The following is a 57078-nucleotide window of genomic DNA, read 5'->3' as shown; positions in this document are numbered from 1 at the left end:
TGCACATCCTGCGCCTGATGGAGTTCAAGACGTTTGGTTTTTCCCGAGCACAACTTAGTAAGGCTCATCGCGTCGTACCCGCTCTCCTGATATCGAGCCATCAACCGCCGAAAGTGTCGCGGGCTGGGCATTTTCACAACGGAAGTGACCGTGCCACCTTGCAGCTTCTTCGGTTCAAGTTCTTCGCGGATTTGCGGAAGAACCCGCTCGAGCGAGGGGTCGCTCAGGTGAATCTTCGATACGCTAGGATCGTGTTCGGCAGCGTGCTTGCGTCGGAGCCAGGCGTCCAGATAGGCTTGATAGGCGACGACACGCAGCATTTTCTTTTCAGGCAGATCGACGACTGTCGGTCTTTCGGGTTTGGACCGGGTTTTTCTCCGCCCGTCCGCAAAGTAGTACTGCTGCACTTCGGCACGACCATTCTTAATCAAGTCGTAGAACCGGAGATGGGTGAATTTCTCACGCTGGTCAGGGCGATCGACCGGAACCATGGTGTGTTCTCTTTCGTCGGTGTCGACCAGCCGGTACTGATGTTTGCCGTCGATCGTGATGAGAGCGGTCTTCCAGATGCAATAGCGCGGCACTGGAAGGCGGAGGTTGCGGACAAGCTCGTTCATTCGGTAGTCCTTTCGAGAAGTAATTGGGTGATTACAGAGCGCAGGTAGTCCTTCGCCGTCGCGATGGCGTCGGCGCTTTGTTCGGCACAAGCTGCCAAATCAGGGGGCGAGTTATCGGAGCTGTTCGCCGATTTGGGGCGAGTTTGCGATGTCGAACCGGTTACCCGAAGCAGTGCGGCGTGGACGGGTCAGTATTCAAGCGGCCAACTCTAGTTGGATTGAAGGACCCACGGCGTTGACTTGCAGCTAACTTCGCGACAACTGTGTAGCTTCGGATCTCCAACGAGCGAAGGCGCCAGCGACTATCAAGAGGTATTTGCTTTCCTGCAAAAATCGGCCTTACGCGCCCACATCGACAAGCTAAGGGGTAGCGGGCATTCGATATGATGGAAAATCTTGCCGCCTCCAGTTTTGTCGTCGGTGTAGGGGGGCATGACCGACAGCATATCTGCAGAGCGACCTCCTCGACCGGCGGTGTGTCGTGCTCGAGCTGCTTCAGGCCCAAAATTCACCGCGACCACATTGTCCAAGTGTCGCTTTGCGCGCCCCAGATTCAATAGCAAAGCGCTCGATCGGACTACGTCGTTTTCGGCAGACCGAAGAAACGTGCCCGCACGAGTATGTTTGGGGTTAGCCTTGCTTGGCGTACGTCTGATAGCTGCTTTCATCTTCCCTCTCCTTCAATGAAAAGTGTTTCTGCGAAGCCAGGACAAGTCCTCGATCCGACCATGCTCTTCTGGCTCTAGCTCGCCCTGGTCGATCAGGTTCCAGATTGCAGTTCGACGCGCGGCCTGGCATCCAGCGCCAGCTAGCAGATCATGGAAACGCGTCGAACCGTGAACAACGCTGATGCGTTCGAGAGCCTGGTTGTACTCAGTCTGGCTGAACATCCGCCTGGACCGTAGGATCCAAGCTGCGTTATACTCGTCTTCGAGGCCCGCGCGAGCGTCGGTGAAAAGTGCGACGGCGTCGGCGTAGCCACCAATTCCCTGATCGGAGACCAGCCGCAGAGTCCTGAGGATCCCGGATGAGCGCACCTTTCTCGCAGGTTTGACCGCGACTGCGACACGCTGCTGATTGCTCAACATGACCCAGAAGTCGAAAACGGTTTCACGCAGCGTTGCGTCGTCAACGTACTGCACGCGCGGATATTGTGACCTGATCTCGATCACCGATCGATGCACCTGCAGGATCTTGGCCAGCCGCGCTTCGATCATGCTTTCGGCGGATAGGCTCGCGTTTTGGCCACGATATGGGACGTGGCCGCGGAACGAAGACTTGGAAACGTGATCGACGGATCTCAGCCCGCTGGAAGGCGTCGCCTCCATCCAGACGTCGCCGACGTCAAGCGCGTCTCGCCCCGTGCGCCCGACATGTTCTGCGTCGGGCTGGAGATAGACCGTAGCACCAGGTACCTTGTCGTCCGGAGCGACGCCTGCGCGGCTATACCGAACACGCTCAAGAATGGCCCGCCTTGCGCGCAATCGACCTCGATGCCCGAAGAGCTTTTTATCGATCTCAGCGGCCGGCACACCGGCAATGATCGAGGGAGGGCGGTTTCCTTCGTTCTTCATAGATGTCTTTCCTAATGATGATGGAGGCGTTACAAGAAGCGCTAGCGGTCCCAAGGCGTTGAGGTCTACGTCAGCTAGTCCGAAAGCTGCATCCCCTCGACCTGCCGAAATATTCCTCGCGGCGACGAAATGATTTCAGCGGTGGCATTCGTATCGGGTTCTGCGATCGTCGTGCTTGCGGTTTCACAGGATACTTTGATCTTCCTGGTGTTCCACGAGCCGACGTTTCGTGGCTCGTTGAACTCGGCATCTGCGAAGGCTTCGATATCTCCCCAGAGGCTGTGCTGACACTTTGTACAGACGTGAAGCCGAACTAAGCTTCGTCGCTCGTAGCTGAGAGTTTTAGCTCTGACCGCAGAAGACAGGCTTCTCAGCTTTCTGCGAAGCTTCTCAATCGGAATCCCAGGATGCTGCGCGTGTACGCGTCAATCTCCGCGCAGAAGTGATAGTTCGTCGCATCCGCCGCGATGACATACTGAGCAGACGTGTGTCTAGACTGCCCTCGCCTCTCGATAGGAGGCGAGACGTGCGCACGCTCCCTTTCAGCGACTAACGCTCTTCCAACTGCCGACGTGGCGATGCGATGCGTGGTTCTGGTTGACGCGATCTTCTGCATGGCTTTCCATCCTGTTCAGTAAAATACTGCCAATTGCTTTTTCAGAGGCGGCAAGGCCGGGCCGGTTCAGATCGGCCGCTTAGTGGAGATACAGGGGCCGAGGAATGGAAAGCTCCTCGATCAGAGCTTCACCACGTCCCCCCGTGCCCGGCGCGATTTTCCAGTTATGAGGATGGTCGGAGTAGGGCACTAACAAGGGAACAAACCCGGCAAAAGCCGCGTAGCCTAAGCGCCCGCGGCGCAGGGATCCCATGTAATTCGGCTCGGGCCGCGGCATGTGCGAATTGAATTTCAGCATGTCGTAATCCTTTCGATAGTCGTGGTAGTTTGTTGCTTTAGTTGGCGATCGCGCGACGAGAGTGCAGCAGGCGAAACGCGCTGCGCTCGGCGCGCTCCTCCCAGGCTGACGCGATAAAATCGTTGCGAGTGGCTAGCTCGATCATTTCGACGCCCATCAGTGCCGCATAGGAGTTCTCCCGAGCGACCGAACGCTCGTAGGCTTGGTAAGCGACAGAAGGCGGGACGCTCCGGCGTCCGCTGGTCATGCGCGAAAAGGTCCGCCGAACGGCGTGGTCGCGTGCCGAGAGAGCATCGGGATTGATCCATAGACCGGGCGCCACTTCGGGGCCGTCGTTGCACAGATGGCTCATTTTTGTCTCCTTTGATGAAGTTGAGGGGCGAGAGCGATCTCGAATTAGTGAGAACGGAGATACGTAAGGGCGTCCGCGAACTCGAAACTGGCTCGAAAGGCCACGAAACTGGGCGGTACCAGGATCAGATCCCGATCGTTTTCCTCGTCGAATCCTTCGTTGAGCAATGCGAGATACTCAAGGAGCTCTTCGTAAGCGACCTGAACCCTCAGCCCCGCCTCGACCGCCTGTCTCGCGAAGGCGTCCATCACTCGAAGCGCCTCCCCGGTGGCGATACGTGGGGTAGCGGCAAAACTGCTTGGGACGTGCTCCCCGAGACAATGCGGAGCTACAGATGTAGGGAATTGGCTTGTCAAATAGGAGCGCATTTGAACCTCTTGGGGCTTGTTGCTCATAGAAGAAGGAAACCATCTACCAGTGATGGATCGTGACAGGCTTTGAGCCTCTCGATGCGGTCCTCATCTTTTGACACGGCACCTCACTGTGCGTCTGACTGGAAAATCGCGGACCGTTTTCGCGGCTTTCGACGAGAGAACTCGTGTGGCTTTGCCCTCAGTGATTCCGAGAATGACGCGACTGGCAGGCCTGAGCATAACCGTGCAAAGTAGCGCGGTATCTTGAGAAGTGAGCAAACGTGTTGGCTTCACGGCTCGCCGATTGAAGAAGCGGAGGCCTGCGCGTCCGCGTGCGTTCATAAGCGTAACGGAGCGGGAAAAGATGATGGACATGGAGTCTCGCTTATCGAAAATAAAGTGGGATTAGTTAGCGCCGGCGTGACGCTCGGCGCTCGGTGGCGGGAGCACCTACGCCGGGAAGTTCTTTTCCGCGGCCGGTTTGGTCTTCGCTAAATTGGAGCGTAGACGCGCGCGGTTCGAGCGTTGGCGATCAATGTAGCGGAGGTAGCTCTCCGCCCGTGCCACCTGACTGTCGCGGCGCGACAAACCCGCGTTAAGGTCCGAGGGGCCGTCGCTGCCCGCGAGGATGAATTTGTCGATGATATTGCGCATTGTGTTCCTTTCGCGAGCTTTGTTCGATGAGACCAAGACTTGTCCGGACCTGAGTGCTGGCACTGGTCGATCGCGCACGGGTTTCCGATCCGCCCGAAGGCAGTCCATGGTTCTCGATTGATTGGGATGTAGGGGAGGTGGCCTAGGCGGCGTGCAGGGCGGCTATTCGAACGTCGCCATCTTTCTGGTGTTCAACGACCAGTTCCGTGAGGTTCACCAGCGCCCTCGTCGCGGTCGTCCGAACACCGACTAGGTTGCTGCTGCGTCCGTCGTTGCGCTTGTCGAAGGATTTAATGTTACCGACCGACAGCTCGGCGTGAACCTGGGCTGGTGGGATAATGGTTCGGTCGGTTTTGCCATCTGCGCGTGGCGACGTATGGTGGTCTAAATTTCCGAGAAACGATCGTACGTCAGAGTTCAAGGAAATGAGCATGAGCATGAAGAAGCGGCTCAACAAGATGTTAAGCACGGCTGGCACGCGAGTGTCGGGAATTAGAAATTTCATGCGCTACTCCTGTACTTGCAGAACGCCACTATTGTCGCAGTATAACGGAGCAGCGAGCAAGTGAACGGCAAGTGAACGGCAACGAACTTATGGATACAGTTTATCTGGCACCGAGAACACGAGAACCGCAACGTTCCGGTCTGTTCTCATTCAAACATTAGCAGTAACGCCATAAAGGCGCGCAGTACGAAAGGAAGCAATTAGCTTCGGAGCGCCTTTGAGCGTCTTATTCGCACTATCTGCATTGTGCCAATCCTATCCAGCGAAGAATTCGTGTGCGCATTCCGACGCCGAACAGCCTCGGCGTCAATTCTACATTTATTAAAATTTTAACTATGGTTAACGGCGACGCCACGTCGAGTCGGCCAAATTGTCGTATGCGTCGCTCTGTCCGACGATCTTCCAATACCGTTGGGAGGCACGTCATGGCATATTTGAAGAACCGTCTGAACGAGATCGAGGCAATCCTCGGGCCGTTGACCATGGAGCTCGGATTGAAGCCGCGTCTTCGACGGGGTGAGGACATCGCTTACCTTACCTTCGAGCGCGAAGACGAGCATGGCGTCGTTTGGCACGCGCCCGTCAAGTTCGTTTTTCCGTTGTCCAAATACACGGGGCAGAAAGAGATCACTTGGGACAACGTTCGTCTTCAGACGGTTTCGGTCGAGAAAGTGCCTGTAGGAACTAATGGCTGGTCGTATTATTCGGGCGACGTCAGCGGTTACGGCGAACCCATTGTGTCGCTGGGATACCCGGAGGACGGTGCCCTTGAGAGGGCTTTCGAAGAAGCGAAATCCAGCTTTCTTGAATACTCGCTAATCCCTGACTACGATGCGCCGGGCGTGATCGAGAACACGGAATTGGTCGCGATGTGGCTTGAGTTGCGCCAGATCTGTCTTGAAAACGCCGTGGAACAGATCGACGTCGGTCGAGACGCTGATAGAAATGAATTCTACCGCTTCGAGCACGAAGGACGCATCGTCGAGCTTGTTTATGACGTCGGCTGCAACGTGAAGCTATTAGTAGACCAGGCGCAACGTTGGACAGGGTCGCATTACGATTTTCAGGACGTAGAACGAGAATTGAAAACGATGTTCCACGACCTGCAGGAGAAGCGGCAAACGGCCGCTTCATAGGTCAGTCCTGTCTTCGTCGTCGAGGTAGACGCTAGATTGGTCCAGGGATGGAGGATGGTCGCTTGTCGACATGCCCTGATAGTGGACCCTCTTACGATGAAGAGTTCCGCCCGTCTTCGCGAAGGCGATCTTCGGGTCGGAAAGGAACCACGATGCAGACTTTGTCGGCCACTCTGGTCCGCATGCAGGCCTGATCTCGCGAGCAAAATAGTGGAGGAGGCTGCGGCCTCTCGCTGCATTTTGGTAGTCGAAAGCGGCTCCCGTCAGGGCTGAATGTATGGCCAAGCCCAGCATCTTTGCCGCAGGTGGCGGAAAGGCGTTCCCGACTTGATGAGCGTCGATAGGACTTGCGACGAGATGCCACTTGTCCGGGAAGCCTTGTATCCTTCCAAGCATGCGGATTGTGAGACGAAAACATCCTGGGGACTTCAGTTCTTTTGGCAAGGGGGGACGAGAGGTGTATTCGGAGATATCTATGCCACACGCACGCCAGTCCCGGCTCTTCTTGCGTCCATGATATTTCGGCAGCGATGGGGCGAGCGGAATGCGCTCGCTGCAAAGATGCGTCCACTTCGCGAGATCGTCAGGACAGGGCGCTTCATCCGACAACCTTTTGCCGTGCTCATCAGACCCTCCGACCAAATCTCCTATTGTCTCCGCCAAGGTGCGCGTGTGGGGCGGGTCAACGACCGGCAGCACGAATCCATCAAGGTGTCCGTCTCTGGCTCCGATCATGACTGAGCGAGACTTGGCTTGAGCCAATCCCAATGACGAGACGTCCACCGAGTGCCAGCGCACATCGTATCCTGCGTCCTCGAACGGCTTCGCTACCACATGATCCGGGCTGGGGAGATCGGTTTCGAACACGAAAACCTTTGGACGGAGAATTCTGACGGCCAGCACCGATTTCTTGAATGCCCTGGATGCTGAAGCCTCGTGGTACTTTTTGGGCGAGTAGTAATCCCACGGCAAACCGCTGGTAACAAGATCGACGGCTTGACGTCTCTTGAGGCGACTAAGATCCCGTGCGAACGTGAGGAACCCATTTTTCGGCAAGTACCACTTCGGGCTCCATGAGGGTCTGTTTCGCCACAAGGCTTTTTGGGATGCTTGTTGGCTGACCCAAATCCCAGCGGCCTTGAACCCCGCTGCCTCGAGGCCCAACGCGGTTCCGCCTACGCCTGCGTCGATGTCAACGAACGAGGGAATACCTCGCAGATATGGGAAGGGGCCTAGGGCCTCTGAATGCGAGATTGCCGAGTGGCGTCTGCCGGCGAGGAACTCAAGGCATTTTCGTGGCCGCGATCGAAACACGTTGCCTTGTCCCAACTCAGCTCCATCGCCGAATGCGCCGGTCGCGAGGTCCCTGAGCGTGTGCCAGGTGTAGGCGAGCGAAGCTATCGCAATGCCTTGGGAGGCCGTAGCCGATGCACGATCACGCGGAGCGTGATTGGTTCCGAACAACGCCTCGAACATCTTGAGTGCTTTTGCGGCATCCTTTCGTAAAGGATGCTTCGCATCTCTCGACCAGGCCTCCTCTTCACCAGGCGTGCTAAACGTGCTGTCAAACACGCCGAGCAGTCTTTCAGTCAAGTGCTCGAGTCGAGCCAAAGAAGCCGCGCCAAACTCTGTTGCAGCCCTATCGAATTCTTTAGAGCGTTCTGTTCTCTCAAGTTCCTCCGCGGGAATCGTCTTGAGGGCGTGCGCTTGCTTAATTTCCTCGACGACGCCTACATCCACGCGATCCTTCCGCTTGATACGGATGTAGCACTCCGAACGCGTGCGTTCGTCTGAAGAAATGATAGCGTGAATAGTCGCGACAGTCTGGTTTCCCGCCTCCAGAATGCTCCTATGGGCGAGCACGTCCGGTGGACACCGTGCGATGATCCGAGCCTCATCCTCCGCCACGCCTAATTGCGTACGAAGCCAAGCCTCAAGACGTTCTCCGTCATAGTCCGACACGTCTCGAAGCTGTTGCCCCGCTTCTAGCATTGCCAGTAGATACTCGATCTGCTTCTTTTGAGATTTTCGAAAGCTGTTCGCGATCGACTCGAACTGTGCCAATTGGTGGCTACTGAAGTCTTCTTGGTTGTGAGATGCCGCTTGGGATGGCTGAGCTATGTCCATGTCGTTTCTCCTTGTGACTTTTCATAGCGCGGGAGAGTTACGGGCCGGATAAGGGGCGAGCTTAATATTTAGTGTCTCGATCGATGGAGTAGGCTCTTACAAGTTTCTTGGAAACCGTCAGGGTAGAAGATCGTTGACGCCGTCGCATTTACTGAGACGGGGTGACTCGTCTAGTGAGGGCTCACAAGGCGGACTAACTATCAAAACGAAAGATGGCTAGTCGCACCATAAGCGATCTCCGCATTATTGCTCAACCGACTCCGTTTAGTTCGCTAGCCGATTTACCTAAACCTGTCCCGTCGCGACGGAGAGATGCTTATCACTTTTGCAGGAGGGCCGACCAACCTCGTGATGTGCCCCCTCTGCCTTGCCATCTTGCGTGAGGGACTGATCACGCGCGAAGTCTGATGACGTTGCATCCGCCTGTATCTGCTTCCCGTGCTCCGACCGCTTTTCCTTTAAGGCTGCTGTTCTGCAAACCCGCCGAGTTGTCTTCGAAGCTCCAGCCTGAGGGAGGATGTATTATCCATTCCAAGCTCAAGGGATCAAAAAGGCCCGGTAGAGGGAAGTAGCGGTCGATCAACAAGAAGTCCTTCGCGTTCAATGTTGCGATCGGCATCTCGTGAGCGATTGCGGTCGCGGCTATCATCGGGTCGCTTCCGAATTTGAGCTTCTTCTTCTGCCCGCCAGTCGAATCGGGCCACATGATCCAGTGGTCCTTGAGCGGACCCTTGCAGGCCATTCGCGCGATGATCGCGCCAACCTCGGGCGTCGTTTCGGGTATCATGAAATCGAGGCTGAGGAAATGATCGCGCCAATTCCTGAGTTTGTGCGCTCTTTGTGGATCGCTGTCGACGATAAGTTCGATACCGTATGAAATTTCGAAGAATGCGGAGTATGGGATGGCTACTTTTGAAGGAGGCAGTGTCTCCAGCCAGGCCACAAGTTCGGGTCTTGGTCGAGGTTTCTGCGCTTCGGAGAGGATGTTGGTATCGAGGATGATGTATTCGGATGCCATTACAGTCGCTCCTTTGAACCATCCGATCGATTGATCGGAGTCGATTGTAACGGTACGTTGGAGTGGCTGGTAAATCCTTTCCGTGATTCCCGGCGCGATCAAGGAGCGAGAATCTATGGAAGATGTCCACGGATGGACCCCCGCGGGGGCGAAGGCCGACTTCGACCAGCTTCTTGAAGCTGCAAAAACCAAGGGACCTCAACGGATTAGCGATGATGAAGGTAGTTTTACCGTGCGCTATTCCAAAGCAAAGTCTCGGGAACGCGTCACTGATTTCCTGATAAAGGGTCTTCCGGAAGAATGAGACTGGGTAAGGATTCGTTAATCCTGGCATAGGACTTTAATCCTAGGCGCCAAATATACCACACTAAGGATCCCCCTAGGCGACGCCGGTGAGACGCTATAGTTAGTCAAGTGAGACACAATGTGGTCAGAAGCTTCTTCGGCGCTCATCCCTCGTTAGAAAGAAGTACCTACCACCGTCTGGATGATCCGAACGTTTCCGTCGCGGTGACCATACCCCACTATCGAGCCGGGGTCGCAACTCGCACGGTAATGAAGGAATCCCGACTCATGAAATCCCCGGTGGCATTCGAGAAAGCCTTGGAAGAACTCACAGAGGGACACCAAGAGGGAAACTTCGGTGGCCGCCGTTGGGCCGCGACCGTCCACAGATCGAAAGATGGACGACGAGTATGGCTGTTCGCCGAAGAACTTGGTGGACGTGAGATCGTGTCATTCAATTTATATCGCACCAATGATTCCGGCTCTGTTCTTAAGCCGTGCGAGATGTCTTCGGAAAAAGTCGTGGAGTTCGTTCTCCATTTTCGGCCCGCTGGCTAGGAGGGTGAACGAAAGCCGGTCGCTCGACGTTTGGTCGCGAAGGAGAAGGGCTTTGGTTGGAAACGACGAAGATAAGAGTTCCGAAACTGTCTCGTTCACGTTCGACCGCACGACGGTCGCGCGATTCCGTAAGACTTTTCCGAATGCTCGCTGGAGCGACGAATTGCAGGCATGGAAGGTGCCCGGAACTACTGCACGGCGTCGGATAGATCGATGGCTTGCCGGCGAACGCGATCGCCGCGATCCCTACGATCAGGAGCGAGGCCGCGATGCCTACGACTTCGAACCCATTCTCTCTCCCTACATCGAGGTCGCAGAAACTGGGTTCAGAATTCGGACGCCGTATTCAAAGACAGTCGTAGACCAATTGCGGCAGATCCCCTTCGCTCGCTGGAACGGCGAGGAAAAAGTATGGGAGGTTCCTTATTCCTCCTATGAAGACCTGCTAGATCGGTGGGAGGCAGTCGAGGTTGCAGCGAGGCGAGCAGAACCCGACGAGCGACGGAAAAGAGCGATTGCACGGAAGGGGACAGAGGATGAAGCAAAGGTAAAACGGAGGGCGTCAGAGCGAAGGAAGAAGCGGCTTCCGGTGCCGAGCGAATGATCTGCCGCCTGTTGGGCGTCCAGTCGCCACAACGTCCTACGGGATCCTGGTCATCTCGGAGGTCACCGGCGAGCTTGTAGATCCCAACGAAGTCAACGAGCATCATCCCGACGCTACCGATGAACATGTGTGGGCGGGATGGCGCTCGGCCACTTTAGAGGAACTGGTTCACACTTGGCCGGCACGAAAAGACCCGGATGCGGGCCAGCGGCGCCGGGGTTGGTGGCAGCCGACGCTCGATGAGTTGCGTGAGGCCAGGGCGTCCGCGAAGTCTAGAGAGCGTCGACGCAGATCCGATCCAGATCGATCTGAGGCAGAAAAGGGATAACAGGCGTTGCCTCAATGCTCTAAAAAGCGGGTATTTGCGTCACCCCCCTGACGCATTGCGTTCCTTGTGGGCGGCTCAGTGCAACACCGACGGATGGGTGGTGGTCTTCTGCTGGTCTATGGTCGTACCGACGTTCGCGATGGTCTGCGGATCGATCACATCTACGAGGGGATCGCTAGTATGTAATCAGCTCCTTTTCTCCGGTTGCAGCACGCCCCAGTTCGCCCCTCCTTTGAGACCGCCGCGCTTGACGGAAATAGCATCGCTTGGTCGAGCATCCGTCACTTTAGGTCAAGATTATAACAAAGAGGAACAACGACGCGCCTCAACTCGTTGTTTTAGCGATCAAGCAATCAAGCTCAAGAAGGAGAACTATGATGGGTAGTACGATGGACAAGGTTAAGGGCAAGGCGAACGAGATCGCTGGCGAAGCCCGCCAAGCGGCAGGCGATGCGACCGACAATCGCGAAATGGAAGCCAAGGGCGCCGCTCAGGAAGCCAAAGGCCACGCGCAGCAAGCCAAGGGTGAGGCGAAGGAAAAAGTGAAAGACGTCGTCGACCGTGCATAACGGATCGTAACCCCGCCAAAGGCCCCGAACTCGGTTCGGGGCTTTTTTTATGTACGAAAGCTGCTCATCCAAATTCGACATCGCGTTCGCGATCTATTCAGATCACACACGCACCAACGTCACTTCCACATGCCGCGCATGCGCGCGCCAACATCGATCCTTACCTGCTGAGCACTACGTTCAGCCGCTGCGGCCGAGACCTTCGGCCAAGCCATCGGCTCGAAGTATTGCAGCAGCGTAGCCGGGATAAACCGGGAGCGTGACGCGTAAACGTGCCGATCACCCTGCGAGCTCTGTCCGTGGGTGAAAAACCGAAGCGGGGTGATGAGCGACAAGCTGTCCTTGGCCCGCGTCATGCCGACATAGAGGAGGCGTCGTTCCTCCTCGATTTCCTGCGTAGTGCCTGTTCCCAGATCCGACGGGATGCAGCCATCGACGACGTTCAACATAAAAACGGAACGCCATTCCTGTCCCTTCGCCGAGTGAACGGTCGACAGGATGAGGTAGTCCTCGTCAAGCAATGGAACGCCGGCCTGATCGCTCGTGGCGTCCGGTGGATCGAGCGTCAGTTCTGTTAGAAAACGTTCTCTCGAAGGATAGCCGCTGGCGATCTGTTCGAGTTGAAGAAGATCAGCCTTGCGGGTATCTGCGTCTTCATGGATGCGGTCGAGATGAGGCTCGTACCACAGGCGGGCACGCTCGATATCCGAAGGCCAGCCGCCCTGCGTTTTCCGAAGGCCTGCTAGCAGTTGAATGAAGGATGTCCAGTCCTCGCCCGTCTTGGGTGGCGGTGGAATTTCGGCGAGTGCCAGGAGCGGCTCTGGATCGGACGCGATCGTATCGAGGATGGTGCCAGCCGTCTTGGGGCCGATGCCGGGCAGCATCTGCAGGAGACGGAACCCCGCGACCCGGTCCCGCGGGTTCTGAGCAAATCGCAGCACCGCCAGCATGTCCTTGACGTGGGCACTGTCAAGAAACTTCAGGCCGCCGAACTTCACGAAGGGAATGTTGCGGCGAGTCAGTTCGACTTCCAGCGTGCTACTATGGCTGGACGTGCGAAACAGCACGGCCTGCTGCTTCAACGTCATTCCGACCTCGCGGTTGGCGAGTACCTGCTCCACGATATAATTCGCTTGGTCGGTCTCGTCTTTGACCGTTACGAGCTTCGGTCGCTCCAGCGACTCCCGTTCGGTCCAAAGGTTCTTGGTGAAGCGCTCGCGCGCCAGTTCGATGACGCCGTTGGCTGCGGCGAGGATAGGCTGCGTAGATCGATAGTTCCGATCGAGCGTGATGACGTCCGCGGCTGGACTGAAGGACGCCGGGAAGTCGAGAATATTGCGGACGGTGGCCGCCCGGAACGAGTAGATCGATTGGGCGTCGTCGCCGACGACGGTGAGGCCGCGGCCACCGGGCTTCAACGCCATCAGAACCGATGCCTGTAATTTGTTGGTATCCTGATATTCATCGACCATCACATGATCGAAGCGGTTGCCGATATCGTCTGCAAGGTCGGGATCGCTGACCATCTGGGCCCAGTAGAGCAGGAGGTCATCATAATCGAGCACATTTTGGGCCTGCTTGGCCTCGACGTAAGCTCCGAATAATTCCTTCAACTGCTTGTCCCATGTGGCCACCCATGGATAGTGCTGGCGCAGGATCTCGTTAAGCGGCGTCTCGGAGTTCACGACGCGTGAATATATCGCAAGACAGGTGCCCTTGGTCGGAAAACGGCTGTCGGTCTTTGAGAAGCCCAACTCGTGCCGAACAAGGTTCATGAGGTCGGCGCTGTCCTCACGGTCGTGAATGGTGAAGTCCAGATTGAGGCCGATCTGCTCGGCATACATCCTGAGAAGGCGGGCCCCGATCCCGTGGAATGTCCCGGACCACGCGAGAGCATCTGTCAGGACGCCGGCATTGGCGCCCAGAACATTGCGGCAAATGCGCTCGACGCGGCGTGCCATTTCCGAGGCAGCTCTCCTTGAAAATGTCATCAGGAGAATGCGGCGTGGATCTGCGCCGTTGACGATGAGATGGGCGACGCGATGTGCCAGCGTGTTCGTCTTGCCAGAACCTGCCCCAGCGATGATCAGGAGCGGACCTGCGGAATTACCTTCAGGCAAGCCGACGCCGTGTTCGACGGCCTTGCGCTGCTGCTCGTTCAACTTTTCCAGATAGGCGACCGACATGAGCTCACTTCATTCTGACAACGAGAGCTACCCCTCGAACAAATGCGGAACATACAGCTAGCTTGCGACGTTGGGAAGAACGTTTTTCAGTCCGCTAATAATCAACTTGCGCCGACGCCGGGATCAGAAACCAACGGCAATCCAAATCGTTTGGGTCTTCGAGAGCAGTGTTCTCCGTCTTGAACGCTGAGTGAAGCTACGGCGTCGTTGCTGAGTATGGAGTTGATGCGTTGACTGACAATCTGAGTAAGTACCGATCGAAACGAGATTTCAAGCAGACGCGCGAGCCGAGTGGGGAGATCGAGGTCAAGGCGTCGAACCGGCGCCGCTTCGTCATCCAGAAGCACGACGCGACCCGACTCCATTACGATCTCCGCATCGAGCTCGATGGCGTGTTCAAATCCTGGGCGGTGACAAAAGGCCCATCTCTCGATCCGGGGGATAAGCGGCTCGCCGTCGAGGTCGAGGATCACCCTCTGGACTACGGCGACTTCGAGGGCACGATCCCGAAGGGTCAGTATGGCGGCGGCACTGTGATGCTTTGGGATCGAGGCTTCTGGGAGCCGGAGGGGAACAAGACGCCCGAGCAGGCGCTGGCGAAGGGCGACTTCAAGTTCACGCTGGAAGGTGATCGGCTCCATGGAAGCTTCGTTCTGGTGCGGATGCGCAACGACCGCGACGGCGGCAAGCGGACGAACTGGCTGCTGATCAAGCACCGCGACGATTACGCCGTCGACGAGAATGGCGCGGCTATCCTCGAGGACAATCAGACGTCGGTCGCCTCTGGGCGGACCATGGAGGCCATCGCCTCTGGCAAGGGGAAGAAGCCAAAGCCGTTCATGACGAAGGGCGATATGGTCAAGGCGGACGCCGTGTGGGACAGCCACGAAGGGCTCGCCGCCGAGGAGCGCAAGGCAGGTACGAAAAGCCTGGCGAAGCCTAAGACGGCTCGGACGAAGGCTGCCAAGTCCTCAAGCTCCAAATCAGCGATGCCGAGCTTCATCGCGCCGCAGCTTTGTGAGAGCCTGACACGTCCACCGGCCGGCAAAGGGTGGATCCACGAGATCAAGTTCGACGGCTACCGGGTCCAGATGCGCGTCGCCGGTGGCGAGGTCACCCTGAAGACCCGTAAGGGACTGGACTGGACGTCCAAATGGCCGGCGATTGCAGAGGCGGCGTCGGCGCTTACGGATTGCATCATCGATGGCGAGATATGCGCGCTCGATGAGCAGGGCGCACCTGACTTTGCGGCTCTGCAGGCGGCGCTGTCAGAAGGGACGACGGACGACCTCGTATACTTTGCGTTTGACCTGCTGTTTGAGGGTGACGAGGATTTGAGAGAGCTTCCGTTGACGGAGCGCAAGTCCCGCCTGGAAGCCTTGATGTCCGATGCGGACGAAGATCCTCGGCTGAGGTTCGTCGAGCATTTCGAGACCGGTGGCGACGCCGTCCTGAAGTCGGCCTGCAAGCTGTCGCTCGAGGGGATAGTGTCCAAGCAGGCGGACGCTCCCTATGTGTCCGGTCGGACGAAGACATGGGCGAAATCCAAATGCCGCGCCGGCCACGAAGTCGTCATCGGCGGCTACGCCAAGACGAATGGAAAGTTCCGCTCTTTGCTGGTGGGCGTCTTCAGCGGCAAGCACTTCGTCTATGTCGGCCGCGTCGGGACAGGCTATGGCGCCAAGACGGTCCAGCAAATTCTGCCGAAACTTCAGGAGATGGAAGCCTCCAAATCTCCTTTCACAGGGATCGGGGCGCCGAAAAAGTCCGGCGATATCGTCTGGCTGAAGCCCGAGCTCGTTGCCGAAATCGAGTTCGCCGGATGGACGGCGGACGGTCAGGTTCGCCAAGGTGCGTTCAAGGGCTTGCGCGAAGACAAGCCCGCCGCAGAAGTAGAGGCCGAGGAGCCGGCTGCATCGCCGACAAACTCGTGAGAGCCCAGGTGGACAAGAATGTTCGGGGTTGGGACCACGCCAGTGACCACGCGCCGGTTTGGATAGAACTGATTGAGAAGACAGCAAAACAAAGGAGAGAGAAATGATCGACGATTGGAAGCGCGAGGTCCGCGCCAGGCTGGAGGAATTGGTTGATGGCCTGGTCGTGAACGGCGTCAGTTACGAGGACGCCTGCAGCATGATTGTCGTGGAGGTCAACGCCCTGATGGTGGCCCATGGGCACGATCCGGATCCCGCTGACGATGAAGCCGTTGATGAGCCGGCCAATGACTGGCCGGCGGCGGAAGAGGGAAGACCTGTCGGATAGAACGTACCGCGGCCCCTTAGGGAAATTTCACGAGGGGCCGCGCGAAGCTTACTGGGGCGGCTGACCATTTGATGCTGACATGCCGCCATCCACAGGCAGGTTGACCCCCGTCACGAAGCGAGCATCGTCGCTTGCAAGAAATGCGATCACCGCCGCGACGTCCTCCGGTTCTCCCGGTCCCTCAAGTGCGAACCGTTCGTTAAACTTCGCAATCAGCTTGTCGTCGTCCATCATGTCCTCGGTCATGCCTGTTCGCGTCAGGCTTGGGCACACCGCATTGACCCTGACTCCGTCTTTTCCGTGGTCCATAGCCATAGCCCGCGTGAGATTGGTGACAGCACCCTTGGCGGCGTTGTAGGCGGCCATGCCCCAGTCGCCGCCTATGCCGGACACCGAGCTGACATTGACGATCGAGCCGCGCGACGTCTTCAGATGCGGGATCGCTGCACGGCTGGCGTAGAAGACGCCATCCACATCCGTTGCCATTACTCTACGCCAGTCGTCTGTCGTCAGGGTGCCGACGTCGCCTTCGGCGACGACACCCGCATTGTTGACGAGAACGTCCAAGCGTCCGAACTTCTCGACGGTGCGAGAAATCAGCTCCTTTACCTCGTCCTCATTCGACACGTCCGCCTCGGCGATAATAAATTGATCATCACGGAAAGGCTTGGCGACCTCTTCGAGCTTCGATCTCGTGCGGCCGACCAGTGTCACGACAGCGCCTTCGTCGAGAAAACGCTCCGCTGTCGCCTTACCTATTCCTGAGCCTGCGCCAGTCACGACGACGACCTTGTCTGCAAATCGCTGCATTGAAATCTCCTTGAGTGCGCAGTGGTGCATCCGCTCGAACGGGAGATATGCGGGGTTGTTCCCGATCCAGGGGCTCGGCCGTTTCGAGGCAAACCGTGACCATAACGAGAATGTCAGCGCCTGTCTGGCAGCGAAGCGGAACGAACAATCTGAATGCAGGTTGATTGGATGCAACAGGAACGCCCCATGACGTCGTCACATCTCGCGACCCTAGTCTCTCTTTTCATCATCCTTGTCGGCGCGACCTACCTCGTCGCGAATCCGGATCGAGTGTTGGCCGCGGACAGAGGAAATAAACTCGTGTCCCAGGCGGTCGACCCTGCTGGGAAGCCTTTGCAAATTGTGCAGGCGGAAGGCACCCAGAAACAAACCGCCTCTCAAAAAGGAGTGGTTCGCGCCGATCATCTGGTGATCCTGTTCCACGGGATCCGAGGACGAGGGTCCGTTATGCAGGCAGTGGGAAATTCCTGGCAGGCGACGCTTCCGGACACGGCATTCGTCGCGCCTGACGCGCCGTTTCCGCATAGGTCAGGCGGTCGTCAGTGGTTCGCCGTCGATGACCAGATAATGCGTCCCGAGCGGATCGACGCAGCGCGTCGAGCGTTCGACGGCGTGGTCTCCGAGATCATCAAACGGGAAGGGTTCGAAAACGCGCTCGACCGGGTGGCCTTCGTCGGGGTCTCGCAAGGCGCCATCATGGCGCTGGATGCGGTTGCTTCGGGTCGTTGGAAGGTAGGATCTCTCGTCACCTTCGCCGGACTGTTGCCGTTGCCGCCGACTTCGTCTTCTGTCGAAACGGAAATCTTTATGATGCATGGTTCTGCTGACAGGACCATACCAGCCGCTGCGACGACGACTGCGGCGAACCAACTCAAAGCGGCGGGGTTTCCCGTGACGTCAAAAATCTATCCTGGCGTCGGTCACACGATCTCTTCGGAAGAAGCCCGAGATGCCGCGACCTTTCTTCGCGACCGTTTCAATTAGGCGCTGGCGAACCCGCAAGGCGCGGTATCTACAAGAGGTATCCTTCATCGCACCACGCTCGCCGCTTGAGCTTTCCTGATCATGTTGTAACCATGGCTTCGGCCAATTACGGCCAAGGAGGATTCGGGAATGTGGAAGTCGGTTTTGATTGTCGCCGCACTCACGTCTTTCGCCGCTGCGCCGGCGAGCGCCGAGCAGTGCCGCGATGCGAAAGGCAAGTTCGTCAAATGCGAGACGACTAAGAAGAAGGTCCAGTGCAAGGATGCCAAAGGCAAGTTCGCCAAATGCGGCACTGCCGGCGCCACGCCTGTGAACTGAGCCGAGATGGTGGATGGCGGCCTTCAGTTGGGCTGCCATCAACCGCTAGGGATTGCCGCCAGCCTCACCTTCGTCGTTTTGATCCAAGACCGGTAGGTAGGCGTTTTGCTCCAACCATTCTTTGACGATAACCCGTACCAATTGTTTACGGCTGTAGCCGAGTTCTTGGGCGACGCTGCGTAAGGCTTCCTCAATGTCGTCGCCCAACGTGGGGGCGGGAGAGGGGAAAGAGATTCTCATCCTAATAGCCACCTGGACGCAGCGACGCCGCACGACGGCCGCAAAGGCTCCCATCGGCTGCACGATCGTAGGGCGAGTAACAGTTGCCAGGATACCTTATGAGACGCTGATTGGGGGTGCACGCCGCCATCAGACAAGAGATCAGAATAAGCCCTACGGATCGAGAAAGAAACGTTTGCATGTTGTGCTCCCGAGAATCCTAGAAAGCACAGCATTGTTTGGGAGTCGATCATAAAAGGACGCGACCGGCATGCTGGCCAAGCCCACCGCTGGGTTGGGCCCGCTTGTTCCAGCGGGCCGTAACGACGCTACCAGCGGTACTCGCGGTAATCGTACCCGCCTCTTCGCCATTCGCGCTCACGCTCCCAGGCTCTTCGTTCGCGCCACTCGCGCCGCGCCTGACGTTCTCGCCACTCACGACGAGCTTCCCAATCTCCACGACGACCCCACTCGCGTTCGTAGCGCGGTGGACCGTTCGGCCGGCAGAAGCCGCGGGGTGATAAGTGATACCCGCGCCCGCAAGCGTAATCGATCGTTTGGATGTCTGTCGTATCCCGCGCCAAAGGTTGCGCCATGGGCATTGCGTTCGCACTTGATCCCATCAGACCACTTAACAAAAGCACCGCGCCTAGAACTAACTTGCGCATTTCCATCACTCCTCGTTTGGTGGAGTGATTTAGCTCCCGATCCCGTGAACGGCGGCTGAATGAATCTTGATCGTTTTGTGGCAGCGTCCCAAAGCTCAACGAGCAGCGGATCGAGGAACGTCCCAATACGGATAGTGCTCCGAGCACCACCACTGCGGGGCGTCGATTTTGTTGTTGGAATAGCCGAAACCACCCACTTCTTGCAGCCTGGATGCGAGCAGTAGTGGTTGATATGAATTCCGTCCCCGGCTTTCTCGTCGCTCACAGCAGCGTTCCTTGGGGCGCCGCTTCCGCAACAGGCAGCAGGATCAAGCGCTCATCGGGCAAGGGCCTTTGAAGTGTCTTTGCCTCCTCCCACGTCGCATTCATCCATACGTCCACTTCCTCTCGGGTAGTCAACACCACGGGCATCGCCTTGGGGTGGATAGGCTTGACGACGTCGTTCGGCTCGCAGGTGAGGAAGCCGAAAAGCTCATGGTTGCCGTCTCGCGGGTTCTTCATCGATCCGCGCACGCCGTGCCAGTCAGTCCAGATGCCTGCGAAGAACGCCAAGGGCTCTCTTTCGTCGATCGCGAACCATCGCTTCGTCTTTCGAGGTTTGGTGTCTTCCCACTCGCAGAACCGCGTCCATGGCACGATGCAACGGCTCTCTGGCCTCAACCATCGGCGCCAGTGAGGCGACGTTACGTTGCGAATGTTGGTGACGCCTGTATCCGGTCGATCGCCAAGAATGTTCGGCGGGGTCGGCATACCCCAGGTGAGGCCGACAAGCTCGCGCACTCCGTCACGGTTTCTGATAACCGGGGCAGGGCGGTCAGGATAGACCTCTACTTCTGGTTCAAGGTTCAGCCTCTCGCTCATCGCCCCAGCAATGTCTCGCATTGCTTCCTGATTGGTCCGGACCTGATAAAGATTGCACATTCGTCACCTCGGTAGTTTGGCTACGGACAACTCCATGTGGCCCTCGTGGTTGCACTTGCTGCATCGGAGAAGCTTCTTAAGGCCGTCAACCGCCCTACCTTGGGTCGTCCTCGACGTGATCAGGTCGGCGCCCTCGTACCTCCAGGCGAGCCCACGGTGATCAGACGCCGCAGCACCTCGAGGCCCCGGAAATACGACGGAAATCTTCGCCTTAGGCAGCGACCGCGTTGCTAGCCTTCAGCGGGAATTGCGCTCCTCGTCGGGCATCCATCCTCTCGTATATCCTGCGCTCATGGCCGCGGTTGCCAATGCAAGCTGCTCCCGCAGGTGCCGAACGTCCTCCATCAACGTCTCGATCGCAGCTCGGTGGTCCCCATCGTGCCATGCTACGAGGTGGGCAACTGGATCTGCTACAGAATCTTTCAGCGTCGGGCGCACGTTTTTATCTCCGTTTTCGAAGTTCAATTTCCGCATGTCGTTGTCGGAAGCACGCACCCTTCGTGCTACCGATGTTCTGTTTATGTTCTAGTTTACGGAAGAGTCAACTATGATCCAAAGGAGGGGGAAGGGTTTGTCGGGATTTAACACATATCGGCGTCGACAACTTGGCATCCTGTCGTTCGCCTTTGCTTTCGTAGCGCTGAAGAGATAGTGCGCAGGACGCCGTAATCGGTAGCTCTTGAGCTATCTCTTTCACGAAGCGAACGGATTATCTCCAAACCTAAGCTCAATCTGGAATTATGACATGATCAGGACAACCTCGCTCGTATTAGCCTTGGCGTTCACTCCCTCGCTTGCTGCCCCGGCCGATATCACCGGGCGGGCATCCGTCATCGACGGCGATACGATCGAGATCAATGGAGTGCGGGTTCGCTTCGAAGGCATCGACGCACCCGAGAGCCGTCAGATGTGCGAGAACGCTTCAGGCAAGGCGTACAGGTGCGGTCAAGCAAGCGCGAAAGCTTTGGATGCCTTCCTTGCCAAATCGCGTCCGACGAAATGCACGGCGACAGGTACCAGCTACGATCGCGTCGTAGGCTATTGCGTGCGCGCCGATGGTATGGACGTCAACACGTGGATGGTGCGCAACGGGCACGCCATCGACTGGCCGAAGTACTCCGGTGGCCGGTACGCCCCCCAACAGGCGGAAGCCCAAGCGGCGCATGCCGGTATATGGGCCGGCGCATTCGACCTTCCCTGCCTCGTACGCGGCGCGCGATGCGATTGAGACACGGCGGCGGATGATGGGTAGCCCGACCGCGCCACTCTTGAGGCGGTGGTTGTTTGGGAACGTTCTGTCGTTAGTCCGGTTGGATGGTCAGCAAAAGGAGAATATCCATGAGTGACAGGAAGCCAGACCCGTCTAGCGACGCAGCCCGCACCGGTGAAGATGCGGATAAGGATCGCGAGGAACTCAAGAAGAAAGCCGAGAAAGGCATTGAAGACGCTACCGGCAAGAAGCCGAAGGGCGAGATCTAGACGAACAAATTGAGGTCGGGGAGGATTCCTGCACACCGAAATCTATGTTCTCCTCACTCTCAATTTCGCGGATCTTTCAAAGAGGTCGGACGGCTAGCCATCTGCATCCAGCGACTGGAGACATCGAAACCTCATCTCGCAAAGGTCGCCGTCGGGATGGCATAGACGGTCACAACCCATGGCCAGGCGCCGGCGGAGCTTGGAGAAGCTCACGCTGGCGCCGAACTTCGCAACAACCGCCTTTCGTTCTAAGCTATCAACGCGTTCACACCGGATGCACTCGATTTCGATGTTGGGCAGCCGGACGTCCTTCAGCGTGTAGCTGCGCTTGATGTGGGGCGTCGGCATGAATTTAGGCGTCTTGGCCACTATACCAACTCCCTTCGGTACCTCTGAGGACTTTGGATATCCACATCCCTCCATGACGACAAAAATATTCTCCACGAACGGGCCATGTAGAATCTAGTTACGGTTTTGATTCAACTTCACGAATCTGCAGTGTTGCTAATCTTGAGCGAAGATTCCTGATTTTCAGGCGTCTTGACTCCGGACAAGATACGGAACAGAAGGGGAACAATCAAGTTCTAGCGACATGATGTCGTCCCTGTTCAACTGCGATTTCGGAAGGATTCGTAACCGATGTCGTCTGCCCGCGATCAAGTGATTACTGATCTGCGAGAGCGCATCTCTTCCATTCAAGGAGAGGGCGTAAAGAAGGCGGGGTGCCTACCTTTCGGCGTCGATGAGATTGACGAAATCCTTCCGGGAGGCGGCCTGGCGTATGGCGCGCTGCATGAATTCGCGGGCGGCGGTTCTGGAACCGTTGACGGAGCGGCCGCCGCGCTGTTCGCAGCCGGCATTGCCGCACGCACGAAGGGTCCGATCGTCTGGTGCCTGACGAGGCCCGATCTTTTCTTCCCCGCTCTCGCTCAGGCGGGGCTTCATCCTCGCAGAGTAATCTTCGTCGAAAGCGACAAAGAAGAGGACGTTACCGCCAGCATGGAGGAAGCCCTTTCATTCGGAGGTCTTGGCGCAGTTGTCGGGGAAATGGTCAGACTGCCGATGGTCGTCAGCAGGCGCCTGCAACTCGTCGCAGAACGTACAGGCACCATGGCGCTTGTGGTCCGGAGGTGGCGAAGGCAGACCGAGGCAAACGACTTCGGGCAGCCGACCGCCAGCACTACACGGTGGCGTGTGAGTGTGACGCCGTCGGAAGAACTTCCGGTGCCGGGAGTCGGGAGACCTCGATGGTTTCTTGAGTTGATGAGATCGCGTGCGGGCGAATGTGCTGAGTTTTACGTCGGAGCGTGTGATGGCGAGGGTCGTATCCATATATCTACCGCATTTGCCGACGGACAGGATCAGACGAGACGATCCGGGTATTCCGGATGACCAGCCGATCGCGGTGATCGCCAGGAGCGGGTCCAAACGGTGGGTGTCGTCTGCCGACGTCGCGGCTCAGAAAATCGGTGTTCGCGTAGGGATGCCTGCCGCGAAGGCGCAGGCAATCTTCCAGGGTCTCTTATTGGTTGATGCCGATCCCGCCGCGGATGCTGTCGCACTCAATCGTATCGGTTTCTGGGCGCTCGCGCGCTATTCGCCGATCGTCGCAGTCGACGGCATTGATGGTCTAGTCATGGACACCGAAGGCGCGGATCATCTTCAGGGTGGGGAGTTGCCAATGACGACCGGTATCGTGAACACCTTCCTGTCGCGAAAGCTGACGGCGAAGGTTGCCGTGGCTGATACCTGGGGAGCGGCCCACGCGTGTGTTCGAGCCATCAACCGCGACACTGTGATAGTGCCTCGCGGTGAAATAGTGCGCGCAGTCGAGAAACTTCCGATCTCTCTGTTGAGGCTCTCCGACAAGATCGTCCAGGATCTCCTTGTCCTTGGCTTCCATTCGATCGGCCAACTTGCGAACACGCCGCGTGCGCCGCTGGCGCTTCGTTTCGGACCGGAAGTCGGCAGGAGACTGGACCAAATGTTTGGTCGAGTGTCGGAGCCGATCGACCCCATAAGGACAGCGGATCTTGTCGAGGTCTCTCGTTCTTTCCAGGAGCCGATCGGAGCGGCGGAAACGATTGACAAGTATGTCGGCAGGTTGGTGGTCCAACTTGTGGCGGAACTCGAGAAGCGCGGACTTGGAGCGCGAAGAACCGACCTCATCGTCCACAAGGTAGACAACACCATTCAGGCAATACGCGCCGGAACTGCAAAGCCCGCGCGCGACGTCGGCTGGTTGACGAAACTCTTCAAGGACCGGACCGAGAAGATAGAGCCGGGGTTCGGTATCGAGAGACTTGTTCTTGTCGCCGTCGCGGCCGAACCTTTAGTGGAGGAGCAGAAGGAATCGTCGCTTGTCGAGGCGGAGCATGGGGACATCACTCCGCTGATCGACATCTTCGCGAACCGCGGACAACGGGTATATCGCTTGGCGCCCGTTGCATCCGATGTTCCTGAAAGGAGTGTTCAGCGGGTCGCGGCCATTGCGGACGCCATGGAGGTTGGGTGGGTAAGCCATTGGCGCAGACCTGTGAGATTGTTCGACAAACCGGAGCAGATCCAGGCGATCGCTCTCATGCCCGACTATCCGCCCGCCAGCATTACATGGCGCGGAAAGCGTCACCGCGTGAAGCTAGCCGACGGCCCAGAACGCATTTTCGGCGAATGGTGGATGCGGCCCACGGAACTGGAGGCCGTGCGGGACTACTTCGTCATAGAAAATGATGACGGCGAACGCTTCTGGATTTTTCGGTCTGGAGACGGGATCGACCCGGAAACGGGCTCGCATAAGTGGTTCATGCATGGGATTTTCGCATGAAGTACGCGGAACTTCAGGTCACGACTCATTTCAGCTTCCTGCGCGGAGCGTCGTCGGCGCAGGAACTGTTCGCGACGGCGAAGGAGCTCGGCATCGAAGCCCTCGGGGTCGTCGACCGCAACAGCCTCGCTGGGATCGTGCGCGCGTTGGAGGCTTCCCGCGAAACTGGAGTAAGGTTAGTCGTGGGTTGTCGGCTCGATCTGCAGGACGGCATGTCGATCCTCGTCTATCCGACCGACAAAGCTGCATACTCGCGGCTAACCCGCTTGATCACACTAGGCAAGAGCAGGGGCGGCAAGAACAACTGCATTTTGCATGTCGATGATCTCGCTCTCTATTCCGAAGGCCTAGTCGGCATTCTCGTGCCCGATCTTGCCGACGACGTCTGTGCTGTGCATCTCCGCAAGATGACGGAGATTTTCGGCAGACGCGCCTATCTCTCGCTCAGCCTCAGGCGACGACCCAACGACCAGATGCGGCTGCACGATCTTTCGAACCTGGCGGCTAAGTTCAAGGTGAAGACCGTCGTCACAAACGATGTCCTTTTCCACGAGCCGGCGCGGAGGCAGCTTCAGGACATCGTCACTTGCATCCGAACCAACACGACCATCGACGACGTCGGCTTCGACAGGGAACGGCATGCCGACCGCTATCTAAAGCCTCCGGAAGAGATGCAGCGGCTGTTCCCGCGCTACCCCGAAGCGCTTGCTCGGACCATGGAGATTGTGAGCCAGTGCAGCTTTAGCTTAGAGGAACTGACGTATGAATATCCTGAGGAAGCGCTGATTGACGGCATGGACGCGCAGCAGTCGCTGGAGCATTGCGTCCGCGAGTGCATCCCCGACCGATACCCGGAGGGACTGCCACAGAGCGTGTTGCGAGCCGTAAGACACGAACTCGATCTTATCAAGGAGATGGAATACGCGCCTTACTTCCTGACCGTCTACAGCATCGTCCGGTTCGCGCGGGGGCAGGGCATCCTCTGCCAGGGCCGGGGTTCTGCGGCGAACTCGGCGATCTGCTACATCCTCGGCATCACGAGCATCGATCCCGAGACCAACGATTTGCTGTTCGAGCGGTTCGTCAGCAAGGAGCGCAATGAACCGCCAGACATCGACGTCGACTTCGAGCACCAGCGCCGCGAGGAAGTGATCCAATGGATCTACAAGACCTATGGTCGTGACCGGGCTGCGCTGGTCTGTACGGTTACGCGCTACCGGGCCAAGGGAGCGATACGCGACGTTGGAAAAGCGATGGGCCTGCCGGAGGACGTGACCAAAGCGCTGTCGTCAGGGCTGTGGTCGTGGTCGGAAGAAGTGACGGAGCGCAATGTACGCGAACTGAACCTCAATCCCGACGACTACCGTCTGGTGATGACGCTGCGGCTCGCGAGGGAGCTGATGGGTACGCCCCGGCATCTCGGCCAGCATGTTGGCGGCTTCGTCCTGACGCGTTCGCGACTTGACGATCTCGTTCCGATAGAGCCGGCGGCGATGGAAGACCGACAGGTGATCGAATGGGACAAGGACGACGTCGAGGCGCTCAAGATGATGAAGGTCGACGTGCTGGCGCTCGGCATGCTCACCTGCATGCAGAAGACCTTCGACTTGATCCGGGAGCACAAGCACGAGAATCTCGATCTCGCCAAAATCAGGCAGGAGGACGGTCCCACCTATGCGATGATCCGCAAGGCCGACACCCTTGGCACATTTCAAGTCGAGAGCCGGGCGCAGATGGCGATGCTGCCCAGGCTCAAGCCCAGAACGTTTTACGATCTCGTCGTCCAGGTGGCCATTGTCCGGCCGGGGCCTATCCAGGGCGACATGGTTCATCCGTATCTTCGACGCCGGGAGGGCAAGGAACCAGTAGAATACCCCACGCCGGAGCTTGAGGCGGTGCTTGGGAAGACGCTTGGCGTGCCTCTGTTTCAGGAGAGCGCTATGCGCGTAGCCATGGTTTGCGCCGGGTTCACAGGAGGCGAGGCGGACCAGCTTCGCAAGTCGATGGCGACCTTCAAATTTACGGGTGGGGTCAGTCGATTCAAGGACAAGCTTGTCTCCGGCATGGTGAAAAACGGTTACACGCCGGAATTCGCGGAGAAGACCTTCTCCCAGCTCGAAGGGTTCGGCAGCTATGGTTTTCCTGAAAGCCACGCCGCGTCCTTCGCGCTCATCGCGTACGCAAGCTGCTTCGTGAAGTGTCACTACCCGGATGCATTTGCGGCAGCGCTCATTAATTCGCAGCCGATGGGGTTCTACGCGCCCGCTCAGATCATAGGCGACGCCCAGAAGCATGGCGTCGAGGTAAGACCGATATCCGTGCAGCACTCGCGCTGGGACTGCACGCTCGAAGAGATTCCCGGCAGCAACCGACACGCCATCCGGCTGGGTATGCGTCAGGTTGCCGGGCTCGCCGCTCGGGATGCCGCGCGGATCGTCGCCGCGAGAATCGAACGCCCGTTCGAGAGCGTCGACGACGTCTGGCGACGGTCGGAAGTCCCATCGGAAGCGCTTGTCCAGCTCGCCGAGGCCGACGCCTTCAGACCGGCATTCAACATCGAGCGGCGTGATGCACTCTGGGCGATCAAAGCATTACGAGACGAGCCGCTTCCACTGTTCGTGGCGGCGGCAGAGCGTGAGATGAAAACGGTCGCCGAGCAACAGGAGCCGGAAGTCGAACTCAGGCAGATGACCGAGGGCCACAACGTGGTCGAGGACTATCAACACGTCGGCCTTACTCTTCGCGCGCACCCTTTGTCATTCCTGCGACAGGATCTCACCGCTCGCCGGATCGTCACATGTGCTGATGCAATGAATGCGCGTGACAAAAGCTGGCTGTGCGTGGCGGGGCTGGTTCTTGTCCGGCAGAAGCCCGGCTCGGCGAAGGGAGTGATGTTCATCACGATAGAGGACGAGACCGGCCCTGCGAATATCGTCGTTTGGCCGTCGCTTTTCGAGAAACAACGTCGGATCGTGTTGAGCTCAAGCATGATGGCGATCCACGGGAAAATCCAGCGGGAAGGGGACGTCGTTCACCTGATCGCGCGCCAGCTCTACGACCTGTCGGCTGATCTCTCGTCTCTCTCGGATCGTGACGTCGAGTTCAGAAATCCGTCAGGGAGGGGCGACGAGTTCGCCCACGGTTCCCCAGGCGGAGGAGATGTGCGAGACAGGCCGAAGCCAAACAAAGTTCGCGACATTTTCATCCCAGACCTTCATATCGACAGCCTCAAGGTCAAAAGCCGAAATTTCCAATGAGCGCCAAATCGGGCATCGTGCCCTAGCATAATAACGTAGCTTGGAGCGTAGTACGACAGCGTCGTCAGAAGCACCGGTGACTAGATATGGCAGTTGGAAACAACCCGAACATCATCAAAGTCAGGGGCGTCGTACGGGAAGCAAATAGAAGAACGTTGATGAGTGATAGCGCAATCGATGTCACCGCACCGCTGCAGCCACGGTCGGTAAGGAAAATTATGTTTCCAAGGGCGGTCGGTTGCCGACAAGATGGAGGTGGCTAATTGCCGCTTCTGCCACTGTTCTCAGTAACGTTGCGGACCTACTTACCATAACTCCTCGTTTTCCGGGCAGGCATTCTCTATTGATCCCGACTTGTATCGTAACCCCTGGGATTCCAGGAACGGAACGAGCATCCAAAACGTCCTCCCCGAATTCACTCTACCGATCAGCGCGTAAAGTTTCTACGTCTATGTCCCAAACCGCATCGCACTCCATACAAAACTGAATAGTTTGCCCTGTCGCGACAATTCGAATTGGGACTACCCAACCTTGTTCGCATCTCGGGCAGAGCTTTTTAGACATAACGAGTTGCTTCTTCAGGGAACAGGATACGCTGTCGTAATTTCATTCCCACCGACCTTAGATACCACTGTTCGTACACGAGTTTCTCCATTCGTACCCACGATTCTTCCCATTGGGACGACGAAGCTAACTGGGTCGTTTGCAAGTGGTTTTCTACGAAGCGCCCAAGCTTCATCCACGAGGGCTAGAGCTTTCTCACCCGTTACGTTGAAAACAGTGTGCGGCCCGTTCTTGGGTCTTGCTACGGTCTGCGATCTAAAATAGCTGGATATCGTCGATCGCGGTACCACCATTCGTACTCAGGTAGTTCAGACTGTAGTCGAGAAAACAACTCCCAGCCTAAGTCATAGAAATCATTATATTGTTGTTCGCTGAGGAACCCAATATTCGTGTGATCAATCAAGTCGAGCGTTGCATCAAATGCGCTTTCCCAATTATGCAACGCCCGCTTCAGCTCATTTGAGATGGGTAATGTATCGGGGTTAACGTTGTTTGGATCAACCATATCCCATATGCACCAGCACTGGTAGTCCGACATCAGTTTCATCTTAGAATACGATTTAGACATTATCCCGCCTCATGGTCCAGACTTCGGATTTGCACCAACTATGAACCCGTTTTCTGATACAGTTATCGCTGTGTACTGGGTCTTCCCTTTGTAAATATACTCGTAGACAGGTCGCCCCATTCCCTGTCCCTGGTAATCAACAATTTTACCATCTCGCAACGCAGTGAATATGGCATCGGGAATGTCGGCCTCTGATATCCCCTTCCCAGCAAATTCCGACCCGGTGATGAACCGCGCCGGGTTTGCCGGAGGCTCCAACTTCTGAGAGAGTGGAGCCGATATGAGCAAGACAACGAACAAGTTTTCACCTGAAGCCCGCCAACGCGCCATCCGTATGGTGCTTGATCACGAGGCTGAGCACCCGTCGCGGTGGGCTGCCGTTTCATCTATTGCGGGCAAGATCGGTTGCTCGCCAGCCACGCTGCATGAATGGGTGAAGAAGACCGAGGTCGACAGCGGCAAACGAGCAGGCTTGCCGAGCGACGCGGCCGAGAAGATGAAGGCTCTTGAGCGGGAGAACCGCGAGCTTCGTCAGGCCAACGAGATTTTGCGCAAGGCGTCTGCTTATTTCGCGATGGCGGAGCTCGACCGCCCCTTCAAACGATGATCTCGTTCATTGACGAACACCGTGGCGTGTTCGGGGTCGAGCCGATCTGCAGGCTTTTGCCGATTGCCCCATCAACCTACTACGAGAACGTTGCCAAGCGTCTGGATGTGGATCGCCTATCGGTCCGAGCCCGCAGCGATATCGGTTTGAAGATCGAGATACGCCGGGTGTTCAACGAGAACTTCCAGGTCTATGGCGTGCGTAAAGTCTGGCGGCAGTTGCAGCGAGAAGGCTACGACATCGCCCGCTGCACTGTTGCTCGGCTTATGAGGGCAATGGGACTACAGGGCATCATCCGTGGCAAACCCGTCAAAACCACCGTGTCGGACAAGGCCGCGCCTTGTCCGCTCGACCGGGTGAACCGGCACTTTTTCGCGCCTGCGCCCAACATGCTCTGGCTTTCTGATTTCACGTATGTGGCCACTTGGCAGGGCTTTGTTTACGTCGCGTTCGTGATCGATGCCTTCGCTCGCCGCATCGTCGGTTGGCGAGCAAGCCGGACTGCCCATGCGGGTTTCGTTCTCGATGCCCTCGACCAGGCGCTTCATGATCGGCGGCCCGTCCACCGTGGAGGACTGATTCACCATTCCGACCGCGGATCGCAATATGTGTCCATTCGCTATTCCGAACGGCTGGCGGAAGCGGGCATCGAGCCGTCGGTCGGGAGTGTTGGAGATTCCTATGACAACGCTCTCGCTGAAACGGTCAATGGTCTTTACAAGGCCGAGGTCATCCATCGGCGAGGACCGTGGCGAAACTTCGAAGCCGTGGAGTTCGCCACGCTGGAATGGGTAGATTGGTTCAACAACCGTCGCCTTCTGGAGCCCATCGGCAACATACCGCCAGCCGAAGCCGAAGAACGATATTACGCCATGCTGGACGCACCGGCCGTGGCCGCATAACTTAAACGAAATGGCCTCCGGCAAACCCGGCGCGGTTCAATCTACATCGTAACGGATTGCGAGTTCGACGGGCCAATACCGGGGAAGCATTCAATGCTTGCGTTTGGCTCCGTTGCCCTGTCGGAAAAAGGGGAAGTTGTGGGAGAATTCGAAGGTGTTCTAGAGACCTTGGATGAGGCAACTAGCGATGCTGTGACGATGGACTTTTGGAGTAAACACCCAGCGGCATGGGCAGCTTCTACGGAGAATGCTCGGCCCAGCTAAGGTCGTTATGGATCAATTCGTGACGTGGGTGAAATCTTTTGGTGAACAGCCATATTCGCGGCACATCCTGTAGCTTTGGATGGTCCGTGGTTTGATTATTACTTAAAACGCTTCACCGGCAGGCCGCTATTTGAAGGTCCGTGGATCGCAGATCGACTATTTCGATATGCACCGCTCTGCATCATGTCGATGGTGGCCGGAAAGACCGGGCGCGAATATGCTGACTGCGACGTTGAGCATTATCCGCCAGAATGGTTGGGCTCTGTCGAACATACGCACCGTGCGATCGATGATGCGCGAGGCTATGCAAACCTTCTGCGTTTCCTCATAGAGGGACAATAATTACGACGTCCGCTACTGGCGCAACGCCGCCATGACGGCTATTGCCCCAAACCGGTCATGCGCTCAGCTTACTCACGATCTCCGCTACACTTTCTTCGACAGACAGAAGGGAGGTGTCTAGGCGCAAATCGGCTTTCCAAGGCTTGTAGTTCATGGTCTGGATTGCCGCCCAAGAGGGTGGCGACAGTCCTTCGACAGAGGGTGATCTTGTCTCGGCGCGATGGCGATGGAGCGCCGCATCAGAGCAAACGATTTCGACCTCGATGAAGTTACTGCCGGACTCAGCCGCGACATTTCGAAATGCACTCCGGGTTACAGGCAAAGGATTCACGGAGTCTGCGATGACCCTATGCCCAAGCCGCAGATTATCGGTCGCCAATCGACAGAGTGTCACATACCCACTCGGACCAACATCCATTCCTTCCGCTAACGGTGCGGATGTACGGATTGCCTGCTCGACTGTGTCCACTCTAAGATAGAGCGCCCCTATCCTCAGTGCCAGCGCCTGCGCAACCGTACTTTTTCCCGACCCAGGGAGTCCGCCGAAGATAATAAGCATCATTCAACCTCGTTCCACGACGCCAACTTAACGGACTTGTCTCTCAATGTCTCCGGTTGGCGCAACGCCGCCATGACGGCCACTGGCCCGAAGCGGTCATTGAACATAGGGGTCAGCTCACGTATCAGGCGTTCTTGTCCATTCAGGAGCAACGCTTCATGCAGCCACCGCCAGATGACGCTTGGGAACCATGGTCCCCGGATGAATTGTTCGCTCGTCTCGGCGGGTCTAACGCCGACTGGTACATCGTAGGCGGCTGGGCCTTGGACCTTTGGCACGGCGAGCTGACCCGTGCGCATGAAGACTTGGAGTTCTCGGTGCTTGCTTGCCAGGCTCAACGCTATCGCGGCGCCCTGTCGGATCTGGAGTTCTTCACAGCGAAGGATGGCAAACTTGACCATCTCCCCCTGGTAGAACAACTGCCTACGGATGTTTGGCAGCAGTGGGGTGCGGATATTGGCGCCGGGCGCTGGCGCGTCGACATGATGGTCGATCGGGGATCGCCGGATATGTGGTTCTACAAGCGCGATCCATCTTTCACCTTGCCGCGAAGCGAAGTCATACGCGCAACAGCCGGCGGCATCCGATATCTGGCACCGCACATCGTCTTGCTCTTCAAAGCCAAGCACGCCCGCGACAAAGATCACGGGGACTTCCGCAATGCCTTACCTCGCTTGGAATCCAGTGAGAAATTCGCCCTTCGTCAATGGTTGGAGGTGCTGCATCCAGGACATGTCTGGATGCAAGAGCTTCAATCCGGCTGACCGTCTACCTGGCTGCCGATCTGTCGCGAAGTCCCAATTAAAGTGACACTTGTTTTTTCTGGCTTTGGCGACGCCGCACAGTAGGGAGTTTTTGCGGTAGGCAAGATGTCAATGTTAATGTTGGTGCAGGGCGACTGGCGCCTCCCGGCCCATTGCGGTCATTGGCCGTCGCATAAGTCGGTCGCGAAACTCTGATTTTTGCAACTGAGTTTCGCGACAGAAATTCCCCTTTAAATTTCGGGCGCGGTCGATCTGTCGCGAATGTCAGGAGTTGGGCGACATGGTGATGTCGCTCAAGTATTGATCGAGGTGATCTCTCCATAGCGCAGGCTTGAACATCAATGCATGGCCCATGGGGGCAGTGACAAACTTCCCCTGACCTCCGGCTGACAAAAACCTTTCAAAATTCCCTCTACAATGCCCGATCCGGTAGTATTGGTCATGACTACCGTGCAGCCAGAGCGTCGAAATTCCGCTAGGCGCACCACGTTCGAAGATTAGCGGATTGACGGTTTCATGGCTGGGGCAACCTCTGCCAAGCCAGCCGCCGTTGAAATTGACCGCACCTCGGAATGTATTCGGCCGCATCCCCGCATATGCTATCGCCAAGATGCCGCCGCGAGAAACACCCCCGATAGCAAGTTGATCCTGATCCACGTCAGGTTGCTCGCGCAGATAGCGGACTACGGAATCCACATCCTCAACAGCCCGTTCGAAACCCGCAATCGCAATATCGACATTGCAGGAATAGCCGGAGCCGTCGGGAGCAAGCCCTTCTCCGTAGATTCCCTCCGATTTCCCTCGCCCTCGGCGTTGAGGAAACAGGGCCATCCAGCCCCGCTCAACGAAATAGTTTCCTATGACAGCCGGACATATCGTCCTTGAATAGAGAGCCTTGCTTTGACCTCGCCCGGTAGAGCCGTGGTTGAAAATGATCGTCGGATATGGGCCGTCATGTTGAGGCTTGGCTGCAACGACTTCTAATCTAACCCCGGCCTCGCCGGATGGTATGAAAAACTTCTGATACTTCATTGGGCCTCATACGCGATTGTCTGTCGCAAAAATCCCAATTAATGCGACACTTGTTTCCCTGACTTTTGCGACGTCGCAGAATAGGGAGTTTTGCGGCAGGCACAATGTCGCCTATAGGCGCATCAGCGCCACGGCGGATCCCATTCTAAGCGTCTTCTGGTGGCGGTCCCACCACACCATCAATGAAGGAGGCCTTATCAGCTAGGTACTCTTTGATGCCGAACTCGTTTCTCGCCTCAAGTTCCAACTTCAGACTCTGATACTTGTGCCGTAGTTCGTAGTCCTCTTGGAGCATGTCACGAAAGCGTAGCATCCTAGAAACCTGCCAATGCCCAGGCCGACACACATGAACCTTATGGGTCCGGACGCCACCGACATCTCGTCGGTAAAATATGTGCCCGTCCGAGAGGTTCTTTCCTCTCACGTACCCAAGGGAAGTCATCTCCCGATCAACCCGATCTTGATCTTGATGATCCGACACGACCAGAAGGTCGATTTCAGGCTTAGCGGCAAGTCCAGGGACTGCCGTGCTTCCAACATGCTCGATTTCCACCACATGCGGTGCGAACACCCTCTGTATGCGAGCCTTTTCAGCGTCGAACAGGCTTGGCCATTGATCATCGTAAGGTGTAATTTTACTGGTCAATGCCATGGTAGCCTTCCTGAGCCGGTCGAGACTACTGCTTGTGAGCGTCTTCTCAAAGGCTGATCTTGGTGCGAATTGCAAGAAATCTTGCCTCGACGCGGTCATTGGCACCGATCAACTTACAACAGTTTTTCTATTGTCTGCCATGCTCTCTGGCCGAGTTCCGCGTCGGCTTCGTCAGTCCCGCCGTGTGAATGTAGGCTGGATCGCTGAGTTGATTCACCGGGGAATAATATCCGGTGACCAGCATCTTGATCGAAAATGAGTGTCGCCGACTTTCCGTGCGCCTGTCGCGATTGAACGATCTCACGAGCGAAATCGTCGGATGGCCAGAGCGCATCGTCGCCACCCGCCACGAGGATCAGCTCGGCGACGGACAGTTCGACTGGAATTCTTGCGCGCTCGTTTGTTTGGACGTCGTTGGCAAGACATTTCTCGAAAAATGAACGATAGGAGATCAGGCCATCTCTGTATTCTTTCTGCCAACTCAGGTCGGACGGAATGAAGTCTAATGGAGTACCTTTTAACGACCAAGATGATCGTTCGGGCCAGGCTATACCGTCAACACCTTCACCAATGTTACCCCAAACCACCGACGTTGGGCTAATCGCAACCACGGCTTTGATGCGCTGATCAATGGTTGATGCAAGGAGGGCCGCTTCAGCGCCCTTTGACGTTCCGACAACAATGATACGGTTACATTCCCTCGACGTTAGAAGGTCCGTTGCATCAATGAAAGTCTCAAGCGGGATTTCGCAAATTCCTGGCGACTGACTGGGTCCTCCGAACCATTGCAACGCCAACGCATGTGCCCCGGCTTGTGCGAATAAACCAGCCCTCGTGATGTCAACTCTCCCACTGGAGCCGCCTAGAACGAGTACTCCCGTCTTGCTGTGTGCAGCGCCAGGAAGGAGAGCCCCTCTAACTTTACCGTTCAAGTTCTCAACGTCGTAGGCGTACATATTTGCCCTTTATAAGTGGCGATCTGGTAGATCGGGCGCTTGAGCGGCCCACATGTCAAAGGTCGATTTTGGCCCGAAGCGGCCACCAGGATACAATCTGTTATGGCGTACGTTTCCATAATTTGGTTTAACAGCTTGTGATCAGCGAACCTACTCCAGAAAACCTACTAGCCCAGCGCTTGCGAAATCGCTGCATCGACGTATTGGAGCTTCTTGTGGACGGCAACGATACCGTACGCAAGTTTGGTTCCGCAGGATACTTCAACTGGTTTTTCGGTTGGTTTCCCATCGAGGGCGCTTACGATCCCCCGTCGACAATGTCCCAAGATGAGGTAGAGGTCGCTACAGCGGTCCTAATCCTGATGCGCTACGCGTGCGATGCAACGCCGCTGCTGGTGACTGAAGATGAGCTTATTGCAACGGGATGGCCAAGCTATATTCAGCCGTTCGCACAGAATGCGTTGGAAGTGTTCATGGAGCGAGGTCGGGGCGTTGAAGGTTAACAGCTCTGTCCATCGTTGCGATGGAATGTCCACTTTTGTCGGAAGTCCGCTATTGGGGTGAGGCAGCCCCAATTGTCCTCACTGGTTGATTTCCGGTTGAGATCGCTGCCGCAAGATGTTTTGTTCTAGAAGTTGAATCCTCGCCCTCCCTTCCATCCAGAGTTCGAGCGACCATGTCCATTTCAGATGCAATCTACCGCCCATTCGAAAAGCTGATTGAGCCACTAGAGATACCGTACCGGCCGCTGCCGTCCAGCGGACCAGTCGCAGTCCTCTTGCATTTCATATCCATGTTCCGTGGGGTATTGATCGGCCTGGCGCTTTCCGCCATGGCCATGGAGGCCATCAATCTGTCGATTGTCTGGGGACTTTCGGTCGTGGTTGACGGTGTTGGTCAACATGGTGCAAGTGCATTCCTCCAGAGCGAGTGGCCACTTCTCGCATTTCTCGGTTTCCTGATATTTCCAGCAATGCCGATCGCCTCGTTCCTGCTCAACACGCTCCAGTCGCATACGCTTGGCATCGGCATGCCCGCCGCGATCCAATGGCAGGGCCACAAGGCGGTTGAACATCAGGATCTCGCGTTCTTCCACGAGCTTTTCGCCGGTCAAGTTGCTTCGCGACTGCAGCAGGTGGCGTCTGCGGTCCAGCAACAGATCATAGCTGCGTTCCAGACCATTCCTCGGTTCCTGTTCCAGATGGTTGGCTCTGTCATCCTCCTCAGTGCGCTGTCATGGCAACTCGCGCTGCCGGTTGTTATCTGGATAATTCTCAATATCGCATATGCGGTGAGGATCGTCCCCATCTTTGCCGAGAGCGCTCGTCGGACTGCCAAGCAGCGAAGCCTTCTGGCAGGTGCAATCACCGATCTCTATACCAATATGCAGATGATTAAGCAGTTCGCCGCTGAAGACAGCGAGGCGGGCGCTATCCGCCGCGCTATTCTGAATACTGTGAAGACACAGCAGAGAGAACAACGGGTATACCGCACCTCGGAAGCGACGGTAGTCATTCTCAACACGCTGCTCTGGGTGAGCATGCTGACGATCGGCTTTTCTGGTCTCCTAAAGGGTTTCCTGACTGTCGGCGAGTTCGTCGGCGCAGTTTACATTCTTCAGCGCCTGTCAGCGCAAATCTTCACCTTCCTGCAAGTGGGCCAGCAGGTTTTCCAGGCGATCGGCACCATCAAGGACGCGATGCCCGTCATGACGACGCCGCCAACGATCACGGATCGGTCGGATGCCGCCGATCTCCAAGTTGAAGCAGGCGAGATACGGTTCGAGAATGTTAGCTTCGCGTACAAGTCGGGTAAGACTGTCATCGACTCTTTGTCGCTCACGGTCAGGCCCGGCGAGAAGGTAGGCCTCGTTGGGCTTTCGGGTGCGGGCAAGACGACACTCGCGAGTCTTCTCCTGCGCTTCTACGATATTCAAGATGGTAACATCCTCGTGGACGGTCAGGATATCCGAGCGGTCACACAAACGAGCCTTCGGCGTACGATCGGCGTGATATCCCAGGATGTTGCTCTTCTTCACCGATCTGTCGGTGACAATATCCGTTATGGCCGGCCGTATGCGACGCAGGAAGAGATCGAGAGAGTGGCGAAGATGGCGAGCGCGGATGGCTTTATCGCCGATCTTACCGACGGCGAGGGCCGGGAAGGGTACGATGCCTTCGTGGGCGATCGCGGCATTAAGCTTTCGGGCGGCCAGCGCCAGCGGGTGGCCATTGCTCGTGTGCTTCTCAAGGATGCGCCTATCCTCGTGCTGGACGAGGCGACGTCGGCGCTCGACAGTGAATCTGAGGCCGCTATTCAGGAAAAGCTGAACCTTGCCATGGAGGGTAAAACGGTTATCGCCATAGCACATCGCCTCTCGACGATTGCTCGGATGGATCGAATTGTTGTGCTCGACCACGGACGAATTGTAGAAGAAGGGAGGCTGGAGGAATTGATCGAAGGCGAGGGGCTGTTTGCCAGCCTATGGAAACGCCAGACGGGCGGTTTTATTCCCGAGCAACTAACCTGATCCTGGGAACTTCTGTGCGCATGCCAGACGCTGCGTAGCCGCCATATTAAGGAGGATGATCGTCCATCAACATCGTGGTAAAGCCGTCAGCATGGGTATTGTTGGCGATAATCTGAAAACGATCCGGAAGATCAAAAGCCTATCGCAGGCAAAAGTTGCGGAACTGTCGGGTGTGAGCCAGCAGCTCATCTCTCAGCTAGAGACCGGCCAGAACGAACGATCGAGCTTCCCGCTTTTGCTCAAGCCCTAGGCGTCGGCGTTCATGAACTCGACCCATCCTATACGCCGGATGCGGAGGGCATTCCCGCCTTGAGCGTCCCGTATCTCGCTTGGGTCAGCGCCGGTGCCATGATCGGCGACGATATTGCCGATGAAGCGCTCGGCTACATCCGAGTGGCGGATGCACCGGCGTCTGGAGACTGGATAGCCTTGAAGGTCAGCGGCGAATCAATAGACAGGATCTCTCCACCGGACTCTATCATTTTTGTCGATCGCAGCGACCGCAACCTCGTTTCCAACGGCTTCTACGTCATCTCGGACGTGGAGGGCAACGCCACCTACAAGCGTTACCGCTCAGGCCCCATGCGCTTCGAGCCGGTCTCGTCTAACCCGAGACATGAAACAATCTTCCCAGACAACGACCCCATCGTCGTGGGTAGGGTCCGCTGCACGATCCTCAACATGTGAAGTTCAAACAGTCTTCATTCGCGAGTGCGGGAGAAGCAGTGTTCTTAACGCCACGATACCGAAAACACTCCGGTCCGAGTGGCGGCTCGAGACATGATTTTCGAGAACCCTCAGCGCACTGATGTGGGCGCTGTCCACCAAGAGAAAGCCAATCGAATGCACAAGTGGCGACGGGAGATCTCGGTATCACGTAGAACAATTCACTCGTCCTGCTTCGCGACAACACTCAAGTTGTACCGGTTTTCAGAAACTCCGCAGAGGTGGATTTCGGACGGCATCGGATTCGACCGAATTACAATTCGCTATTCTTGAAGCAGTAAACACAAATTAGCTGTGGATTAGATTAGTTTTTCGCCGAACTAATCTTTTTCAACTTTTACCTTCATAGATTGTAGTGCGTATTGTCGTGCCTTCTAATGAAGGCACGATGCAGATATGCTGGAACACGAGTATACACACCTAGGTGGTGTCAGCCGACTAAGTGTGGGGAGATGGCTCGCTATTGCTTCTGCCACCGTTTCCGGCGGTATCGTGTTCGCTCTACTTTGGGCCGTGGACTTAGCTCATAGTATGGGGCTGCCAGTGAATCTCCCTCCCAGCATACTGTCCTTGGTAGGAGCGGGCGTCGTCTTCATGGTTCTTGCTTGGCTACTGAACCGGCATGCTTGGCGGTGGCGGATCGTCCAGGCAGTACTTCAGGTTCCCGACCTCAGCGGTACGTGGACGTGCACTGGTCGAACGGTAGGGACCACTACGAACCCCGAATACGAGTGGAGCGGCACCGTCACCATCGTTCAATCGTGGGACAAAATTCGCATCAGATTGAAAACCGCCACCTCCGCCTCCAACAGCAAGAGTGCGGCACTCGTCAAGGACGAGGCGGACGGGTGGCGTGTCTTCTACAGCTATAGCAACGAACCAAGGATCGGAGAGACGGAGCTCAACGCGCATAGGGGTTTCGCCGAAATCGTATTCGACAAGGAACTGACGGCCGGCGAAGGCGAGTACTTCAATGGGCATGGCAGATACACATTTGGGACGATGAACCTGGAGAGGACACACCATGGCTAGAGACATCGACAAACGTTTGGAACAGCTTCGAACCCGTCGTTCCGGCATCGACAGACTTGGGATGGTCGCTCAAGACGACGCCGTCGAGGTTATGAGGAAAAGCTAACTGGAGGAAATGTGGCAGAAACGGGCAACGGACCAGCCCTATACGCGCTACTGCCTCGGCGCGATGCAGGAGGTCGATCAGGACTATACGAGGATCAGTATCGAGACCGCGGAGCGGGTAGGACAGCAACTCTTGGAAGGCCTAACGACGGCCGGTATTTCGGTGCAGTTTCGTCTTCAAGGCTCTGTCCCGTTGAACGTCCACATTCGCGGAGTGAGCGACGTCGATCTGCTAACTATCGATTCAAGCTTCCTGAGGTACGACACGGGTGGGCTGATGGCGAGGTCAGGCTCCTACTACCCTACGGACAGAACGTCGCTCGGCGTGCTGCAGACTCTCCGCGCTGAAGCCGAGAAGATCCTAAAGCTCAGGTATCCTGCGGCCACCGTCGATACGAGCGGAGGAAAGGCAATCGCGATTTCCAGCGGCTCCCTTCGTCGCCCCGTCGATGTGGTGCCTTCACATTGGTACGATACCGTGGATTACCAATCATCCAATCTCGAACGAGACAGAGGCGTCTACATCCTCGATAAGAAGGTGCTGACGGCGATCTCGAACTATCCATTCCTACACATCTATCGGATCGAACAACAAGATGCGGTTGCGGGCACTGGTCTGAAGAAGGCAATTCGTCTCTGCAAGAACGTAAAGAACGATGCGATCGAGGACGGGAAGACCATCAACTTTCCGAGCTTCGATGTTGCGAGCACGCTGTACCACTGCAATCTCGCCGGCCTGAAGGCAGGAGCATACTACGAGCTTGCAGTACTCGCTGAAACGCAGCGCTTTCTGGACGAGCTGTATCATAATTCCGAGAAGGCGAAGTCCCTCTGGGTTCCCGATGGATCGCGGCGCATCTTTGACACCGACCAAAAATACGAGGGCCTCCGAACCTTGTCGATCGAAATCGATGATCTCGCCAAAGAGGTGGCCAAGGAACAAAGCGTTCGTCTGAGGTACGGGAGCGACGTATCTCTCGATGACAGTCGTCGGGTTTTGATGGAATCCGTTGTCGGAAGCTAGAAGCTGGGACATGACCTTCCAGGAGGACGTGGGGCAGAAACCAGGCACGTCTGTGGCGGGCCTGGGAAGATCGTCTACTCGCAGTGCTTCGGCGCCTTCAGCGTCTTGACCATCCTATCAACAACCTGCCCGTACCGCTTCTGCTGCGCGGCCGGGTACTCCAGCGTGAAATTTCCCATGGCGTCGTTACACAGCGCGATCTGTCGCATGTAGATGATGCGGTCGCCTCTCGTACCAGAGAAGCTCGCCCATGACGCTCCTCGCTTCTCGTAGGTGAACTTCCAGCCTTCTTCGATCTCGAACTTCTTGCGGAGATCGCTCTCTTTGGAGAAGCCGCCTTCGGCCAAGTAGTTTCCCCAGACCGATAGCTTCGCCTGGCCGTCTGCGCTCTCGAGACCAACGCCGTCGCCATTCTCTGGAGTGAAAACAGTCTTGAAGTCGTCGGGAAGGTCGACGCTGTATCCGAAGCGGCCGTTGCCATAGGGATTGAAGTCGGCGGCCGTGGCCGACACAGCGGTTACCAGGACTATCAGGCTTGCAACGGATCGTCGGCGCATGCAGTTTCTCTTCCCAAGTAGGACATCTCCTTCGTATCACGACCGAAGCGATCGGCGCCACCTATCACCACGCAATGAGGGCTGATCGCTACGCCGGCTTGTGGCCGGCCTCCCGGCGTCCGATGATTTTGTGATCAGAAGGATAGAACAGATGTCTACCACCGATCCTTACACGCTACTGCTGAAACTTTACTCGGCGCGGAACGTCGGCGCGATAGAGCGTCTGCTAAAAGAGCGCGCTATGGAAATAATTATGCTGTCCGAAAGCGAAAGGACGGCGGTCGAGAAGATCGAAGCTGACTCTGCGATATGGCGAAAAATTGAGGACGAACACGGTCCGGGAGCTGTGCTGAACCTGTCTGATCCGCTCACGTTGACCGTCGCACGTCTGCGGGGGCATGTTCGACTGTTGTCTGACGAGCATTTCGATAACGCCGAACGCTTTACGGCGTCGTTCGGAACGCCAGAAGGCTATCGAGCTCGTCTTCAGTCATGAGGACTTCGATAACGTTGTCATGCTCATCTCGTTGCAAAATGCGAACGAACTGCGCTTCCTCAATCTGGAGTTGTGCCGTTCTTTCAGCCTCCATTTGCTGACAATAGCTAATAAACCTGGCGACGATTTCCTGCGCCGAACGAAGCTCATCAGCGTGCCGCCTCTCGTCTCCCGCGGCGATTTCGATCAGTTCCACGAGTTCGTCGTCGACCCCTTGATAGTGGCCACCAAGAGGTGTTCGAACCTCATGATACATCGTGCCATCCTCGTCCATGCGCGTGTCCACCCGGAAGTTCATGAAACTAAATCCTTTTCGAAGCTCGTCAGGTGATCGATATCGCCGATAGAAGGTGAGTCCAACCGGACCCGGCCTGATTGCCTAGCGCCCGTGCCCATCATCGCCTCCCACTCGATCTCCCACCCTTTCACGGCCGAAAGCATCGCCAGTCCCGTCGCCTGCGCGACAGCCGGGACGACAGCGTTGCCGATCTGGTCAGCCACTGATCCGAGCCCTCCGATGAAGCTCCAGTCATCAGGGAATCCCTGCAGTCTGGCACGCATTCGGTTCGTCAGGCCCGGCACGAATCCTTCCTGCGACCCTTCATCTTCAGTCGGTGCTGCTTTGGCAGGAGGCGCGTAGCGAAGCTTCCTTTGATTGGCTCGGATCGCCTCTCCATCGCGAGCGTTACCTTGGTAGCCACGGATTGTGTCTGCCCTATAGTTGCCATCCTTCATGGACTGAAGCCAGGCTTCCGCGCCGGACCATCCGTTTTCGCCCATAAGGTCGGCGAGGGCGTCCCCCACATTTACAGCGAGTTGCGGTAACTTCCTCGGCATCCGGAAGCTACCGGCTAAGTCTTTGCGCAGCCCCACAAACATGATCCGGGACCTGTTCTGAGCAACGCCGTAATCTCTCGCATTGATGCGGTGGATTTCCGCCGAGTATCCGGCCTTCGAAAACTCGCGCAGAAGGAAAGCAACGTAGTCTGCGTGGCGCGAGTGGAGAAAGCCTTCAACGGTTTCAAACATGAACGCCTGGGGCGCAATCTCGCGGACGGCGCGAACGCCTTCTCTCATCAGGTCATTCTCGTCGTGCTGTCCCTTCTTCTGGCCCACCGTGCTGAAGGGAGTACAAGGAAGGCCCCCGGTCAGTAGGTCTATCCTTTGGTCGCGGTATTGAGTGAAGTCCATCTTCCGGACGTCGGCCTCCACGACATTCCAGTGCGGCCGGTTCGCGCGCAGAGTAGCCGTAGCATTTCTGTTCTTTTCGATCAGGGCAACATGTTCGAAACCGGCGCGTTCCAAGCCCAACGCTAGCCCGCCGGCACCTGCACACAGTTCGATAGCGCGGGGACGATAGTGGCGCGGAGGGACTGTGGCTAGCGGTTTGCGAGTCAGCCCGCGTACTGCCGTTCGGCTCTGGCCCGATAGCGACGACAGTGCGCTCGTCTCCACCGGCCCGATTTCGGTGAGCTGCCCCGACGCGAAGTCTCCAAGCACTTTTCGGGCCATCGCGATGCGGAATGCTGGTGTCGCTGGTCTAATTGAAGCCAAATCATTCCTGGCGTCGCCGAAGAGGAGGTTACATTCGACGTTGAAAACTCCGGCCCGTTGACGGAGCTGTCGCTCTGCAACGGAAGACCTCTCGCCGCCAGTTCGAAAGTGCTTCCTCAGTTCTTCCACCAAGGAGGCTATACGTTCTTCGAAGGAGGCGGCATTCGCCTTCGCTTGTCGGCGTACAGCCGCCGCGACAGCCCTCTTGTTCGCCGCAGTCAACGCTTCGGCCGGCGTCAGCTTTGCGTTGGCTAACCGCCTCCTGATCAGGGCGACATCCCTTGTATCGACCCTTGCGCCGATCTCCATCCTTTCGAGGATTTCCTGACGCGTGTCCTGGTCGGAAGCGACCAGAGCTTTGACTACGGGGAACGACGCCCGCGCCTTGCGAAGGACATCCTCCGAGCCCTTCAAGGTCTTCGCGAATCCCATGTACGTCGAAAGCTCGGTGACTGGCAGATTGCATCGAGCCTTGAGAAAGGCTTTCGCTTCCGCGACAGGGACGATTTCCGTCAGCTTCTCTATCTCAACTGCCATCGCCAAGACACGGTCGGTCATCTGCCGCTGCAGGTCGGTTATCCGCTTGACCGCCAGTGAGAGCGCCTGCGCTTTTGGATCGATGTCTGCCAATGGGTTGTCCCTGTTTGAGACGTTCATACGACATCGAACCTTTCAACGCTGGTAATCGGATGGCTAAAATGCGAACGACCGCGGAGGCATCAGAAAGCTTTTTATCCTCGAAAATGAAAGAGCGCCCTGGCTGCTAAAAACTGATCTCGCACTCAACGCCGGACACCACTTTTTCGTTGCAGACATACTAATTTACAATCTAGTGTCGCCAAGGTTGGGGACTTTACAATGGCGAATTGGTCGAGAGCGCTCTGCGCATACATTCTCGCATGCGGAGTTGCGTCGAGTTCGTGGGGAGACGATCCGGTATCGTCTGGTACTGGGTTTGCGGTGACGGCTGACGGTTGGCTTATGACGAACGCTCACGTCGTTCACGGCTGCGAACGTGTGGAAGTTAAAGGGATGGGCGTCGCGGCCGACCCCAGGGTCGATGAGACGAACGATCTGGCGCTCATCCGGATCCCTTCGGGTGACGGCTTGACGCCCATTGTCTTCAGGAGGGCGCCCGTTCGCTTAGGGGAAGACATAGTCGCGATAGGCTATCCTCTCGCTGACATTCTCTCCGACAGCGTTAAGATCACCACCGGTAACGTGAACGCACTCGCTGGCCTTCGTAACGATACCCGCTACATTCAGATATCCACTCCCATCCAGCCAGGCAACTCAGGTGGCCCCGTGGTCGACCGCGAGGGTTTCCTACTGGGTATTACCACAGCGACTTTTTCAAAGAAGACTGCGGACGAGATTGGGATAACCGCTCAGAACATCAATTTTGCTATCCGAGCGTCAGTGGCCGACCTTTTCATGCAGTCGCAGTCGCTGACCGGCAGTAGCGGCGAGCGGGCTCCTGACGCGCAGCCCGTGGCGACTGCCGACCTGTCGGAAAAGATCACGCCTTCGGTCTTTCAAATTCTCTGCTACGGGAAACCTGAGGTGCAGGCCTCCACGAAGGTGGAGAGTGCGCCAGCTAGCCTGCCGACGCCCGCACATATTTCAACGGAGTTGGTCAATGCGAGGGGATATGATGCAATCGGCTTCGATTACCGGATGCTGAAGGACGTTTCGTACAGCGAATGTAACGCCACGTGCACGGACGATGATCAGTGCAGGGCGATCACCTACAACACGAAGCACCGCGCATGTTTCCTGAAGAACAATATCGTTGCGCTGATCCGCAACTCGGATGCGGTTGCCGCATATGCACCGTCGATGGCTGCCGGCGTGATCGTCTCCGATTTCACAAGTTATTCCGGCGTCGATCTACCTGGTGGCGACTACAAGCGTATCCGCAAGAGCAACTACCTCGAATGCTTCACCACCTGCATCAGCGAAAACCAATGCAAGGCCTTCTCCTATATCCCCAAGAAATCGGAATGCTGGCTCAAGAGCAGCATAGGCAAGCCGCGTGCAGCCAACGGAGTGGAGCTCGGCCTGAAGTGAGTGCTCAGTCTTCTGTCAGTCGCGTCTCCGCTGTCGCGATCCTTATTCTCGTTGGGCTGGGTACAGCGACGTCTCACTCCGCAAACACTCCGTGTAGTGGAAGCAAAGGAGGCATCGCCGGCTGTCGCGGAGAGACCTTTATCTGCAACGACGGCTCCGTAAGCGGAAGCAAGCGTTCGTGTTCCGCGTATATGGGTGGCGCCCTGGGGCTAATGGGGGGTGGGAATGAGAACATGTCTCGGGCGGAGGACGGCCAGTGCTCATGCCGGTCAGGTTCGTACTGCACCGGGCCTCGAGGAGGGCGCTATTGCACGACCGATAGCGGCGGGAAGAGCTATTTAAAGAAGTAGACGGGTCGAGTGCCGCGGCAGTCGGTTGTATCGATTGATGTGGTACGTTCATCCCCAATTCGGGCTTGCTTATGAAGCCGCGGCGTCGTCGTTTGTGAACGCTCGCGGGCTGTCAACGGTTGTTCGTGCGCCGCGAGCACTGGAGTTGACCTGTAATCGTACAAGTTTCCAGCAGAAGACAGGGTGGGTCACGCGCTGGATGACGAGATATGGGCGGAGATCAAACTCCCAGACGCCCATTTCGCCAAAACATATCGCTATAGTTTAGATAAAGGTAAAATAAACCCTTAAGGTTGAAAAATCTCCGACGCCGACGTAAGTTTCTTTGCGCCCTGAGCTCTTTTTGCGCAGCTACCGATGAAGTTATCGAAATCGTGAGGCACGAGGAGGGAGAGATTGGCTAGCACCGATCATCATGTGTATCTATCGATTAGAGAGCAGATCTTCGACGGCAGGCTTGCTCCAAATTCATTCATTCACGTTCAAAGCTTAGCTGAGCTCCACAAAGTGAGCGCCTTACCCGTTAGAGAAGCGCTTATCCGCTTGGCCGCCGAAGACCTCGTAGAATACACCAAATCCAGAGGCTTCATGACGTCGCTCATCAATCTAAGCACGCTCGCGGACAGCTATGAAATTGTCTATCAGTTGTTTCAGTCGAGCGTTAGATCAAATATTGCGTCCAAATCAGTAAAAAGCCGCATCGATTGCAGTCCTATCCAGCACGTTTTTGAAAATAGAGTGGTAACTGCCAAAGACGTTGAGGATGCTCTCGAATTGTTTGCATCTACACTTATGAGAGAGCATTTTTACAGTTGTTTTCTTCGGGAGTTGAGACGCACGCGCCCTTTTCGCTATCAAACTTTCAACCTTCGAAACGATATCGCAGAGACAATAAAATATTTCCGTTCGATGAAGGAGCTCGTACTTAAGCAGGATTATAGATCAATATACCGTATTACTAAGTCATTCTATGAATACAATTCTTCCAATTTGATGGATTTATATCAGGATTATGTTCAGCGCCAACGTAAGAACCAAGTATATAATGACTATATATCGTAAATATATTTGAAATATTTGATTAAAATTTGCTGTTACTGTCTTTTCTTGTTTAGTTTCGTGTGCCAGCCTCTGCTCGCACTGACTACCTAGCTAAGGAGGATTGAACATGACGCAGACACAAATCTTCGTTGACGGATCTCCTGACCTTTCTCAGGGCATCCCGTCTGTGGACAATGGTCATGAACCGATATTCAACGGTTACGCGCAGGAAATATCAGGTTACATCGATGATGCTCGACGCCGCGCGGAGATTGCCTCGCGTTTCACTCTCGAGCCTGTCCTGTCCCGGTACTGCCGGGAGGAAGGTCTTTCGCCGGACATTGCTCAGGCCCACCGGCGCGAGTTGCTACGGTTCCTGGCTCTCTGCGCGACGGCGACCAACCACGGTAAGTCGTACGGAATGACTGGCGCCGTGGATGAGTTATGGCATACCTTCGTCATTTTCACACGAGAGTACGCCGACTTCTGCGAAGCCGTCGCCGGAAGATTCCTTCACCATGTCCCTGAAGTTGAAGGGAGCATGTCGCCAAGCACCTTCAACCTCTATCTCTCTTTTCTCGAGGACTATGAGGCGGTCTTTGAAGAGCCGGCTCCGGCTGCATACTGGCCCAGGCCAGATGGCGATCCAGAGTCAAATCAATGCCGAGGGTGCAGCGCCTGTAGCGGGTGCGGAGGTGGCGGTTCTTGCACCGTCAACTAAACTCAAAACCATTTCAGGAGACAAGGATATGCTTCAGGATGTCATAAAGGGGCGTAAGCCCGTCGTAAAGGATAGGCAGGAAGTCCAACTTACGGAGGAGCCTCAGGCTGGTTCTTCGGGCTATTCATCTTACATCGCCGAGTTTGTTGTGGACGCCCGTCGCCGCGCCGGTATCGCGGAAGGGTTCACCTTGGAGCCAATTTTGGCGCGGTACTGCAAGGATGAAGGCCTCTCGATGGAGATCGCGAAGGATCACCGCCGCGAAATGCTGCGTTTTCTAGCTCTCTCCGCAACTGCCGTTCAACATGGTAAGTTCTATGGAATGACGGGCGCCGTGGACGAATTGTGGCACACCTTCGTCATATTCACACGCGACTACGCGGCATTTTGTGATGCGGTCGCTGGAAGGTTTCTGCACCATGTGCCGGAAAGCGATGGTCAGATGTCTGAAAATACCTTCGAGCACTATCTCGCTTTCCTCGATGACTACGAGGCGGTGTTCAATGAGCCGGCGCCAGCAGCTTATTGGCCGCGGCCAGGTGGCAACTCTGAAGTAGAGTCATGCCGTGGATGCGGCGGCTGCAATGGCTGCACCGGGCAGGCATGCACCGTCCATTAAACTTCATTTTCTGTGAATCACTTCGGGGATATTCCCCGAAGTGATTCAAAGGAGGTCTACATGCGTGTGCTTCTTTTGGGAAAAATTCCGCCAATTCAAGGGGGTGTCTCCCGCAGTACTTGGTTGGCTGCCTGTGATTTTTTGGATGCAGGGCATTCGATCGAGGTCATCTCCAACGCCGACGCGATGGACTATGGCTTCCGGCAAATGACCACCGCCTCAGATAAAGAGCTCGAAGTGTTTCGAAAGCGCGGTGGCGTGATCCACAACTTGGAAAGCGTTCCACCTCACTCGTACATACCGTGGTCGTCGCCGTTCCTTAGTCAGATGTTGGGAGCAGGTATTGCTTCCATCCGGCGAGCTGCTCCGGATGTTATCGTCGGCTGGTACTTGGAGCCATATGGCGTGGCAGCATCTATCCTGGGGAAGATGTTCAATGTTCCAGTAATCCTTCGACATGCCGGCAGCGACATCGGTCGTCTGCGCAATGTCGCCGATCTCGGCAACGCGTACGACGCTTTCTTGTCAGAGGCTGCCGCCGTGATCACAGGCAAGAGCGCTCAGACAGACGAGATACTGAGAGAGGCAGGAGTAAAACCTCACGCCATGTTCAAAGTTAAGGGCAGAGCGCTTCACAGGTCATTTTTTGAAGAATCTGATGATTTCGATCTACACGAACTTGCCGACAGATCGGAGGAGTGGTTCTCCCACTATGGGTTTGATGAAGATCTGTATCGAAAGCTGATTGAATGGAACCGCGCGGCTCTTGATAATGATGAACCGGCAATTGGTACGTACGGCAAAATCGCCGAGGTCAAAGGTACCTACAACATTATTGACGCGATAGACTCTCTCGCCGGCAGGGGCGTGAAAGTTTCCTACAGGGCTTTGTGGAGCGCAACACCTAAGCGTTTCGCTCATGCTTTCAGGTATCTGTCTGCAAAGAAAAACCTGCGCGGGAGGTCAATGATCTTGCCGCCCTTGGCTCCTTGGCGTGTTCCGGCATTCATTAAGTCATGCCAGGGTGTGGCGTTCTTGGAAAATCGTTTTCCGATATCCTTCCATACGCCACAAGTACCGAGGGAGGTAATCGCATGTGCATCGCCATTGATCTTGAGCGGCGAGATCTACGAGAAAGTCTATTTCGGAAGCCAACTTGTGGACCGGATAAACGTGCTCAAGGTCGAAGATCCTCAGGAGCCAGCACAACTGGAAGCAGCGATTGCGGAACTGCTAGCAAGTCCCGAACTACGAAAGTGCCTGATCCATCACGCTCGGGCCCTCTCGCGTATCCTTGAAGCAAGGACGCCGGTAGCAGATCCTATAGTCGAGATCGCCGAAGGACTTTTGCAAAATGACGATCGCACAAAGGCCGTCGCTTAGTCCGACGGAGCAAGAAAAACCACAAGAGCGCGTCGATCGCGGGAGAGCCGCCAAGGCTCTCTTGCGATCCATTGTGGAGCTCCAGCGCGGTCGCAAAATCATCGGCCGGCTGCTCCTTAGCGTGATACTTTCTTTCATCGCCAGCGTCTTGATGGCGACGTCACCGATACTGTTCTCAAAGGCTGTCGATGCGTTCTCGTTAGACCGGAACATGTCGATGGGAGCATTGACGCTCGTCACACTCTCCGTCGTTGCTCTCGGCGTATCGAAATTCATGACTGAGCAGCGATGGCTAGTCTATCAGCCGGCAGAGAACCAAATTCTGAATTCAGTTCGAGAAACCTATCTGCGGCATTTGCTGAACCTTCCAGTGGCCTATCACCTCAACCGTTCTATGGGACGCCTAGACTCGATCGTCGGACAAGGTATTGGGGGAATACAGACGCTCAGTGGCATGCTGTTTACGCAGCTTTCTCCGCTGGTGTTTGAGATTGCAATAACGACAGTGGCGGTTTTCACATTCGTCGATAGTGATATATCCCTGATCATTGCTACCACGATCGTCTTTTACATAGCGACGCTCGTTGTTGGCGCGGAATGGGCTAGCAGACGACTGAAGACTGCGCTTAACGCGACGATCGATGCTCAAGGGGTGGCAGGAGACGCAATCCTAAATGCCGAGGGCATCAAGACACTTGTGATCGAGGGCGAGATCATTAGATCGTACCGACAGCGTTTGGACGATGCTCACGTTCGGTTCAAAAGCTTCTACTTCAGTCGTGGCGCCCTTGGCCTCACATTGACAGCCACTCTGATAGTAGGATTTGCTGCCGCCCTCTTTCTTTCCGCAACCAGAACCATGACTGGACAGCTATCCGTCGGTGCTCTCGTCCTGACTAACGCCTATGTCTTGCAGCTCATAAGGACCATGGAAGGGTTCAGCTTCTCATATCGTGACACCAGACAGTCATTCGAAGCTGTGAAGCGGTTTCTCGACGTCTTCGCAGAAGAGAAAGATGAGGACCAGCATTCGCTTGCGTCGATTGACTGGCTGTCGGAGATTGATGTGAGAGGCGTCAGCTATCGATATGCGGACGGACGATGGGCGCTTCGCGACGCGAGCCTGCTTATCAGCAAAGGAAAAATTACTGCGTTGCTGGGTAAATCTGGCAGCGGAAAATCGACCCTCGTGCGTCTCCTCCTCAAGTCGCTGCCTGTTAACGAAGGAAAAATCTTCGCTAACGGAGTCGATATTGAGCAAGTAAATGGTGTCGAACTCCGCCGCAAGATTGCAGTAGTACCGCAAGACTCGGTCATGTTCCGCGAAAGTTTGGGGTTCAATATCAGTTTGACCGCCAGCCCGGATCATCAAAAGCTTCAAGACGCCGCTAGCGCAGCAGAAATTTCTGAGCTTATTGCAAGTCTACCTGATGGCTTTGATACGGAGATAGGAGAGAGGGGACTAAAGCTGTCTGGAGGTGAGCGTCAACGGGTAGCCATCGCAAGAGCAATCTACAGAGACGCCAACATTCTGGTTTTCGACGAAGCAACTTCCGCACTGGATGAGGCAACTAAGAACGAGATTTTGAATCTGATCCGTTCGTTATCGTCGGAACGAGGAATTCTTCTGATCACGCACGACCAAACTGCGGCGGCGATCGCCGACACGATAGTTACGTTGGGTCAACCAGTGTCCGGCTCCTAGGGCGTACCTGTCTCCCTCGCCGGTCGCGATCTTCCAACAACTGTGGTCAAACATGCGCTCATCCCTCAGCCGTTTCTCGAGACTTCCGAGCGCCGCCGGAGGTTCCCCGTCTTGGCCTCACTTTCGTGTACTCAGAAGATTGATTCCCACCTCCTGAGACTAATGGCGTAAGTAGGTTCACTAGAACTGCATGAAACAAAAAATGAGGGTGGGCTTGACTTTTCCATTTTTGTTCTCATTATGTTCCGTCATGATCAAGGCGCTGAACATATCTCGAATAGGTTGAACGGGCAGGCCGCTCCGCAGCGGCGCAGGCAACGTTTATCTATCGAGGGTGTTCATGATGAGTCATCCGCATTTTTCGACCTCTCCGGCGTTAGACGCCGCTTTCGGTGAAGCTTCAGCTAAACTTTTTTACCCCAAGGGCACGGTCCGGTGCTCCGGCGAACCCCTGTTCCGATCGCGAGCAGCGAGGGAGCTCGGCTGCATTCTCGACGTGGATCATACTGTTGTAGCGTGGCTTTGCCTGCCATTGCAGTTCGAAACCAACCTCGGCCCCCACGTGCCGGACTTCCTGGTCGAATACGAGCATGGGAAACCCTGGCTGCTAGATGCCGTAGAAGATGAAGAGCGTCCCGAGATCAAAGAAGGCGCGGCGGTCGCCGGGTTCAATTACCGAGGCGTCCCGCGAAAGGAGATCGAAGCGGGTTTCCGGCTTGCCAACGCACGGGATCTTCTGAGGTACGCCCATTCCCGGACGCCGCTGAACGATCGGATCAGAATGCTGTCTGCTCTGGACGAGGCAGGTTCACTGACCATCGTTGAGTGCCTGCATATCTTTACGGAAGTGAAGCCGATGACTGGCATCTCGTGGATGTTCCTCCATCAATTGATCTCGCTTGATCTCGATGAAGAGATGATCAACCCCGAGACGGTCATCCGTCGTTTCCAGCGCTAGGACCTTGAGATGACCAATAGACCGCAAGCTCGCCGCCGGGTGACGCTTGAGCGCCTGACCTATGCGCTCACCCTGAAATCTGCAGCCCGTCTCGGCGGGGCCTTCAAGAAGAATCCGACAGAACGGCAGATCGTGATTGTCCTCCGAATTCCCCTCGGAACGGATCTCGACGAATACGTTGCCGGAGCGAGCATTCTGACCGCCGAAGCTATCGGCCTTGCCGGATATGAAATCGCGTCGCCCAAGCTTGGAAGTAGGGGCGGTATCGATAGTGAGCTTATCCGCAGTCAATTGAAATCGAGGCATTCCATCCTCGTGATCTGGCCCTCGGAATACGAACTGCCAAGAGAAATCAACCTGGCGGCTGATCGTGTTGTAGACGTCGGCGTCGTCCGCGCATTCCATCTGGTTGCGGCAGCGAAGGAGTTCGCCGGCCAGAATATCGACGTGGAGGATGCAAGAAGGATGCTGGAGCATCCTCCTTCGGAAGTCTTCGCTGCCTTCAGGGCGGGAAGGCCAGCGGCGGAAGTTCTGGCGCGACTTGCTTCGGTCAGGAAAGAGCCAGAGCGACCGGTTCTTGAAGCCTCGCCGTACCTTGATGAACTCGTAGGCTACGGCGAGGCGAAGACGTGGGGCTTGGCCCTTGCTAGGGATATTGAGTTGTGGAGAGAGGGCACGATCGACTGGGCAGACGTCGACCGTGGACTTCTTCTAAGCGGGCCGCCTGGAACAGGAAAAACAATGTTCGCCGGTGCTCTTGCGCGCTCTTGCGACGCCCGGTTGGTCGCGACTTCCGTTGCTAGATGGCAGTCCGCAGGGCACCTCGACGATACTCTCAAGGCCATGCGCAAAAGCTTCGATGAAGCGAGAGCGAACAGGCCCAGTATCCTCTTAATCGACGAATTCGACGGCATCGCCGATAGGAGTCGGGTTGTTGGAACAGAACATGAGACTTATTGGACCCAGGTGATCAACTTTCTGCTCGAGTTGATCGATGGCCACGACAGGCTTCAAGGCGTAGTCGTCATTGGTGCCACCAACTATCCGAGAGGGATTGACCCGGCACTCCTGCGGCCCGGTAGGCTCGACAGGCACATCCAGATTGCCCTCCCGGACATTAAGGAGCGCAAGCATTTGGCGAGGAAATACTTCGGAGCCCATCTGTCCGACGCGGACTTGAATACGATCTCCGCGGCGACCGCCGGGTTGACCGGTGCGCACTTCCAGACAGCCGGCAGAGACGCAAGGCGTCTTGCCCGTCCGGGAGGAAGGCCCGTCTCTCTAGCCGATGTGATGTCGGCCTTGCCACCTACGAGAAAGATCAGCGGGGCCGAGCGGAGGACGATCGCGATTCACGAAGCTGGACACGCGGTCGTGGGCGCTCGTCTAGGCGTCGGACTTTTGGGTAAGGTTGCCGTTCCTTGGGAGGTGCATGCCGGACAACCAATGGGGGTTCGCACATTTCGAGGTGGAGGAAGACCAGCTTCTGGAGCGTAAAAGCTGTCTTGATCACATCGCCTTGCTGCTCGCGGGCAGGGCCGCGGAAGAGGTCGTAATCGGCAGCGCGTTCGATGGTGCGGGCGATGCCGAGGGTTGCGACCTGCACAAGGCGAGCGATCTTGCGACAAGGATGGAAGTCCAGCTCGGGATGGGGGAAGGTCTTGGCTATTTCAATTTGACATCCGTCGAGCAGCGCGATCGCTTCCGGCGGAGCAATCCTGGCGTCGCCGCCCGCGTCGAGCGTGTCCTTGGTCGAGAGATGGAGCGCAGCAGGGAAATCGTGACGCATTTCCAGAGCGCCATCGAAAGGATTGCAGACATCCTAGTGGAAAAGGCCACTATTGAAGGAGAAGAGGTCAGGGCGATTATTCGGGACAGTCCAAAATGACACAAGGAAACCTGACGCCCGCGGTTGACTGAAGCCGTGTGGTGCGCGCTGTCGAGAAAAGCGGGACTGTGGATAGGGGAGAAAGAGTAATACAGACAATTCTCTAAGTCGCTGGAAATCCTTTGCTGAGCAAACAGGGCGCGGGCTGCCTTTTCACCCTGACGATGTCTGCGTGTTTAAATTACAATGGAGGGGGGATTGCTGCCGAAAGCCGCGGGGAGATTAGAACTGTACGTGTATCATCCTGAACATGCTCTAGGTTGTTAGCTGCACTTTTGTCGGAGTTGATCGAAGGATTTGATGGCAAGTCGAGACTTTTATTGGCGATACGCGCAACCCGGCAACTTCTGGCCTCAAGCCGACATTGGTGACAGATTACTGTCAGGCGGCTACGCGCCCTCATTGCGGTCGTTCCCACATTCTCCAAGGATACTTAAGAGCGAACATGAGCGAACGATCGAGCGCGTCGCTGATCCGCTCCAGCAGCAGGCAAGGGCCATCGACGCCGAGGCGAAAGTGCACTCGTCCTAAACGTTGTCCGGGAGATTGCCGTCAAAGATGTAATCCATGAGTTCCTCGTCCGCTTCGACGGCGACGTAAAAGATGTGGGGCCAGAGATTGACCGCCTTGAGCCTGTGTAGACGCTTGAAGGCAGAGACGTTCTCGCGGATGTCTAGCCCGTGATCCCTTGCTTCCTTTGCCAGTTTGAGGAGTCTCAAGTACTCGTCGCGGAAGAAGGAGCCGTACCGGCGGTCCAATTCCAACCCATCCATGTGGCGTTTCACCAGGGCCGCAAATTGGTCGGGCAGGTCCTGATGGGGACGGAGCTGGAACTGTGTCGGCGACTCGAAAGGTCGGCCGATGACCAATTGGATGATTTGCTCGACGGGGAATTCATCAAAGTAGGGATGCAGGAAGATCCTGTTTCCAGTACCATCAAGGAAATCATTGTCCTTGGCCTGCTGGCAGATGTCGCACATCGGCGTCAGGTTGTTCGGTACGATGGCGAAGTGTGGGAAACGTTCCTTGGGCAGATAATGGTCGAGTGTGTTCGGCGTTCCTTCCTCTCCGCAGGATGGGCAGAATTGCAGTCTGCGGTTGCGTAGTTCTATGAGGACCGGAAGCTGCGACGAATCGGGGCGAGGATATTTGTATAGAGTGAGGAAACGCGTTCGGTGCGCCGCGATCGCGGGCCAGTCGGGAATTGTTTCGGGATTGCCGCGCTCCAGAGAATATTGCTCAACCCTTTGGCGCCATTCGGCTCCCAGCCCGGCGAAATAGGCAGCGTTGGGCCCCCCTGCACGTTCAGCGACGACCAGATCCACCAGTGCCGCACCATCCACGCCAGGAAGTGGGAGTCGCGTCACCATTGGCCACGCTCCATGGCATTCAACTGGATGATCATCTCCTCGTTCAACTCGCCCTCCAGCGCTTCGATGACCGCGTCCGCGGTCTCGTACTGATGGAGCAGTTTCTCCAGCCATTCGTCATGAGGCTTGGAAACCGACCGATCGCCAAACACATAGCTCGAGATTCGCTGGACGTCGCCACCGAAGGTCTCGAATGGCGGCGTCGTGATCGTCAGGCCACCATCGGTGCGCTCGAGCACGTGGACGCACCGGCTCGGAACTTCTCTGACCGTCACCACCGAGTGCGTGGCGAGCAGGGCTTTTGAACCATAGGTCCTCAAAATGTCCTTGAGCATGGAGACGAACTGAATCTCGAGCGTTGGATGCAGGAACAGTTCCGGTTCGTCGACGATCACCAGACTGTTGCGCCGGATGACGCCAAGCACGTTCACGACGATGTAGAAGAACGAGCGCTGACCGGAGCTGAGCTTGAGCGGCACGCCGTCCTTGAAGAACGTAACACCGTCCTCAAGATCAACGCGTCTAAGCAGGAGGTCGGTGTCGATCGTGGCATTGCCCGATTCAATCGGGACGTACACGTCGGGTTGGTCATCGTCGCCTTCCGCCCACTCAATCGCTTGGAATTCCCCGAATGGATCTTCCGGGACGATCTCTTCGATGTCGGTACCCGCCTGCAGCTTCACCGCCGCGACATCAAAAGCGATGCCCGACCCGAGGACACGCTGCAGCGTGGTCAGCTTGTTGGCCCAAGCCTTTATCGTGCCGAACCGGCGGTCGTCCGCCAGGCATTGGATTAAGGAGCGGCAGGCGTTGGCCTTGGGCACGGCCAGCGAGTTGCGAATGCTGGACTGCCGGCCCGTCTTCTGGGAAGGCAAACGACCCCGGAAGCCGAAGAAGCGATAGATGTCCTTGTCCTTGAGTGGTTTGGACAGGCTCGGCTCGTCATCGGCATCGACGGGAAACCGTTCGAAAGGGCTGTAGGATACCGCAACCAACTGGCTGAGATTCGGCCTCGTGTCGAATCTGGCACCTTCCAAGTCAGGGTGCCCCTCATAGGGTTGGATCCATGCGCGGATCATTTGCCGGAGCAACGAGGACTTGCCGACGCCATTCGGACCGATGATCACGTTGATGTCGTGCGGAAGGGGCGACCTGGGCGAGAAATTTAGGCGGAGTGTGGATAAGTCGTGGTCGACGTCCAGGAAGTCAAACGAAAGGTCTGCAACTTCTAAGGCCTCGCCTCCCAGAATTTTGTAGCCTTCTGCGAAGCTCCTCTTCGCGGCACGCTCCCGAAGCAAGGAGGTGCGAAACCCGTCCGTGTCGATGAGCGCCAGTGCCTCGGGATCTTGAGCAACATGCGCCAGATGACTTGCATCTCTTAAGGCTATCGCCACCGCCATGGCAGTGGCGGCGGGCAGCAGATCCATAAGTTGCTCGTAGAAGGTAACGTCCTCCGGCACCGACACGTAATTCGCCTCCGAAACCGGAAACTCCCTGTCCCATCCATCGTCCCGCAGGCCGGTCAAGAACGGGTGCGACGCGCTCTGGCCATCGAAAAGAATGCGTACTGCGCCGAGCTCGATGTCCTCGCCGTTTATCCTGCAAATAGTGGGGAAACGGGTCTTGTACCCGAAGTCGTCCCAACGATCATAGCTCAGGATCAACACGTCGCCGTCCTGCGCTAACGCGCGGTACCGCATTTCGGTGTTCGTGCCGACATAGATGATCTTCATGGTGCCCCCCTTGACACCCATTACGATGGAAGGGTCGATGGAGCAAGTGTTCCCAAGAATGGATCTCGGCCCCAGAGAATCGGGCCTACGGGTCGCGGCATTGGCGACTGCGATCCATCGGCGCGAGTTTGACGTTGCACTTGCGACTCAAGATTGGCCGTCGGCACGCCTGCGCAGAGAATATCCGCTTTCGATAGGCAGTCGCCAAAGAGCCGCCAGTCCGGTCTCTGCTCCCGCCCCGCCGGTTGTCAGAATAGTCGGAGGCAGGTAGTTGGCTTAGCGCCCTGACGTTGCCCCCGAGTTTTATCCAGTTTTGAGTTCGCTCCAGCGGTTTTGGGTTGCTGTATTCGGGGCGGTAGCGGCGGGTTGCGGTGCGGAGCCATTCCGGCTGCGCAGCACCGCATCACGTCGCGGGTTGATGGTCTGAGCGAACTCGGCAGGCGTCATCCAGCCTAGTCCAGAGTGTGGTCGATGATCGTTGTAA

The 57078-nt window shown here is 56.5% G+C and carries 53 protein-coding genes, 3 pseudogenes and 1 other annotated feature (1 of these 57 only partly in view); of the genes and pseudogenes, 31 read left to right on the top strand and 25 right to left on the bottom strand.

What is annotated here, in order from left to right:
- The 7 genes from ACQZ5M_RS07960 to ACQZ5M_RS07930 all read right to left on the bottom strand — a co-directional run.
- Positions 1-617, bottom strand: the start of a protein-coding gene (locus ACQZ5M_RS07960; RefSeq protein WP_449079413.1) for a hypothetical protein. Its footprint begins 1573 nt before the window's first position; only the first 617 of its 2190 coding nucleotides appear in the window; its start codon is at positions 615-617; its stop codon lies off the left edge, out of view.
- A 680-nt stretch (positions 618-1297) separates the two neighbouring features.
- Positions 1298-2191 carry a Tn7 transposase TnsA N-terminal domain-containing protein gene (locus tag ACQZ5M_RS07955; RefSeq protein ID WP_449079412.1) on the bottom strand — a complete coding sequence of 298 codons (894 nt, stop codon included), beginning with the start codon at positions 2189-2191 and terminating at the stop codon, positions 1298-1300.
- Positions 2192-2886: 695 nt separating this feature from the next.
- Positions 2887-3105 carry a hypothetical protein gene (locus tag ACQZ5M_RS07950; RefSeq protein WP_449079411.1) on the bottom strand — a complete coding sequence of 73 codons (219 nt, stop codon included), beginning with the start codon at positions 3103-3105 and terminating at the stop codon, positions 2887-2889.
- A gap of 37 nt (positions 3106-3142) precedes the next feature.
- On the bottom strand, positions 3143-3457 hold the full coding sequence (locus tag ACQZ5M_RS07945; RefSeq protein ID WP_449079410.1) for a hypothetical protein: 315 nt from the start codon (positions 3455-3457) through the stop codon (positions 3143-3145).
- Positions 3458-3501: 44 nt separating this feature from the next.
- Positions 3502-3708, bottom strand: a complete 207-nt coding sequence (locus ACQZ5M_RS07940; protein WP_449079409.1) for a hypothetical protein — start codon at positions 3706-3708, stop codon at positions 3502-3504.
- Between the two features lie 552 nt (positions 3709-4260).
- Positions 4261-4464 carry a hypothetical protein gene (locus tag ACQZ5M_RS07935; RefSeq protein WP_449079408.1) on the bottom strand — a complete coding sequence of 68 codons (204 nt, stop codon included), beginning with the start codon at positions 4462-4464 and terminating at the stop codon, positions 4261-4263.
- A 142-nt stretch (positions 4465-4606) separates the two neighbouring features.
- Complete coding sequence (locus tag ACQZ5M_RS07930) at positions 4607-4969, bottom strand: hypothetical protein (RefSeq protein ID WP_449079407.1); 363 nt, start codon at positions 4967-4969, stop codon at positions 4607-4609.
- A 494-nt stretch (positions 4970-5463) separates the two neighbouring features.
- On the opposite strand from ACQZ5M_RS07930, the gene ACQZ5M_RS07925 reads away from it, so the two are divergent.
- Positions 5464-6105 carry a hypothetical protein gene (locus ACQZ5M_RS07925; RefSeq protein WP_449079406.1) on the top strand — a complete coding sequence of 214 codons (642 nt, stop codon included), beginning with the start codon at positions 5464-5466 and terminating at the stop codon, positions 6103-6105.
- Here ACQZ5M_RS07925 and ACQZ5M_RS07920 read toward each other — a convergent pair.
- Positions 6100-8232, bottom strand: a complete 2133-nt coding sequence (locus ACQZ5M_RS07920; RefSeq protein ID WP_449079405.1) for a DNA cytosine methyltransferase — start codon at positions 8230-8232, stop codon at positions 6100-6102. The two genes, ACQZ5M_RS07925 and ACQZ5M_RS07920, sit on opposite strands and share 6 nt — an antisense overlap.
- Positions 8233-8623: 391 nt before the next feature.
- Positions 8624-9352, bottom strand: a complete 729-nt coding sequence (locus tag ACQZ5M_RS07915) for a PIN domain-containing protein (protein WP_449079404.1) — start codon at positions 9350-9352, stop codon at positions 8624-8626.
- Positions 9353-9365: 13 nt separating this feature from the next.
- Here ACQZ5M_RS07915 and ACQZ5M_RS07910 point away from each other — a divergent pair, with 13 nt between their 5' ends.
- The 3 genes and pseudogenes from ACQZ5M_RS07910 (at position 9366) to ACQZ5M_RS07900 (ending at position 11594) form a co-directional block, all read left to right on the top strand.
- Entirely contained in the window at positions 9366-9554 is a 189-nt protein-coding gene (locus ACQZ5M_RS07910) for a hypothetical protein (RefSeq protein WP_449079403.1), read from the top strand.
- A 591-nt stretch (positions 9555-10145) separates the two neighbouring features.
- Positions 10146-11025: pseudogene (locus tag ACQZ5M_RS07905) on the top strand (hypothetical protein).
- Positions 11026-11402: 377 nt separating this feature from the next.
- Positions 11403-11594 (top strand): CsbD family protein, encoded by a 192-nt coding sequence (locus tag ACQZ5M_RS07900; RefSeq protein ID WP_113260937.1) that lies wholly within the window; start codon positions 11403-11405, stop codon positions 11592-11594.
- A gap of 119 nt (positions 11595-11713) precedes the next feature.
- On the opposite strand, the gene ACQZ5M_RS07895 is transcribed toward ACQZ5M_RS07900, so the two are convergent.
- The gene (locus ACQZ5M_RS07895; RefSeq protein ID WP_113260938.1) at positions 11714-13780 is read right to left on the bottom strand and encodes an ATP-dependent helicase; all 2067 of its coding nucleotides are present in this window, start codon (positions 13778-13780) and stop codon (positions 11714-11716) included.
- Between the two features lie 230 nt (positions 13781-14010).
- Here ACQZ5M_RS07895 and ligD point away from each other — a divergent pair.
- Both ligD and ACQZ5M_RS07885 read left to right on the top strand, forming a co-directional pair.
- A pseudogene (gene ligD, locus ACQZ5M_RS07890) lies at positions 14011-15696 on the top strand (non-homologous end-joining DNA ligase); the annotation flags it as partial.
- A gap of 121 nt (positions 15697-15817) precedes the next feature.
- On the top strand, positions 15818-16042 hold the full coding sequence (locus ACQZ5M_RS07885; protein WP_449079402.1) for a hypothetical protein: 225 nt from the start codon (positions 15818-15820) through the stop codon (positions 16040-16042).
- Positions 16043-16090: 48 nt separating this feature from the next.
- On the opposite strand, the gene budC is transcribed toward ACQZ5M_RS07885, so the two are convergent.
- Complete coding sequence (budC, locus tag ACQZ5M_RS07880) at positions 16091-16852, bottom strand: meso-2,3-butanediol dehydrogenase (protein WP_449079401.1); 762 nt, start codon at positions 16850-16852, stop codon at positions 16091-16093.
- Positions 16853-17038: 186 nt separating this feature from the next.
- Between budC and ACQZ5M_RS07875 the strand changes: the two genes are divergently transcribed.
- Both ACQZ5M_RS07875 and ACQZ5M_RS07870 read left to right on the top strand, forming a co-directional pair.
- Positions 17039-17836 carry an alpha/beta hydrolase gene (locus tag ACQZ5M_RS07875; RefSeq protein ID WP_449079400.1) on the top strand — a complete coding sequence of 266 codons (798 nt, stop codon included), beginning with the start codon at positions 17039-17041 and terminating at the stop codon, positions 17834-17836.
- Positions 17837-17965: 129 nt separating this feature from the next.
- Complete coding sequence (locus ACQZ5M_RS07870; RefSeq protein WP_112360776.1) at positions 17966-18154, top strand: hypothetical protein; 189 nt, start codon at positions 17966-17968, stop codon at positions 18152-18154.
- Positions 18155-18702: 548 nt separating this feature from the next.
- Here the strand turns inward: ACQZ5M_RS07870 and ACQZ5M_RS07865 are convergent.
- From ACQZ5M_RS07865 to ACQZ5M_RS07855, 3 genes are all read right to left on the bottom strand, one after another.
- On the bottom strand, positions 18703-19041 hold the full coding sequence (locus ACQZ5M_RS07865) for a GCG_CRPN prefix-to-repeats domain-containing protein (RefSeq protein ID WP_111851030.1): 339 nt from the start codon (positions 19039-19041) through the stop codon (positions 18703-18705).
- A 261-nt stretch (positions 19042-19302) separates the two neighbouring features.
- Positions 19303-19962, bottom strand: a complete 660-nt coding sequence (locus tag ACQZ5M_RS07860) for an SOS response-associated peptidase (protein WP_449079399.1) — start codon at positions 19960-19962, stop codon at positions 19303-19305.
- A gap of 237 nt (positions 19963-20199) precedes the next feature.
- The gene (locus ACQZ5M_RS07855; protein WP_449079398.1) at positions 20200-20436 is read right to left on the bottom strand and encodes a dehydrogenase; all 237 of its coding nucleotides are present in this window, start codon (positions 20434-20436) and stop codon (positions 20200-20202) included.
- 271 nt (positions 20437-20707) lie between these two features.
- On the opposite strand from ACQZ5M_RS07855, the gene ACQZ5M_RS07850 reads away from it, so the two are divergent.
- Positions 20708-21190 (top strand): thermonuclease family protein, encoded by a 483-nt coding sequence (locus tag ACQZ5M_RS07850; RefSeq protein WP_449079397.1) that lies wholly within the window; start codon positions 20708-20710, stop codon positions 21188-21190.
- Between the two features lie 110 nt (positions 21191-21300).
- Complete coding sequence (locus ACQZ5M_RS07845; protein WP_162741965.1) at positions 21301-21441, top strand: hypothetical protein; 141 nt, start codon at positions 21301-21303, stop codon at positions 21439-21441.
- A gap of 93 nt (positions 21442-21534) precedes the next feature.
- Here ACQZ5M_RS07845 and ACQZ5M_RS07840 read toward each other — a convergent pair whose 3' ends face one another.
- Positions 21535-21810, bottom strand: coding sequence for a hypothetical protein (locus ACQZ5M_RS07840; RefSeq protein ID WP_296021762.1), 276 nt, complete (start codon positions 21808-21810; stop codon positions 21535-21537).
- 270 nt (positions 21811-22080) lie between these two features.
- Between ACQZ5M_RS07840 and ACQZ5M_RS07835 the strand changes: the two genes are divergently transcribed.
- The 4 genes from ACQZ5M_RS07835 (at position 22081) to ACQZ5M_RS07820 (ending at position 30163) form a co-directional block, all read left to right on the top strand.
- Entirely contained in the window at positions 22081-22833 is a 753-nt protein-coding gene (locus ACQZ5M_RS07835) for an ImuA family protein (protein WP_449079396.1), read from the top strand.
- Positions 22754-24265 (top strand): Y-family DNA polymerase, encoded by a 1512-nt coding sequence (locus ACQZ5M_RS07830; protein ID WP_449079395.1) that lies wholly within the window; start codon positions 22754-22756, stop codon positions 24263-24265. The genes ACQZ5M_RS07835 and ACQZ5M_RS07830 overlap by 80 nt, the downstream gene beginning before the upstream one ends.
- The gene (locus ACQZ5M_RS07825; protein ID WP_449079394.1) at positions 24262-27522 is read left to right on the top strand and encodes an error-prone DNA polymerase; all 3261 of its coding nucleotides are present in this window, start codon (positions 24262-24264) and stop codon (positions 27520-27522) included. The genes ACQZ5M_RS07830 and ACQZ5M_RS07825 overlap by 4 nt, the downstream gene beginning before the upstream one ends.
- Positions 27523-28934: 1412 nt before the next feature.
- A protein-coding gene (locus ACQZ5M_RS07820; protein WP_449079393.1) for an IS3 family transposase occupies positions 28935-30163 on the top strand; the annotation gives its coding sequence in 2 pieces (ribosomal slippage) (positions 28935-29229 and positions 29229-30163; 1230 coding nt in all).
- Positions 29216-29332 (top strand) — a sequence feature (AL1L pseudoknot). Its footprint overlaps the gene before it by 117 nt.
- A 661-nt stretch (positions 30164-30824) precedes the next feature.
- Here ACQZ5M_RS07820 and ACQZ5M_RS07815 read toward each other — a convergent pair.
- Entirely contained in the window at positions 30825-31328 is a 504-nt protein-coding gene (locus tag ACQZ5M_RS07815) for an AAA family ATPase (protein ID WP_449079599.1), read from the bottom strand.
- Between the two features lie 158 nt (positions 31329-31486).
- Between ACQZ5M_RS07815 and ACQZ5M_RS07810 the strand changes: the two genes are divergently transcribed.
- Entirely contained in the window at positions 31487-32092 is a 606-nt protein-coding gene (locus ACQZ5M_RS07810) for a nucleotidyltransferase domain-containing protein (RefSeq protein WP_449079392.1), read from the top strand.
- Positions 32093-32356: 264 nt separating this feature from the next.
- Here ACQZ5M_RS07810 and ACQZ5M_RS07805 read toward each other — a convergent pair whose 3' ends face one another.
- From ACQZ5M_RS07805 to ACQZ5M_RS07795, 3 genes are all read right to left on the bottom strand, one after another.
- Positions 32357-33124, bottom strand: a complete 768-nt coding sequence (locus ACQZ5M_RS07805) for an alpha/beta hydrolase family protein (RefSeq protein WP_449079391.1) — start codon at positions 33122-33124, stop codon at positions 32357-32359.
- A gap of 145 nt (positions 33125-33269) precedes the next feature.
- A complete protein-coding gene (locus ACQZ5M_RS07800; protein ID WP_449079390.1) occupies positions 33270-33776 on the bottom strand; it encodes a GrpB family protein in 507 nt (168 codons plus the stop codon).
- Between the two features lie 113 nt (positions 33777-33889).
- Positions 33890-34732, bottom strand: coding sequence for an acyl-CoA thioester hydrolase/BAAT C-terminal domain-containing protein (locus ACQZ5M_RS07795; protein ID WP_449079389.1), 843 nt, complete (start codon positions 34730-34732; stop codon positions 33890-33892).
- Between the two features lie 215 nt (positions 34733-34947).
- Here ACQZ5M_RS07795 and ACQZ5M_RS07790 point away from each other — a divergent pair, with 215 nt between their 5' ends.
- The 6 genes from ACQZ5M_RS07790 (at position 34948) to ACQZ5M_RS07765 (ending at position 40149) form a co-directional block, all read left to right on the top strand.
- A complete protein-coding gene (locus ACQZ5M_RS07790) occupies positions 34948-35235 on the top strand; it encodes a hypothetical protein (protein ID WP_449079388.1) in 288 nt (95 codons plus the stop codon).
- A gap of 173 nt (positions 35236-35408) precedes the next feature.
- Positions 35409-37262, top strand: coding sequence for an ABC transporter ATP-binding protein (locus ACQZ5M_RS07785; protein WP_449079387.1), 1854 nt, complete (start codon positions 35409-35411; stop codon positions 37260-37262).
- 55 nt (positions 37263-37317) lie between these two features.
- Positions 37318-37512, top strand: a complete 195-nt coding sequence (locus tag ACQZ5M_RS07780; RefSeq protein WP_449079386.1) for a helix-turn-helix domain-containing protein — start codon at positions 37318-37320, stop codon at positions 37510-37512.
- Positions 37513-37571: 59 nt separating this feature from the next.
- A complete protein-coding gene (locus ACQZ5M_RS07775) occupies positions 37572-37949 on the top strand; it encodes a S24 family peptidase (RefSeq protein ID WP_449079385.1) in 378 nt (125 codons plus the stop codon).
- A gap of 435 nt (positions 37950-38384) precedes the next feature.
- The gene (locus ACQZ5M_RS07770) at positions 38385-39020 is read left to right on the top strand and encodes a Cap15 family cyclic dinucleotide receptor domain-containing protein (protein ID WP_449079384.1); all 636 of its coding nucleotides are present in this window, start codon (positions 38385-38387) and stop codon (positions 39018-39020) included.
- Positions 39021-39135: 115 nt separating this feature from the next.
- Positions 39136-40149 carry a hypothetical protein gene (locus ACQZ5M_RS07765; protein ID WP_449079383.1) on the top strand — a complete coding sequence of 338 codons (1014 nt, stop codon included), beginning with the start codon at positions 39136-39138 and terminating at the stop codon, positions 40147-40149.
- 74 nt (positions 40150-40223) lie between these two features.
- Here ACQZ5M_RS07765 and ACQZ5M_RS07760 read toward each other — a convergent pair whose 3' ends face one another.
- Positions 40224-40706 carry a hypothetical protein gene (locus tag ACQZ5M_RS07760; RefSeq protein WP_449079382.1) on the bottom strand — a complete coding sequence of 161 codons (483 nt, stop codon included), beginning with the start codon at positions 40704-40706 and terminating at the stop codon, positions 40224-40226.
- Positions 40707-40857: 151 nt separating this feature from the next.
- Here ACQZ5M_RS07760 and ACQZ5M_RS07755 point away from each other — a divergent pair, with 151 nt between their 5' ends.
- Positions 40858-41202 carry a hypothetical protein gene (locus tag ACQZ5M_RS07755; RefSeq protein ID WP_449079381.1) on the top strand — a complete coding sequence of 115 codons (345 nt, stop codon included), beginning with the start codon at positions 40858-40860 and terminating at the stop codon, positions 41200-41202.
- Here the strand turns inward: ACQZ5M_RS07755 and ACQZ5M_RS07750 are convergent.
- Both ACQZ5M_RS07750 and ACQZ5M_RS07745 read right to left on the bottom strand, forming a co-directional pair.
- Entirely contained in the window at positions 41150-41476 is a 327-nt protein-coding gene (locus tag ACQZ5M_RS07750; protein ID WP_449079380.1) for a hypothetical protein, read from the bottom strand. The genes ACQZ5M_RS07755 and ACQZ5M_RS07750 overlap by 53 nt on opposite strands.
- A 20-nt stretch (positions 41477-41496) precedes the next feature.
- Complete coding sequence (locus ACQZ5M_RS07745) at positions 41497-43386, bottom strand: DNA cytosine methyltransferase (RefSeq protein WP_449079379.1); 1890 nt, start codon at positions 43384-43386, stop codon at positions 41497-41499.
- A 351-nt stretch (positions 43387-43737) separates the two neighbouring features.
- On the opposite strand from ACQZ5M_RS07745, the gene ACQZ5M_RS07740 reads away from it, so the two are divergent.
- The 9 genes from ACQZ5M_RS07740 (at position 43738) to ACQZ5M_RS07700 (ending at position 53491) form a co-directional block, all read left to right on the top strand.
- Positions 43738-44826 (top strand): trypsin-like peptidase domain-containing protein, encoded by a 1089-nt coding sequence (locus ACQZ5M_RS07740; protein WP_449079378.1) that lies wholly within the window; start codon positions 43738-43740, stop codon positions 44824-44826.
- Positions 44827-45572: 746 nt separating this feature from the next.
- A complete protein-coding gene (locus ACQZ5M_RS07735) occupies positions 45573-46238 on the top strand; it encodes a GntR family transcriptional regulator (RefSeq protein WP_449079377.1) in 666 nt (221 codons plus the stop codon).
- Between the two features lie 106 nt (positions 46239-46344).
- Positions 46345-46938 carry a glycine-rich domain-containing protein gene (locus ACQZ5M_RS07730; protein WP_113261038.1) on the top strand — a complete coding sequence of 198 codons (594 nt, stop codon included), beginning with the start codon at positions 46345-46347 and terminating at the stop codon, positions 46936-46938.
- A 28-nt stretch (positions 46939-46966) separates the two neighbouring features.
- On the top strand, positions 46967-47557 hold the full coding sequence (locus tag ACQZ5M_RS07725) for a glycine-rich domain-containing protein (protein WP_449079376.1): 591 nt from the start codon (positions 46967-46969) through the stop codon (positions 47555-47557).
- Between the two features lie 60 nt (positions 47558-47617).
- Positions 47618-48940, top strand: coding sequence for a hypothetical protein (locus tag ACQZ5M_RS07720; RefSeq protein WP_449079375.1), 1323 nt, complete (start codon positions 47618-47620; stop codon positions 48938-48940).
- Positions 48912-50645, top strand: coding sequence for an ABC transporter ATP-binding protein (locus ACQZ5M_RS07715; RefSeq protein ID WP_448745488.1), 1734 nt, complete (start codon positions 48912-48914; stop codon positions 50643-50645). The genes ACQZ5M_RS07720 and ACQZ5M_RS07715 overlap by 29 nt, the downstream gene beginning before the upstream one ends.
- Positions 50646-51141: 496 nt before the next feature.
- On the top strand, positions 51142-51603 hold the full coding sequence (locus ACQZ5M_RS07710) for a hypothetical protein (RefSeq protein WP_449079374.1): 462 nt from the start codon (positions 51142-51144) through the stop codon (positions 51601-51603).
- Positions 51604-51642: 39 nt separating this feature from the next.
- Positions 51643-53100 carry an AAA family ATPase gene (locus tag ACQZ5M_RS07705; protein WP_449079373.1) on the top strand — a complete coding sequence of 486 codons (1458 nt, stop codon included), beginning with the start codon at positions 51643-51645 and terminating at the stop codon, positions 53098-53100.
- Positions 53036-53491, top strand: a complete 456-nt coding sequence (locus ACQZ5M_RS07700; protein WP_449079372.1) for a hypothetical protein — start codon at positions 53036-53038, stop codon at positions 53489-53491. The genes ACQZ5M_RS07705 and ACQZ5M_RS07700 overlap by 65 nt, the downstream gene beginning before the upstream one ends.
- A 527-nt stretch (positions 53492-54018) precedes the next feature.
- Here the strand turns inward: ACQZ5M_RS07700 and ACQZ5M_RS07695 are convergent.
- From ACQZ5M_RS07695 to ACQZ5M_RS07685, 3 genes and pseudogenes are all read right to left on the bottom strand, one after another.
- A complete protein-coding gene (locus tag ACQZ5M_RS07695) occupies positions 54019-54861 on the bottom strand; it encodes a hypothetical protein (RefSeq protein WP_449079371.1) in 843 nt (280 codons plus the stop codon).
- Positions 54855-56594: an AAA family ATPase gene (locus ACQZ5M_RS07690; RefSeq protein WP_449079370.1), complete on the bottom strand. Its 1740-nt coding sequence runs from the start codon at positions 56592-56594 to the stop codon at positions 54855-54857. The genes ACQZ5M_RS07695 and ACQZ5M_RS07690 overlap by 7 nt, the downstream gene beginning before the upstream one ends.
- Before the next feature lie 303 nt (positions 56595-56897).
- Positions 56898-57078 (bottom strand): annotated as a pseudogene (locus ACQZ5M_RS07685) (IS3 family transposase); the annotation flags it as partial.

The sequence above is a fragment of the Rhizobium sp. 22-785-1 genome, from assembly GCF_053521965.1.
This window is presented reverse-complemented; position numbering and strand designations above follow the sequence as displayed.

What these genes read in the sequence shown, in the direction of transcription:
- ACQZ5M_RS07810 (WP_449079392.1), top strand. Translation starts at nt 31,487, where the DNA reads ATGCAGCCACCGCCAGATGACGCTTGGGAACCATGGTCCCCGGATGAA.
- ACQZ5M_RS07800 (WP_449079390.1), bottom strand. Translation starts at nt 33,776, where the DNA reads ATGGCATTGACCAGTAAAATTACACCTTACGATGATCAATGGCCAAGC.
- ACQZ5M_RS07815 (WP_449079599.1), bottom strand. Translation starts at nt 31,328, where the DNA reads ATGCTTATTATCTTCGGCGGACTCCCTGGGTCGGGAAAAAGTACGGTT.
- ACQZ5M_RS07755 (WP_449079381.1), top strand. Translation starts at nt 40,858, where the DNA reads ATGTCTACCACCGATCCTTACACGCTACTGCTGAAACTTTACTCGGCG.
- ACQZ5M_RS07845 (WP_162741965.1), top strand. Translation starts at nt 21,301, where the DNA reads ATGAGTGACAGGAAGCCAGACCCGTCTAGCGACGCAGCCCGCACCGGT.
- ACQZ5M_RS07930 (WP_449079407.1), bottom strand. Translation starts at nt 4,969, where the DNA reads ATGAAATTTCTAATTCCCGACACTCGCGTGCCAGCCGTGCTTAACATC.
- ACQZ5M_RS07740 (WP_449079378.1), top strand. Translation starts at nt 43,738, where the DNA reads ATGACGAACGCTCACGTCGTTCACGGCTGCGAACGTGTGGAAGTTAAA.
- ACQZ5M_RS07835 (WP_449079396.1), top strand. Translation starts at nt 22,081, where the DNA reads ATGTCGTCTGCCCGCGATCAAGTGATTACTGATCTGCGAGAGCGCATC.
- ACQZ5M_RS07870 (WP_112360776.1), top strand. Translation starts at nt 17,966, where the DNA reads ATGTGGAAGTCGGTTTTGATTGTCGCCGCACTCACGTCTTTCGCCGCT.
- ACQZ5M_RS07955 (WP_449079412.1), bottom strand. Translation starts at nt 2,191, where the DNA reads ATGAAGAACGAAGGAAACCGCCCTCCCTCGATCATTGCCGGTGTGCCG.
- ACQZ5M_RS07895 (WP_113260938.1), bottom strand. Translation starts at nt 13,780, where the DNA reads ATGTCGGTCGCCTATCTGGAAAAGTTGAACGAGCAGCAGCGCAAGGCC.
- ACQZ5M_RS07805 (WP_449079391.1), bottom strand. Translation starts at nt 33,124, where the DNA reads ATGAAGTATCAGAAGTTTTTCATACCATCCGGCGAGGCCGGGGTTAGA.
- ACQZ5M_RS07780 (WP_449079386.1), top strand. Translation starts at nt 37,318, where the DNA reads ATGATCGTCCATCAACATCGTGGTAAAGCCGTCAGCATGGGTATTGTT.
- budC (WP_449079401.1), bottom strand. Translation starts at nt 16,852, where the DNA reads ATGCAGCGATTTGCAGACAAGGTCGTCGTCGTGACTGGCGCAGGCTCA.
- ACQZ5M_RS07850 (WP_449079397.1), top strand. Translation starts at nt 20,708, where the DNA reads ATGATCAGGACAACCTCGCTCGTATTAGCCTTGGCGTTCACTCCCTCG.
- ACQZ5M_RS07700 (WP_449079372.1), top strand. Translation starts at nt 53,036, where the DNA reads ATGCCGGACAACCAATGGGGGTTCGCACATTTCGAGGTGGAGGAAGAC.
- ACQZ5M_RS07900 (WP_113260937.1), top strand. Translation starts at nt 11,403, where the DNA reads ATGGGTAGTACGATGGACAAGGTTAAGGGCAAGGCGAACGAGATCGCT.
- ACQZ5M_RS07695 (WP_449079371.1), bottom strand. Translation starts at nt 54,861, where the DNA reads ATGGTGACGCGACTCCCACTTCCTGGCGTGGATGGTGCGGCACTGGTG.
- ACQZ5M_RS07715 (WP_448745488.1), top strand. Translation starts at nt 48,912, where the DNA reads ATGACGATCGCACAAAGGCCGTCGCTTAGTCCGACGGAGCAAGAAAAA.
- ACQZ5M_RS07875 (WP_449079400.1), top strand. Translation starts at nt 17,039, where the DNA reads ATGACGTCGTCACATCTCGCGACCCTAGTCTCTCTTTTCATCATCCTT.
- ACQZ5M_RS07765 (WP_449079383.1), top strand. Translation starts at nt 39,136, where the DNA reads ATGTGGCAGAAACGGGCAACGGACCAGCCCTATACGCGCTACTGCCTC.
- ACQZ5M_RS07920 (WP_449079405.1), bottom strand. Translation starts at nt 8,232, where the DNA reads ATGGACATAGCTCAGCCATCCCAAGCGGCATCTCACAACCAAGAAGAC.
- ACQZ5M_RS07950 (WP_449079411.1), bottom strand. Translation starts at nt 3,105, where the DNA reads ATGCTGAAATTCAATTCGCACATGCCGCGGCCCGAGCCGAATTACATG.
- ACQZ5M_RS07865 (WP_111851030.1), bottom strand. Translation starts at nt 19,041, where the DNA reads ATGCGCAAGTTAGTTCTAGGCGCGGTGCTTTTGTTAAGTGGTCTGATG.
- ACQZ5M_RS07730 (WP_113261038.1), top strand. Translation starts at nt 46,345, where the DNA reads ATGACGCAGACACAAATCTTCGTTGACGGATCTCCTGACCTTTCTCAG.
- ACQZ5M_RS07720 (WP_449079375.1), top strand. Translation starts at nt 47,618, where the DNA reads ATGCGTGTGCTTCTTTTGGGAAAAATTCCGCCAATTCAAGGGGGTGTC.
- ACQZ5M_RS07945 (WP_449079410.1), bottom strand. Translation starts at nt 3,457, where the DNA reads ATGAGCCATCTGTGCAACGACGGCCCCGAAGTGGCGCCCGGTCTATGG.
- ACQZ5M_RS07825 (WP_449079394.1), top strand. Translation starts at nt 24,262, where the DNA reads ATGAAGTACGCGGAACTTCAGGTCACGACTCATTTCAGCTTCCTGCGC.
- ACQZ5M_RS07760 (WP_449079382.1), bottom strand. Translation starts at nt 40,706, where the DNA reads ATGCGCCGACGATCCGTTGCAAGCCTGATAGTCCTGGTAACCGCTGTG.
- ACQZ5M_RS07855 (WP_449079398.1), bottom strand. Translation starts at nt 20,436, where the DNA reads ATGCGGAAATTGAACTTCGAAAACGGAGATAAAAACGTGCGCCCGACG.
- ACQZ5M_RS07795 (WP_449079389.1), bottom strand. Translation starts at nt 34,732, where the DNA reads ATGTACGCCTACGACGTTGAGAACTTGAACGGTAAAGTTAGAGGGGCT.
- ACQZ5M_RS07725 (WP_449079376.1), top strand. Translation starts at nt 46,967, where the DNA reads ATGCTTCAGGATGTCATAAAGGGGCGTAAGCCCGTCGTAAAGGATAGG.
- ACQZ5M_RS07860 (WP_449079399.1), bottom strand. Translation starts at nt 19,962, where the DNA reads ATGTGCAATCTTTATCAGGTCCGGACCAATCAGGAAGCAATGCGAGAC.
- ACQZ5M_RS07750 (WP_449079380.1), bottom strand. Translation starts at nt 41,476, where the DNA reads ATGGACGAGGATGGCACGATGTATCATGAGGTTCGAACACCTCTTGGT.
- ACQZ5M_RS07770 (WP_449079384.1), top strand. Translation starts at nt 38,385, where the DNA reads ATGCTGGAACACGAGTATACACACCTAGGTGGTGTCAGCCGACTAAGT.
- ACQZ5M_RS07690 (WP_449079370.1), bottom strand. Translation starts at nt 56,594, where the DNA reads ATGAAGATCATCTATGTCGGCACGAACACCGAAATGCGGTACCGCGCG.
- ACQZ5M_RS07785 (WP_449079387.1), top strand. Translation starts at nt 35,409, where the DNA reads ATGTCCATTTCAGATGCAATCTACCGCCCATTCGAAAAGCTGATTGAG.
- ACQZ5M_RS07910 (WP_449079403.1), top strand. Translation starts at nt 9,366, where the DNA reads ATGGAAGATGTCCACGGATGGACCCCCGCGGGGGCGAAGGCCGACTTC.
- ACQZ5M_RS07885 (WP_449079402.1), top strand. Translation starts at nt 15,818, where the DNA reads ATGATCGACGATTGGAAGCGCGAGGTCCGCGCCAGGCTGGAGGAATTG.
- ACQZ5M_RS07830 (WP_449079395.1), top strand. Translation starts at nt 22,754, where the DNA reads ATGGCGAGGGTCGTATCCATATATCTACCGCATTTGCCGACGGACAGG.
- ACQZ5M_RS07935 (WP_449079408.1), bottom strand. Translation starts at nt 4,464, where the DNA reads ATGCGCAATATCATCGACAAATTCATCCTCGCGGGCAGCGACGGCCCC.